The organism is Streptomyces sp. NPDC058289, assembly GCF_042880975.1.
In the GTDB taxonomy this organism is placed as follows: Bacteria; Actinomycetota; Actinomycetes; order Streptomycetales; family Streptomycetaceae; genus Streptomyces; species Streptomyces stoeckheimensis.
In genome coordinates, this window is record NZ_JBHVYI010000024.1 from 1 (window position 1) to 40374 (window position 40374).

Here is a 40374-nt window from a genome sequence, read left to right on the forward strand (position 1 = left end):
CTCCGCCCCAGACCCCGGTCCTCAAACGCCGGACGGCTGAAATCTCCGGGCCCTCGTCGCGAGCGCCGGACGGCTGGAGAGACCCTGTGCATCGCGCGCCGGGGGTGTCAGTGCCAGGTTCGGCGGTCTCTGGCTGTGGTGTAGAGGGCTTCCACCTCCGGGGGCTTGAGGGTGGTGGGGGTGTTGGTCAGGAAGGTTGACGTTGTCGCGGGGGTGAGGATGCGGACGTCGCGGAGGGTGGGGGTGACCTCCAGGCGGGTCGCGTCGACCACTGCCAGGACCGGGGTCACCGGGGTGGAGAGGGCGCGGGTCACGTAGGCCGCCGCGCGGCGGGCCTCGCGGGGGGCCGGGGTGGGGTCGGCGCGGCCCACCGTGAGGAGGAGGTCGCCGATCGCCGCGCGCTGGCGGCGGCCCGGGACCGTGCGGATGCAGAAGACGCCGGGCGGTCCGATGAGCAGGTGGTCCGCGATGCCGTGGATCGAGTGCAGGACCTGCCAGTCCTCCGTCTCCGCCAGGGCGTCCAGCACCTCGCCCATCCGCTGCCTCACCGTGAGCTCCTGGCGGAGCCGGTGCCGGGCGCGGGTGCCCGCGGTGCCGTACGTGAGGGCTCCGATCAGGGCCTCCCCCGGGCGGTTCGGGGCCAGGTCCTCATCGGGCGGGAGGGACAGGCGGAGCAGGTCCTCGGCCGTGGGGACGGGTGGCGGGCCGATGGCCACGGTTCCGGTGAGGTAGGGGCGCAACGCCGTCAGGATCTCCTCGCGGCGCTCGTCCGCCAGCACGCTGATCCGGTTGGCCCGCCGGTCGTACCAGGCCACGGCCCTGCCGTCGGGCAGGTTCACGTACAGCCGACCGCGGCCCGGCCGGCCGCTCGGCAGTACCTTCAGTCCCCTCGAAGCCATCGTCCTCACCCCCGCCGTCCATGGGAGCAGCCCGGGCGCCCCGCGGCAATCCCCCGGTGGGGTCGGGCCCGCAGTGCGTGCCGCGGGGCCGGTGGCGTGTGTAACGACTCCGCCGGGTCGCTGAGGCATGTCTGTTACAGAAGCAACGGGTTACCGCAACGGCCGGTGCATACGTTTATCCCACCTGGACAGCCCAGGGCCTGACCTGCACCGAAGGACCTCCCGTGAACACCGTGAGCCGCAGCCGCCGCACTCTCGTACGCGCCGCCGCCGTGGCTGTGGGTGCCGGCACCCTGCTGGCGTTCCCCGCGGCGGCCGCGCTCGCCGACGGGGTGCCGTCGGCTTCCTCCGCGCAGGGCGTGACCGCCCCGCGGACCCTGGTCAAGACCGTGTCGCTCGCCGACGGCGTCTCCACGGCGCACGTGTACCGCGTGGCCCAGGGCGCCTACCAGGCCGAGATCCTCAACCCCGACGGCTCCACCGCCGCCACCCTGACCAGCCGTGACGGCAGCACCGGCTTCGGCGACGCCGGGGAGATGCACCTCGCGCTGCGGTCAGACGGCCGGCTCAGTTCCTGGGCCGGCCCCGGCAGCGGGAGCGGTACGGAGGACTCCGGCGCCGGAAGCCCTGCCGGGCACAAGACCGCGAGCCGCGACGGCCGGGCCGTCCCCGTCTCCGCGTCTCCGCGCTCGGGTACGGGGACCGTCGAGGCGCTGGGCCTGAACACACTGGCCGACGGCCCGGGCGACGGCATGCTGCTGCTCGCCGCGGGCGGCGGCATTGCGGCGATCGGCGCCGCCGGGCTGGGCTTCGCCATGCTGCGCCGCGGGCGTACGGACGCGTAGGCGGCCGACGCTTCCTCGCCTCGCCGCCGCCTCGGTCCTCGGGCCCGAGCTCACGGGCAGAAACGATGCGGCTCTGCCTACTGTGGACGGGCACACGCTCATGGGAGAGGAGGCTCGACGGGTGATCGGATCCGGACCCGTTCCCTCCCCCGGTCCCGGACACCGGGGCCGGCGCCGGCGTGTCCGGGTCGGTCTGCTGGCCGCCCTGCTGCTGCCGCTGGCGAGCGCCTGCGGTGACACCGGCGGGCTGGCCGCTGCCGGGGCGACCCCGACCGCGAGCGGGCCCGTACATCTGTGGCCGGGGCGCGCGGGGGCCGTCGTACCGCCCGCCGATCCGGGGGGCGCGCCGCCCGAGTACGTACCGGGGATCGCGCCCGTCCAGGACCAGAACGTGCACGCGATCGACCCGGCGACCCTGGTGCAGGCCGAGCTGCGGGCCCACCCGAACGTGCAGACCGGCCCCGACGGGATGCCGCCCGAGACCGTCGCCGCGATCAAGGAGTGCGGGGCGGACGGGGCCGATCCGAGGAAGTGTCCGGTGCTGACGCCGTACTACCGGGACCTCACCGGCAATGGCAAGGACGAGCTGATCGTCGGCATCGAATACCCGGATCAGCAGATGTCCGTACGCGTGTACACGGCGGACGCGGAGGGCCGGCTCAACCGGATCATGGCCACCACCGACACGGTCATCAGCGTCGAGCTCGCCGGACGGGACGTGATCCTGCGCGTGCCCAGCGGCAACGCCGGCTACGAGGTGAACACCACCTGGTCCTGGGACGAGACGCAGCGCTCGATGCTGCCGACCTGGGAGCAGATCGTCCGGGTGCCCGGCAGCACCGGCCCGCGCAGGGCCCCGAGCCCGTCCCCGTCCCCGAGCCCCGGCTCCACGGGAGCGTCGCCGTGAGGCTCCGGCTGCCCTCGTGGACGGCGACGCTGACCTGGAAGTCGGCGTGCTTCATCGTGCTGATGTGCTGCTCGCTCGCGGCGGTGCTGGGTGTGCTCGTGCACGTGGAGGTGACCCGGCAGACCGTCGCGACGGCCCGCGAGAAGGCGCTGGGCAAGCTGACCGACGCCTCGCGCGCCTACGAGGCCGGCGAGGTGCTGCCGCCGGGGTCCGGGCTGGATCCGGCCGGGCTGCCGGACCGGCTGCGCGCGCTGGCCCTCTCCGGACAGCGCGGGACGCTCGTGGCGCAGGACGGGGGCCGTCAGCTGATGTGGGCGGCGGCCCCGGCGGACGGGAAGGCGCTGGCCACGGCCGTCGACTACGGGCAGAGCGCACGCACGATCACCGGGCTGGACAACGCGATCATCGGCTCGTCGGTACTGGCCATCGGCGGGACGCTGCTGTTCGGCGCCTTCGCCGTGACGCGGGTGACGCGGCGGCTGCACCAGACGGCGACGGCGGCCCGCAGGATCACCCAGGGCGACCTGGACGCACGGGTCGGGGACCCGCGCACGAAGGACCCCTCGCGGCACCAGGACGAGGTGGCGACGGTGGCGGCGGCCCTGGACACGATGGCGGGCAGCCTGCAGACGAAGCTCCAGCGGGAGCAGCGGTTCACGGCGGACGTCGCGCACGAGCTGCGGACCCCGCTGACCGGTCTGCAGGCGGCATCGGAGCTGCTGCCCGAGGGGAGGGCGACGGAGCTGGTGCAGGAGCGGGTGCGCACGATGCGGCAGCTGACGGAGGACCTGCTGGAGATCTCCCGGCTCGACTCGGGCAGCGAGGTGGTGGAGACGGACCTGCACCAGCTCGGGCGTCTCGCGCGGCGGGTGGTGCGGGCCTCGGGGACCGATACGGAGGTCGTGGTGGTCCGGGACGCGCACGTGGAGACCGACCGGCGGCGGCTGGAGCGGGTGCTGGGGAACCTGGTCGCCAATGCCCACAAGCACGGGCGGGCGCCGGTGGTGGTGACGGTGGACGGACCGGTGGTGACGGTACGGGACCACGGCGACGGCTATCCCGAGTACCTCGTGTCCCACGGGCCCCAGCGGTTCCGCACCGGGGGCGGGAGCAAGGGGCACGGGCTGGGGCTGACGATCGCGGTGGGACAGGCGGAGGTCATCGGGGCCGGGCTGGTGTTCCGGCAGGCGGAGCCCACCGAGGACGGGGCGGGCGGGGCGGAGGCCGTACTGACCCTGGTCGAGGCCCGGCTGCCGTGATCTGAGCCCCGGCTGCCGTGACGTGCCGCCCGGCTGCCGTGACCCGACGCCCGGCTGCCGCGGGGCGACGCCCCGCCGTCACTCCCCCGGTGCGGCCGGGCCGGGCGGGGTCGGCTTGGTCCAGGGCCAGCGGAGCTTCGGCTTCTGGCCGTCCGGGGCGTAGACGTACTTCCACCCCTTCTGCAGCCCGAGGCGCTTGGAGTACCCCGCCGGGACCCGCTCGTAGAGCAGCACCGTGGGGGCGCCGCCGTCCGGGGCCGGGACCGGGATCTCGTACCACTTGGACGGGTGGCCGGTCGGGCCGAGGAGGATCGGGAGGGACCGACCGTCCATCGGGCCGCCCTCGAAGGGGGTGGGTTGGCTTCTCACCCCTCCAGTCTCACAGCTTCTCGGCCATCACAGCTGTTCAGGGTCACAGCTGTTCAGGGGTCACAGCGGTTCAGGGGTCACAGCAGGTGGGCCGCTTCGGAGACCACGGGGATCACCCGGCGGGCCAGTACCCCCACCGGACCGTCCGCCGATTCGAGCGCGAGGGCGGCGCGGGCCGCCGCGGCCGTCTCCGGGTCGGTGGCGGACGTGGCCGCGAGGAGGGCGATGAACTGGTCCACCAGCCAGTCCCGGAGCGAGTCGATCTCCGGCTGCTTGCCCTCGTCGATCCAGATCAGCGAGGCGGCCTCGACCGCCGTGATCCAGGTGCGCACCATCATGCGCAGGCGCGGGCCGGGGGCCGGCACGCCGAGGTGGAAGAGGATCGCCTCGGCGGCCGCCCGGCGGATGCCGTCGACGGTGGCGGTGGTGCGGGAGGTTTCGACCACGCTGCCGCCCTGGAGGAGGGCGGAGAAACCGGCGTCGTGTTCGTCGACGAAGGCGAGGTACCGGTCCAGGGCCCGGGAGAGCCGCTGGGTCAGGGGGCCGGCCTGGGGTTCGGCGAAGCAGAGCCGCAGGACGTCGGCGGCCGAGCGCAGGGCGGCCTCGTAGAGCTGCTGCTTCCCGCCGGGGAAGTAGCGGTAGACGAGGGGGCGCGAGACACCGGCGGCCTCGGCCACGTCGTCCAGCGAGACCTCCTCCGGCGCCCGGTGTGCGAACAACGTCAGGGCCGCGTCGAGGAGCTGGGCCCGGCGCTCCTCGACGCTCATCCTGCGGTACGCCCGTACGGCTGTCATGTCCGCAGGGTAGCCGCACCCCGTGGCCCTGGGGTCCGTCGTCAAACTCCCGCCTGCCACACGACGGGAGTTTGACGACAGACCCCGGGGTGAGGGGTGTTCAGGCGAGGAGCCCCGAGCTCTTCCAGAGCTTGCGGCCGACCCCGCATATCACGCCTATGTCGTCCAGGAAGTCGGTGAGCCGCTTGGCTCCGGTCTGCATGACCTCCCGGCGGTGGCCGCTCGCCTTGACCTGGGCGAGCGCCTCGCGCCGGTCGAGGCCGATGTTGTCGTAGACCTGGGGGTTCACGAAGGCCTGCGAGAAGACGCGGGCGGCCTGGCCGCAGCTCACGCGGGTGAGTTCCTGCTCCCAGCGCGGGGCGGTGAGCATCTGGCGGCGCAGTTCCTCGCGGGCGTAGCGGACGTGGCGCGCCTCTTCGATGACGTGGATGCGGGTGACTCCGCGGACGAGGGGCTGGATGCGCTCGTCCGGGAAGGTCAGGCGCTGCATCCAGTCGAGGACCTCCTCGCCGAGGAGGGTGCAGGCGAAGGAGCCGGGGGTGGTGGAGACGGTCTTCAGGACGCGGGCCAGGTTGTGGTTGGCGCGGGAGACCGGGTACTCGGGGGCGCCACCCGTCTTGATCATGCGGGCGAACATCATCGAGTGGCGGCACTCGTCGGCGATCTCGGTGAGGGCGTACCTGACGTGGTTGCTGGTCAGGGACTTGTCGTAGATGTGCCGGACCAGCAGCTGCATGAGGATGATCTCGAACCAGATGCCGAGCGAGCCGAGCGCCGCCGCCTCGTGGCGGGAGAGTTCGATGCGCTGCTCCTCGCCCATCTTCTTCCAGAGCGGGGTGTCGAAGAGGGAGAGCAGCTCCGGCGGCCAGTAGTACTTGCCGTCGATGGGCGGGGCGTCCCAGTCGAGTTCCTTGTCCGGGTCGAAGGAGTGCTTGGCCGAGGATTCGAGCAGTCGCTCGGCGATCTGCTCGCGGTCCTTGAGCAGGCCGAGGGCGTCGCGCAGCTCGGCTCGTTCGGTCACGGTGGTCATGGCTTCGGACACCTCTGCGTCGAGTTACCGGCGGTCACTCCTTATGAGACTGCCTGTCAGCAAGGCCGTCAATCCCTCGCGCACGACTTGTTGACCGCGCGTCTACCAACGTGTGACGCTGCCAACTGTCCGGTCCCGTACGGAAGTACGCGGCTACGTGAGGCGAGGGGGCGTCAGTGTCGACGCACGAGCTCTACACCAACGATCCGGGCGAGACCGTGTGGCCGGTCCCCGCATCCGGCAATGCCCGTTTCAGCTGGGAGTACGACGGCGGCCGCGAACGGCTGCTGGCCCTGTACCAGAAGGGCAAGGACAAGCAGTGGGACGGTGCCAAGCGCATCGACTGGGACATCGAGGTGGATCCGTACGATCCCCTGGGCACCCCGGACGAGGCGCTTCCGCTGCACGGCACCCGGCATTGGGCCAAACTCACGGAACGGGACCGGGGCGAGCTGCGCCGGCACTACAGCGCATGGAACTTCAGCCAGTTCCTGCACGGTGAACAGGGCGCGATGGTGTGCGCGGCACGCATCGTCGAGTCGGTGCCGGACCTCGACGCGAAGTTCTACTCCGCCACGCAGACCATGGACGAGGCCCGGCACGCGGAGATCTTCGGACGGTTCCTGCACGAGAAGATCGGGATGCTCTACCCGATCAACGACAGCCTGCAGGGACTGCTCGGCGACACCCTGCGCGACTCCCGCTGGGACATGCCGTACCTGGGCATGCAGGTGCTCATCGAGGGGTTGGCGCTGGCCGCCTTCGGGATGATCCGCGACACCACGAACAAGCCGCTGCCCAAGCAGATCCTGGCCTACGTGATGCAGGACGAGGCGCGGCACGTGGCCTTCGGGCGGATGGCCCTGCGCGACTACTACAAGCAGTTGTCGGACGCCGAGCTGCGCGAGCGCGAGGAGTTCGTGATCGAGGGCTGCTACCTGATGCGGGACCGGCTGCGCGGGGTGGAGGTGCTGGAGAACTTCGGCATCTCGCGCGCCGAGGCGGAGGAGTTCAGCGAGCGGTCGGAGTTCCTGGCGCTCTTCCGCAAGCTGCTCTTCAGCCGGATCGTGCCGTGCGTGAAGGACATCGGGCTGTGGGGCGAGCGGCTGCAGAAGGCGTACCTGGACATGGGCGTCTTCGAGATGGGGAGCTCCAACCTGGACCTGCTGATGAGCCAGGACGAGGAGATCGCCGAGGCCCTCGACCGGGAGAGGTTCGCGGCCGAGGAGGAACAGCGGGTGGCGGAGGTGGCGGAGGCCATCACGGAGGGCGCGGGCGGGTAGGGCCGCGCGGGCAGAGCCGTGGGGCCGAGCCGTGGGGCAGACCCGTGGGGGCGGGCTCGTCGAACGGCCGGCTCCCCGCGGCCGGTTCAGTGGGCGGACAGTGCCGCCTCCATCACCGCCCGGGCGATCGGCGCGGCCGCGCCGTTGCCGCTGATGTCCCCGCGGACGGCCGACGCGTCCTCGACGACCACCGCGACCGCCACGGCCGGCGGCCGGCCGCCCTCCGGCTTGGCCCAGGAGATGAACCAGGCGTACGGGGTACCCGCGTTGCCGACGCCGTGTTGGGCCGTGCCGGTCTTGCCGCCGACCACGGCGCCGGGGATCGCCGCGTTGCGGCCGGTGCCGTTCTCCACCACCTTCACCATGAGCTCCTGCATCCGCATCGCGGTCGGCGGGGTCATGGCCCGGCCGAGACTGCGCTGGTCGGCGCGCCGGACCGGGTCCCCGTCGTCCTGTGTCGTGCGGTCCACCAGGTAGGGGGCCTTGAGCTCCCCGCCGTTGGCGACGGCCGCCGCGACCATCGCCATCTGCAGTGGGGTGGCCTTGGTGTTGAACTGGCCGATCGCGGACAGGGCCAGCTGGTCGGGGCTCATGTCGGTGTCGAAGTTCGACCGCGACACCCAGGCCGGCACCCGCAGCCCCGCGTCGTTGAAGCCGAACCGCCGCGCCGCCTCCGTCATCCCGCGCAGCCCGACCTGTACGCCGATCTTCGCCATCACCGTGTTGCACGACCACTGCACCGCGTCCGCCATCGAGGCGTCGGCGCAGCCCGTGCCGGCGTTCGGCAGCAGGGTGCTGGTGCCCGGCAGCGGGTACGGGTCCGGGGTCTCGGTCGGCGCGTCCACGTCGGTGACCACGCCCGCGTCGAGGGCCGCGGCCGCCGTCACGATCTTGAACGTGGAGCCGGGCGGGTACGTCTCGCGCAGCGCGCGGTTGAGCATCGGCTTGGCGGGGTCCGCGTTGAGCTTCTCCCAGGCCTCCTTGACCTTCGGCCCGGTGCCGGAGAGCACCGCCGGGTCGTAGGAAGGGCTGCTGACCAGCGCGAGGATCTTGCCCGTGGCCGGCTCCACGGCGGCGACCGCGCCCCGCTTGCCCGCGAGCCCGGTGTACGCGGCCAGCTGCATGTTCGCCCGGATCGTGGTGGCGGCGTCGCCGCCGCCGGGGCGGCCGCGCGAGAGCTCGTACCAGAGCGGGAAGGCCGAGAGCCCGGGGTCGGTGCCGGAGAGGACAGGGTCCTCGGCGCGTTCCAGGAAGCTGGTCCCGTAGGTCTGGGAGGCGAAGCCGGTGACGGGCGCGTAGAGCGGTCCGTTCTTGTACGTGCGCTCGTAGCGCAGCAGTTGGCGGCTGTCCCGGGAGCCGGTGACGGGACGGCCGTCGACGGTGATGTCCCCGCGCGGTTCCGCGTACCGCTCGATGGCGGGGCGTTTGTTCGCCGGGTTGGCGCCGTAGCCCGCGGCCTCCCAGACCTGTACGCGACCGACGTTGACCAGCAGGGCGACGAGCAGCAGGGCGCAGAAGTACGCGCACCAGCGGATGTATCGGATCACGCGTCGGCCTCCTCGGCCGGTCCGGGCCTGCGGGCGCTGTCGCTGAGCCGGATGAGGAGGGCGACGATGATCCAGTTGGTGACCACGGAGGAGCCGCCCTGGGCGAGGAAGGGCATCGCCATGCCGGTCAGCGGGATCAGCCCGGTGACTCCGCCGGCGATGACGAACACCTGGAGCGCGACGATCGAGGCGAGTCCGGTGGCGAGGAGCCGCCCGAAGGGGTCGCGCAGCGCCAGCCCGGCGCGGAAACCGCGGGCGACGAGGAGCCCGTAGAGGAGCAGGATCGCGGTGAGGCCGACGAGGCCGAGCTCCTCCCCGGCGGTGGCGAGGATGAAGTCGGACTTGGCGGCGAACCCGATGAGGAAGGACTGGCCGTGGCCGAGCCCGGCGCCGAGCAGTCCACCGGCCCCGAAGGCGAAGAGCGACTGGGCGAGCTGGCCGGGGCCGTCGCCGCGCTCGATGGAGGCGAAAGGATTCAGCCAGTCGTCCACGCGGCTGTTCACGTGCGGCTCGAACGTCCCGACCGCGTACGCGCCCACGGCCGCGAGCAGCAGCCCGATCGCGATCCAGCCGATCCGGCCGGTGGCCGTGAACAGCATGATCACGAAGAGGCCGAAGAAGAGCAGCGAGGTCCCGAGGTCGCGCTCCAGGACGAGCACGCCGACGGAGAGCAGCCAGATGGCCAGGATCGGGCCGAGGACCCGGCCGGGCAGCAGCCTCAGCTTCCAAAGGAGGGTGCGCCCGGTGAGGGCCAGGGCGGTGCGGTTCGCCGCGAGGTAGGAGGCGAAGAAGACGGCGAGCAGGATCTTGGCGAACTCCCCCGGCTGGAAGGAGAGCCCGGCGAACCGGATCCAGATGTGCGCGCCGTTCACGGCCGGGAAGAAGACGGGCACCAGCATCAGCGCGAGTGCGACGGCGACGGACAGGTACGCGTACTTCTGGAGCACCCGGTGGTCGCGCAGCAGCGCGACGACGAGCACGAAGAGCACCACCCCGAGGGCCGACCAGCGCAGTTGCTCATCGGCGGTGGCGCGACCGGGGGTGGTGACGTCGAGGCGCTGGATGAGGACGAGTCCGAGGCCGTTGAGCAGGACGGCGATCGGGAGCAGCAGCGGATCGGCGTACGGGGCGTACAGGCGGACGGCGATGTGGGCGACGAGCGCGGCGACGGCGAGGCCGGCGGCGTAGTGGGCGGCGGGTGCGGGGATGTGGCCGGTGGTGGCGAGCCCCACGTAGAGGTGGCCGAGGACGGCGATCAGGACGGCGCCGAAGAGCAGCGACAGCTCGACTCCGCGACGCTTGGGCGCACGGGCGTCGGGGGGCGGTGGCGGGGCGGGTTCCGTCACCTTCGCCGTCAGAGCGGTCATACGGGGAAACGTAGCAAGGAGCCGGGCCGTATGTCCGCTTATGTCATAGTGTGCCGAAGAGTCGTCAGAACCGGTCGGAAGCGAAGTAGCGGATCAGGAGTCTCCTTCCATGGGACCTGCGGAGTTCATCGTCCTGGCCTTTCCGGAAGAACAGCTGCGGGTCGCGGCGGTCGAGGCGGTGATGGGGCTGCGCAAGGCCGGGGTCGTGCGGCTCATCGACGGGCTGGTGGCCACCAAGACCGCGGGCGGCGAGGTGCTGTCGGCGGAGTTCGACGAGTTCGTCGAACTCAGGGGCCTGCTCGCCCACCGGGAGGCGGCCCCGCTGATCGGCCCCGAGGACGTCAGGGAATCGGCTGAACTGATGGACCGCGGCAGCTGCGCCCTCCTCCTGGTCGTCGAACACGTATGGGCCGAGGATGCCGCCATCGCCGTCCGCGCGGCGGGCGGCCGGATCGCAGGAGCCGTCCGCCTCCCGGCCGACCGGCTGGGGGTGGCCTGATGTTCGTCCGCCCCATCGGCTCCGTCGTGAACCCCTCCCAGCGCCCCTCGGGCCACCCCCTGCTGCGCGGAATCCTGGCGCGCGGGGCCTACGTCTGGGACGCGGCCCAGCACCCGGCGGCCACGGCCCCGCAGCCGCCGGAGGCCCCGGCCGCACCCCCCGGCGCGAACCCGCCCCCGCAGTCCGGCCAGGCCCCCTCGCCCCCGGCGGCCCCCTCCGCCCGCCGGGAGCCCGTGGCCGCCCGCACCGCTCCCCCGCCCGGCCCGCCGGGACCGGCCTCCCCCGGGGCCGACCTGACGGACCGCCTGACCCAGCTCGCCGCCCTGGCCCGCGAAGGCCTGCTCACCCCGGAGGAGTTCTCCGCGGCCAAGGCCCGCCTGCTTGCCGGCTGACCCCGGGCGGGGCTCCCCGTCGGCCCGCCCCGAGGACATTCGTCGCCTACTCCTGGGGCGGGTTCAGCGGCCCCTCGAGGTGGAAGTCCGGTATGCACGACGGCAGCTTGGAGGTCTCCATCGTGCCGAAGCCCATGCCACCGTTCATGCCGCCGGTCGGCTTGACCGGCCTGACGAGCACCAGCGTGTGCCCCGGCTTCACCGTCTCGGAGTTGATCCTCAGCAGTGGTTCGTCGGCCTTGGCGTCGAGGACGTCCTCGTACGGATCCCAGGCCTGACGCTCCTTGTTCCAGACGGGTCCGTCGAACCCGCCACCGGGCGCGTCGCATTCCGCCAGCGGCTTGCGCTGGATCACCACCACCGGGACACCCAGGCCCCGGAGCTCCCGCTCCAGGCCCGGGAGCCCCTCCGAGTTGAAGAGCTTGACGGTGATGGTCCCGTCATCGCTCCTGGTCAGTGCGTACGCGGCGGACGTACCCCCCTGGTCCCCCATGACCGGCAGGGCTATCAGGCCGACGGCCGCCGTGGCCGCCAGCCCGACGGCGAGCGGTATGCGCAGGCGCCGGGCAGGCGAGCGGGCGCCGAGGTCCACCCCTCCCTCGGATTCCACCCGGTCGGCGGCTATCGCCACGAGCTCCGCCTTCAGGCGCTCCTCGAACGCAGTGGGCCTGGTTCTCATCGTGCTACCTCCAACTGCTGCGCCGGGGCGGGGACGTGGGGATCCGCCGGGGTGCGCAGCGCGCGCCGGGCGCGGTGCAGGCGGACCCGGATGGTGGCCTGGGTGACGCCGAGGGCCTGGGCTGCCTCGGCCGGGGTGAGGCCGTCGACCACGACCAGGTCGAGCGCGGCCCGCAGCGGCTCCGACAGGGCGGCATGCCGCTCGGCCAGGTCGCGGAAGGCCCGCTGTGCGTCTATCCGCTCCTCCAGGGCCGCCACGTCCTGGTCGTCGAGCAGCCTGCGGCCGCTGAGCCGCTGCAGTGCCCCGCGCTCGCGGGCGCCCGCACGGGCGTGGCTCGCCAGGACGTTGCGCGCGATGCCGTAGAGCCAGGCGATCGGCACTCCCCTGTCGGGCCGATAGCCGGCCGCGTCCTTCAGCGCGGCGAGGAAGATGTCGGCCGTGAGGTCCGCCGCCAGGTGCGGGTCGGTGACCCGCCGGGTGACGAACCCGAGCACGGCGTCGATGTGCTCCTCGTAGAACGCGCCGAACCCCTCCGGCGTCCGGAGATCCGGTGGCCCGGCCCCGGCCCACCCGGAGTCCTTCCCCCTGCTCCCCGCCCGCGCGCCGCCCGCCCCCGCGCCGTCCTCGTGTGTGCTGTTCACCCCGGCCCCTCCCCTGGTCAGCGGGGCCCCGTCGGCCCCTCACCCCGTACTTGGCGAAAGCCGCATCAAGCGTTTCATCGGGTCCGGCCGGCGGGCGTACGCCGACCGGGTGAGCGGAGCGGCACGGCCGCCCCGGGTGGGCGATTTGTCATACTGCGCATGGCAGCATCGGCCGCCAGGAGGTGACCCCATGTCACGACGACGCAGACGTCGGCTGCTTCGCGCCGCGTGCCTCGCCGCAGCCCTCGTCACGGCCGGCCCGCTCCCCGTCACCCACGCCGAGCCCGCGGCCCCCGCGGCCCCCGCCGCCCCGGGGGCACCCGCAGCACCGGACACCCCAACGGCCCCCGCCGCCCCCACCGAACCCGTCGGTGTCCTCCTCACCCGACTCCAGGGCCTCTACCAGCGCGCCGAGCAGGCCACCGAGGCCTACAACGCCGCCGAGACCGCCCTCACCGCCCGGCAGCGCGAAGAGAGCCGGCTCAGCACCGAGCTCGGCAAGGCCCGTACCGCCGTCACCGACGCCCAGACCACCACGGGCCGGCTGGCGCGCGAGCAGTACAAGGGGGGCCGCGGGTTCTCCCCGTACGCCCGGATGCTGTTCGCCGGCGACCCCCAAGGGGCCCTGGACCAGCGCCGGGTCGCGGAGCGCGAGGGTGCCCGGCGGGCCGCCGCGCTGGAGCGGCTCACCCGGGGCGAGAAGCACGCCGACACCCTCGCCACCGCCGCCCGCAAGGCCCTGGATTCCGAGCAGAAGCTGACCGCGGAGACCAAGCAGCGCAAGGAGGAGGCCGCCACGCAGCTCAAGGAGGTCGAGCGGATGCTGGCCTCGCTCAGCCCCGACCAGCTCACCGAGCTCGACGCGCGGGAAGCCGAGGACACCGCCACCGCGCAGCGGGAGCTGATCGGTTCGGGGAAGCTGGGCAGCGGCGGCGCGCAGCTGCGCAACCCCACCGCGGCCGGCGGCACGGCCCTCACGTACGCGGCCGCCCAGATCGGGAAGCCGTACGTCTGGGGCGCCGAGGGTCCGGCCTCCTTCGACTGCTCCGGGCTGACCTCGCAGGCCTGGGCGCACGCGGGCCGCGAGATCCCCCGGACCAGTCAGGAGCAGTGGGCCCGGCTGCCCCGGGTGCCGCTCGACGAACTGCGCCCGGGCGACCTGGTGGTGTACTTCCCGACCGCCACCCACGTGGCCCTGTACGTCGGCGACGGCAAGGTCATCCAGGCGCCCCGCCCGGGCGCGAAGGTGAAGGTCTCGCCGATCGCCGCGAATCCGCTGCTCGGCGCGGTACGGCCGGACCCCGACGGGGCGCCGCTGCGCGCCTTCACCCCGCCGCCGCTGCCCGAGACAGGCGGGGCCGCGGCGGACGGGGACGATACGGGCTACTCCGGCGAGACCGAGCCCGCGACGTCCGCCAGGTAGCCGGCCGCGTCCTCGGGGTCGTAGAAGTACGCGTCGAAGTCGGCCGGGTTGTCGAAGCCGTTGGCGAATCGATCCGCCACCGGCTGGAGCTGCCCGGCCGCGCCGATCAGGTTCAGCACGTGCTCCGGCGGGACGCCGAGCATGGCGTTCGTCCACTGGGTCGCGGGCTTGCCACTGGTGAACCAGTACTTGTCGAAGGTCGCCTTCATCCACGCCTCGTCGAACGGGTTGTCCCCGTGCATGAGGATCGACGAGAGGTACGAGGCCGCGCACTTGGCGGCGGAGTTGGAACCCTGCCCGGTGATCGGGTCGTTGGCGACGACCACGTCCGCCACGCCCAGCACCAGCCCGCCGCCGGGCAGCCGGCCGATGGGGTTGCGGACCACGGGGGCGTACCGCCCGGCGAGCGTGGCGCCCGCGTCCGTCAGCTCCACCTTCGTCGCCCGCGCGTACTCCCAGGGCGTGAACTTCTCCATCAGCTCCAGCGTGAGCGCGAGGTGGTCCGCAGGGTCCTTCACCCCGCCGAAGGCGTCCACCGGTCCGCCCGGGATCCCCTCCCAGAACAGGATGTCCGCCCGCCCCGAGGTGGTCAGCGTCGGGATCACGAACAGCTCGCCGACGCCCGGGACCAGGTTGCAGCGCACGGCATCCGTCTCCGGGTGCTCGGGGCGCGGAGCCAGCCCGTGCACGTACGACACGGCGAGCGCGCGCTGCGGGGCGTCGTACGGAGAGCGGGCCGCGTCCCGGCCGAACAGCGAGACCAGCTCCCCCTTGCCGGCCGCGACCAGCACCAGGTCGTACGTACGGGAGAAGAAGTCCAGGTCGGAGACGGACGCGCCGTGGATGACCAGCTGCCCGCCGCGCTGCACGAAGGTGTCGAGCCAGCCGGCCATCTTCACGCGCTGGTCGACGGACTGGGCGAAGCCCTTCAGCTTGCCGAGCCAGTCGACGGCGCGGCTGCCGTCGGGGGCGGAGACCGAGACGCCCAGGCCCTCGATCTTCGGCGCCTGCTGCTCCCAGAAGTTCAGCCCGAGGTCCCGCTCGTACTGGAGCGCCGTGTCGAACATGCACTGGGTGGACATGACCCGCCCGGTGCGGATCTCGTCCGCCGTCCGGTTGGACATGAGGGTGACCTCGTACCCCTTCGCCTGGAGTCCGAGGGCGAGCTGGAGACCGGACTGGCCGGCGCCGACGACGAGTATCTTGCGCATGTGCACGTTCTCTATTCGGGTGTCGTGTCGAGGGCGTGGCCCACGAGGGTCATCAGGGATTCCAGTACCGTCACGCGGCGCCGCGCGTCCATGATCACGACGGGTACGTGCGCCGGTATGGTCAGCGCCTCCCGCACGTCCTCCGGTTCGTACGAAGGCGTGCCCTCGAAGTGGTTGACGGCCACGGCGTACGGCAGCCCGCAGCTCTCGAAGTAGTCGAGCGCGGGGAAGCAGTCGCGCAGCCGCCGCGTGTCCGCGAGGACGATCCCGCCGACGGCGCCGCGCACCAGGTCGTCCCACATGAACCAGAAGCGTTCCTGGCCGGGGGTCCCGTACACGTACAGGACGAGGTCGTCGTCGAGCGTGACGCGTCCGAAGTCCATGGCGACGGTGGTGGTGTGCTTGTCCGGGGTCCCGGACAGGTCGTCGGTCGGAGCGGCGGCCTCGGTCATCACCGCTTCGGTGCGCAGCGGCCGGATCTCGGAGACGGAACCGACGAACGTGGTCTTGCCCACCCCGAAACCGCCCGCCACCAGCACTTTCACGGCGACGGGCGCGCGCGAGCGGTCGTACTGCCAGGGCTGTACGGGCTCGTCCGGAGCGGCGTCCGGGTTCGCGGAGAAGAGGCCGGTTTCAGAGACGGCGGAGCCCACTGAGCACCCTTTCGAGCAGAGCGCGGTCGGGACGGCCGCTGCCGTGGCCGGTCCCGTAGACACGGATCCTGCCCTGGTCGGCGAGGTCGCTGACCAGGACGCGGACCACGCCGAGCGGCAGCTTCAGCAGTGCGGCGATCTCGGCGATCGTCCGCATGCGGCGGCAGACTTCGACGATCGCCGGCATCTCCGGCATCCGGTCGGGCTTGCGCGGCTCGGACACCTTGGTGTCGAGGGCCGCGACGAAGGTCTCGACGTGCAGGACCTGGGTGAAACGGGTGCGGCCGCCCGTCAGGGAGTACGGGCGTACACGGGCGGGACGGCGATCGGCGCCGCGTATCGGCAGCCGGTCGGAGGCCGGACTCCTCACGGGGTGTTCTCCATCGACTGGCGCAGCTCACTGCGGACTTCGGGGGTCAGGACGTGGCCGGCGCGGCCCACGAACAAGGCCATGTGGTACGCGACGACGCTCATGTCGCAGTCCGGCGTGGCGTGCACGCCGAGGAGCGATCCGTCGCTGATGGACATGACGAACACGGAGCCGTGCTCCATGGCCACCATCGTCTGCTTGACCGAGCCGCCGTCCATCAGGGCGGCGGCGCCCGTGGTGAGCGAGCCGAGGCCGGAGACGATGGTCGCGAGATCGGCGGACGCGCCGCGGGGGCCGCTGGGGCGGGCCGGTGCCGAGGATGCGGCCGGTGTGTCGGGGGCCGCCGGATCGGAGGACAGCAGGAGGAGCCCGTCCGAGGACACGACGGCCACCGAGTTGACCCCGGGCACCTCCTCGACGAGGTCGGTCAGCAGCCACTGAAGGTTGCGGGCCTGGGAGCTCAGTCCGTACGTACTGGACGCGTTCATGTGCGTGCCTCCTGTGCGGTGTCCCCCCGGTCGGTCTGCCCCTCGTCCTGCGGCGGGCCCTGCGGCGCGTCCTGACTGGGGGCGTGCGCGAGCTCGGCCTCCACGACGCGTCGCCCGTCCTGGGCTCCCCGGTAGAACCCGCCGAGACGGCGGCGCAGCTCGTCGGCGTCCACCCGGCCCGGCGCCGGGCGCGCCTCGTCCTCGCGTCCGGCGCTCACCACGCGGGGGCTCCGCTTGGGGAGCCCCTTGTCGGTGAGGACTTCCTCCGGCTCGGTCCCGTACGGGGCGGGCTCGGGCGCCTCGGCGGCGGCCTGGGCCGGGAACGGCTGCTCGGCGCGCGCCTCGGCCTGCGGCGGTACGCGGAACACCTGCTCGGCGGGCACCTCGACCGGTGCCGGGACCCGGAACACCTGCTCCGTGGGCGGCAGCTGCCCGGCCGGAGGCGCGAACCCCTCCGGAGCGGGCTCCGGAGCCACCCGCGCGGGCGGCTCCGCGGCGGAGGCCCGCGCGGTCTCGTGAGCGGGCTCCGGCTCGGGGAAGGACGCGGGGGCGGCCTCGGCCTCGGGGAAGAACTCCGGGGCGGCCTCGGCCTCGGGGAAGGACGCGGGGGCCGGGTCCACAGCCGGTGCCGGTGCCGCAGCCGCGACTTCGGGCGCAGCCAGGGTCTCGGGCGCAGCCGGTGCTTCGGGCGCAACCGGCGCCGCCGCGGCCTCGGGCGGGTGGGCGGCAAGGCCCCGTACGCGTGAGGGGAGGGTGTTCTCGTTGGCCTCCGCGATCACCCCGGGCAGGTGCAGCGCGGGTGCGCCCGGTGCGCCCAGGGTGTGGACCGGCGAGGCCGGCGGGGTGGCGGGCAGCAGCGCCGCCGGTACGACGACCAGCGCCTCCGTGCCGCCGTGCCGCTGCGTGCGCAGCTCCGCGCTCACCCCGTGCCGGGCCGCGAGCCGTCCGGCCACGTACAGGCCGAGGCCCAGGCCGTGTTCCGACTCGGGCTCCTCGTCGTACGCGTCGGGCGTGGCCAGCCGCTCGTTCAGGGTCGCCAGCCGGTCCCCGGTGATCCCGATGCCCTCGTCGACGACGGAGAGCACCACGTCGCCGGAGTCCAGCAGCCAGCCGGACACCTTGACCTTGGCGTCGGGCGGCGAGAAGGTCGTCGCGTTCTCCAGCAGCTCCGCCAGTACGTGCGAGATGTCGTCGGCGGCGTGCCCGGCGACCTGCGCGTACGAGGGCAGCACCCCGAGGTCGACGCGCTCGTAGCGCTCGATCTCGCTGACCGCCGCCCGCATGACGTCGACCAGCGGCACCGCCGCGCCCTGCCCGTGGCCGTGTTCCTGGCCGGCGAGGACGAGCAGGTTCTCGTTGTGGCGGCGCATCACGGTCGCCAGGTGGTCGAGCTTGAAGAGGGTGGAGAGGCGGTCCGGATCCGGCTCCTCGGACTCCAGCTCCTCGATGACGGCGAGTTGGCGCTCGACGAGGCCCAGGGTCCGCAGGGACAGCGACACGGACGTGGTCGACATGATGCGGCGGTGCTCTTCCAGCCCCGCCCGCAGCTGCGCGAGCTCTTCCTCCAGCGCCTCCCGGCCGGCCGAGAGCGCCTCGTTGCGACCGATGAGGCGGCGCCGGTCGGCGTCGAGTCCGGCGATCCGGGTGTGCAGGGAGACCGTCTGGTCGCGTACCGCGTTGAGGTGGCGCACCACCTCGGCGAACTCGTCGTTGCGGCCCGTGAACCGGACCGGTTCCACCGAGCCCTCCGGCGTGGCCAGCCGCGCCGCACCGCGCCTCAGGACCGACAGCGGCCGGGTGAGGGAGCGCGCGATGGCGGTGGAGATGCCGAGGGTGACGAGGAACAGGACGCCGAGGAAGGCGACCATGACCTCCAGCGCGGTCACGTCGTCGTCGCGCAGCGCGGCGAGCGCGGTGGCGCGCTGGCCGGCGAGGGTGGCCTCGACCGAGCGCATCCGGTCGACGCGGGCGGTGAGGGCCGGTCCGACGGTGCCGGGATCGAGCTTGCGGTCGGCGGGCGAAAGCGCCGGCCGGTCGGTGAGTCGCTTGAGGTAGTCGTCGGCCGTCTTGACCTCGGGTCCGGTGACGGTGGCGGTGAGGCTCTGGCGCACGTCGGGACGCGCGGCCCGCGCGAAGTCGTCGAGCGCGCCCTGTTCCCGTACGCGTGCCCGCTGGGCGGCGGCGGTGAGTTCGTCCACGAAGGCGGTGCCCGGCTGCCGGTCGCCGCCCGGCACGGACAGCGCGGCGAGGAGCAGCCCGCGGGTGGCGGAGGCCTGCTCCACGGCCTGGCCGAGGGCGGCCAGCGGGCGCGCGGTGACGAGGGCGTCGGCGGCGCGCGGCGGGGTCAGCTCGGCGAGCCGGCCGCTCGGTGCGAGGAGTTCGGCGATGACGCCGGAGTAGGCCTGGTGGGCGGCGAGGGCGCTGTCCTTGCCCTCGATGGCCTCGGTGCGGACGGCGCCTACCCGGCCGAGGGCCTGCGCGAGTTCCTCGTCCGCGTCGGCCTGGACCTCGGCGAGCTGGCGGTCGGTGCCCGCGGTGCGTTCCTGGACCGCGGCGGCCTGCGTGCCCCGGGCGCCGCCGGGGCGGCCCTTGGCCACGTACGCGGTGACGGCGTCGCGCTCGTCACCGAGCAGGTGGGCGAGGGTGAGGGTCTGCCGGCTCTGGTCGGCGAGGGTGACCAGCTGCTGGGAGTCCTTCAGGTCCGCGGAGGCGGACAGGACGGCGGGCGCTCCCGCCACGAGCACGGCGAGCCCGGCCACGGCGACCCCGATGACCAGCCTGCGGCGCACGCGGACGCGGCGCCCTGCGGGAGCGGTCGCGGCGACCGGGCCGTCGGGGGCTCGTCGGTCGGGTGCGGTGCCGTCGGGTGCGGTGCCGTTCGCGACGGTGCCGTTCTTCCGAGGCCGCTTCTTCTGCACCGGTGCTCGCAATCCTGTTTACGTGTGCTGCTCGTGCTCGTTGTCTGTTGCCGGGTATGTGCTGCTCGGTACGTGCCGCTTGCGCGCGCCTACCGCCGTACCGCCTCAGACCTTCGCAGCGAGTTGGGAAGAGGGCCGCACATCGCCCGCCCGGCCACACGAAGGAGTGAACAGCACGGAGGAGTTGGCGACCAACTCGGCGATCGGCTGTCAGAGCCCCGCCGTGGACGGGTGGTTGAAAGATCGATGCGGCTTTTGGCAGGATGCCCGCCCACATCACCGCGGGTCACCCCGTGGACCCCGGGAGTCCCTTCCCTCCCCACCCGCCCCACTTTGGTCCGGACCTTCCTCGACTCTCCCCGCCCTTACGGAGCCCCGCGCGGGCAGAATGTCCCCATGCGCATCGATCTCTCCTCCGCCCCCGGCAACCCGGAACGCCCCAATGAGGACTGGCTGTCGGCCGCGATCCCCGCCTCGGGCGGGGGAGTTCTGGTGGCCCTCGACGGGGTCACCCCGCCTCCGGGCGAGGTCGGATGCGTGCACGGAGTGCCGTGGTTCGCGGCCAGGCTGGGCGGCCGATTGACCGAACTGTCCGGATCGCGCCGGGACATGCCCCTCGACCACGTCCTGGCGGAAGCCATCCGCGTCACCGCGGACGCCCACCGCGACACCTGTGACCTTTCTCACGTCCGGACGCCGCAGGCGACGGTGGTCATGGTCCGCTGGGACGCGTCCTGCGTCGAACACCTGGTGCTCTCGGATTCCGTACTCCTCCTCCAGGCGCCGGGAGGGGAGGTGCGCGCGGTCCTCGACGACCGGCTGGACCGGATCCCGCGCGAGCTGCTGCGCACGGAGGCCTCCGCCGACACGCTGCGCAACGCGGAGGGCGGTTTCTTCACCGCCGCCGCGGACCCGGAGGTGGCGTCCCGGGCGGTGACCGGGCGGACGCCGCGCGCGGAGGTACGGGCGGTGGCGGCGCTCACGGACGGGGCCAGCCGGTGGACGGACACGTTCGGGGAGGGCGACTGGGCCGCGTGCCTGGCGGTGCTGCGCAAGGAGGGCGCGCAGTCGCTGATCGACCGGGTGCGCACGCTGGAATCGGACCCGGGCCGGGCGCACCGCCGCGACAAGCGCCACGACGACGCGTCGGCGGCTTACGTGGAGCTGTAGGGCGCGGAGGCTCGGCAGCGCGGAGGCACGGAGGCGCGGAGGCTTAGAGGCGTGGGCAGCACGGGCAGCAGCGGCGACCACGGCGCCGCGCCCGGTACCCGGTGCTGCTACTCCCCGCCCGCGTTCAACTGGTTCAGGAGCCGCGCCAGTTCCGCCACTTCTCCGCGGTCCCAGTCCGCGAGCTTGCGCATGTACTGCTCGCGCCGGGCGCCCCGGACCCGCAGGAAGCGCTCCCGGCCCTCCTCCGTGAGCCCGACCAGGAAGGCCCGCCCGTCCGCCGGGTCCGGCTCGCGGGCCAGCAGGCCCAGCACCTCCAGGGCCCGCAGCTGCCGGCTCATGGTGGCCTTGCCGACCCCGAAGTACGCGGCGAGCTCGGTCGCCCGCTGCCGCCCGGCGGCTTCCAGTCGTACGAGGAGCCCGTACGCGGCCGGTTCCAGCTCGGGGTGCAGCTCGCGCGCCATCTCCCCGGAGGAGGCGCGGGCCCGCCGGAGGAAGACGGACAGCTCCCGCTCCAGGGCAAGGAACTCCTGGTCTTCGGTCCCGTGCACGGCCCGCTCCTTCGCTGGTGTGGTGGGCCACCAGTATTTCGCAGCAGGTACGCCGAGGGCCCGGGGCCCCGCCGGAACGGAGATCCCCGGGCCCCCGGCCCGCCCGGATGGCCAGCAGCCGGGTGGCCGGTGGCTGGATGGCCGGTGGCCTGCTGCCGGTCACCGGCTGCCCGGAGATCGGCTGCCCGGATCACGCCACCGCGGCCACCGCGACCTCGTCCGCGGCCAGGGCCAGCTCCAGGACCTGCCGTACGTCCGTCACCGGGTGCACCGACAGACCTGCCAGCACCTCGGCGGGCACGTCGTCCAGGTCGGCCTCGTTCCGCTTCGGGATGATGACGGTGGTCAGCCCGGCCCGGTGCGCGGCCAGCAGCTTCTGCTTGACCCCGCCGATCGGCAGCACCCGGCCGGTCAGCGAGACCTCGCCGGTCATGGCCACGTCCGTGCGGACCTGCCGGCCCGACAGCAGCGAGGCCAGCGCCGTCGTCATCGTGATGCCCGCGCTCGGACCGTCCTTGGGCACCGCGCCCGCCGGGAAGTGGATGTGCACGCCCCTGTCCTTCAGGTCGGCGACCGGGAGTTCCAGCTCGGCGCCGTGGGAGCGCAGGAAGCTGAGCGCGATCTGCGCCGACTCCTTCATCACGTCTCCGAGCTGGCCCGTCAGCGTGAGCCCGGCCGCGCCCGTCTCGGGATCGGCCAGCGAGGCCTCGACGAACAGGACGTCGCCGCCCGCCCCGGTCACGGCGAGGCCGGTGGCCACGCCCGGTACCGCGGTGCGCCGCTCGGCCGGGTCCTGCGCCGACTCCGGTACGTGGTGCGGCCGCCCGATGAATGCCCGCAGGTCGTCGGCGCCGATCCGCAGCGGCAGCTCCCGCTCCCCCAGCTCGTGCTGGGAGGCCACCTTGCGCAGCAGCCGGGCGAGGGAACGCTCCAGGGTGCGCACGCCCGCCTCGCGGGTGTACTCCCCCGCCAGCCTGCGCAGGGCGTCCTCCTCCAGGACCACTTCCTCCGCGGCCAGGCCGGCGCGCTCCAGCTGCCGGGGCAGCAGGTGGTCGCGAGCGATGACGACCTTCTCGTCCTCGGTGTAGCCGTCGAGGCGTACCAGTTCCATGCGGTCGGCGAGGGCCTCGGGGATGGACTCCAGTACGTTCGCGGTGGCGAGGAACACCACGTCGCTCAGGTCCAGTTCCACCTCCAGGTAGTGGTCCCGGAAGGTGTGGTTCTGGGCGGGGTCGAGGACTTCGAGCAGAGCCGCCGCCGGGTCTCCCCGGAAGTCGGAGCCGACCTTGTCGATCTCGTCGAGCAGGACGACCGGGTTCATGGACCCGGCTTCCTTGATCGCCCGTACGATCCGGCCGGGCAGCGCGCCCACGTACGTACGCCGGTGCCCGCGGATCTCGGCCTCGTCGCGGACGCCGCCGAGGGCCACGCGGACGAACTTGCGCCCCATGGCGTGGGCCACGGACTCCCCTAGGGAGGTCTTCCCGACGCCGGGAGGGCCTACGAGCGCCAGTACGGCCCCGCCCCTGCGCCCGCCGACCACGCCCATCCCGCGCTCGGAGCGGCGCTTGCGCACCGCCAGGTACTCGGTGATGCGGTCCTTCACGTCGCTCAGTCCGGCGTGCTCGGCGTCCAGGACGGCGCGGGCTCCCCGGATGTCGTACTCGTCCTCGGTCCGCTCGTTCCAGGGCAGTTCGAGCACGGTGTCCAGCCAGGTGCGGATCCAGGACCCCTCCGGGGACTGGTCACTGGAGCGCTCCAGCTTGTCGACTTCCTTGAGGGCGGCCTCCCGCACCTTCTCGGGCAGGTCGGCGGCCTCGACGCGGGCCCGGTAGTCGTCGGACTCCTCCCCTTCCTTCTCCCCGCTGAGCTCGCGCAGTTCCTTGCGCACGGCGTCGAGCTGGCGCTTGAGCAGGAACTCGCGCTGGACCTTGTCGACGCCGTCCTGGACGTCCTTGGCGATGGACTCGGCGACGTCCTGCTCGGCGAGGTGGTCGCTGAGGGCCTTGACCGCGAGCCGCAGCCGGGCGACCGGGTCGGCCGTCTCCAGCAGCTCCACCTTCTGCTCGACGCTCAGGAACGGGGAGTACCCGGAGTTGTCCGCGAGGGCCCCGACCCCCTCGATCTGCTGCACCCGGTCCACGACCTGCCAGGCCCCGCGCTTCTTGAGCCAGCTCGTGGCGAGTGCCTTGTACTCCTTGACGAGCTCGGCGACGGCCCCGGGCAGCGGATCGGGGACGGTCTCGTCCACCGTCTCGCCCTCGACCCAGAGCGCAGCCCCGGGCCCGGTCGTCCCGGCCCCGATGCGGACCCGGCCGCGCCCCCGGATCAGCGCCCCGGGATCCCCGTCGGACAGTCGCCCCACCTGCTCCACGGTGCCGAGCACCCCGGTGCCCGTGTACGTCCCGTCGACCCGCGGCACGAGCAGCACCTTGGGCTTGCCACCCGCGGCAGCCGCCTGAGCGGCCTCGACGGCACCCCGCACCTCGGCGTCGGACAGGTCCAGCGGAACGACCATCCCGGGCAGCACGACCTCGTCGTCGAGCGGCAGCACGGGCAGGGTGAGCGTTACGGACGTCGAAGCCATGATGTTCCCTCCGGCAGTGAAGTTGAGCTATGCCGACTCAATGCACGTGCGCGCCCCAATGTTCCCCAACGCCCGTTCGCCCGGGGCGAACATCGAGGACCGGCAGGTCGTGGAAGCCCCGTGCGCCGGATCGGTGCTCAGGCCGCCGAGATGTGGATGTCTCCCGAGGAGGTCGTCACCGCGAGGCGGGCGGCGGCGGAAGGGGTCGCGGGGAGGGTGACGTCGCGTTCGCCGGAGTCGGTGGAGACGTCGAGCGTGTACGGGGCCGCGGGGACCTTCACCTTCGCCTCGCCCGAGCTGGTCCGCACGGCGACCGAGGCCGGGGCCGTCGTGAAGGCGAGGCGGACGTCGCCCGAGTCGGAACGGGCGTCCGCGCCCGTCCCGGACAGTTCCCCGGCGGTGACCGAACCCGTGGACGTACGGACCTTCAGCGGGCCGGCGATCCGGTCCGCCCGGACCGGGCCGGAGGCGGTACCGACCTCCAGCGCGCCGGCGATCCGGTCCACCCGCACCCCGCCCGAGGACGTCACGACGTCGGCGGCGGCCACCCCCGACACCGTGACGCGGCCGCTGCTGCTCTTGGCCCGGACCGTGGCGGAAGCCGGTACCTCCAGCCGGTAGTCGACGGAGCAGCGGCCGGAGCAGTCGCCCGCGGTGAGGGTCAGCACGCCGCCGGCGAGCCGTTGGGCGGGCTCGGGCACGGTGTCGCCGTGGTAGCGGATGGTGCGGCGGACGAGGACGCCCGGGCCGGATCCGGCGACCACCTCGATGGATCCGCTTCCGGAGTCCGACACCTCGACCGCGGTGACGGCCTCGGCCACCGTGGCGTCCGCGTTCGCCGTCTTCTCCGGTCCGCCGCGGGAGACGAGCGAGCCGAAGGAGCAACCCGTGAGCAGCAGCCCGGCGGCGAGCGCCGTGGCGGTGACGGTGACAGTGGCCTTGGCGCCGCGCGGGCGCGTCTTCGTGGTCATGGTGTCGATCGTGCCCGCGCGGTGGCCGCGGGGGCATGGTGCACGTGCCCGGATCCGGGGTGGGGTTATCCCCCGGCCTCCGGGAACGATGGCGGGGCCCGCCGCGTCCGACGTCGGGTTTCCTTGGACCGGCGGCGGGCGGGATCCGGAAGGGACGGCCTAACTCCCCTGCACGACCGGCCGGTCCGGGGACGGCACGCCCCACTCGCTCCAAGAGCCGTCGTACACCGCGAGGTCCTCGTACCCGGCGAGGTCGGCGCCGAGGGCGAGCACGCAGGCGGTGACCCCCGATCCACAGCTGAAGTACAGCCGCTCCCGCTCCCCCGCTGCCGCGCCGAAGGCCGCGCGGAGCTCCGCGGCGGGGCGCATCAGGCCGTCGGGGCGCTGCAGTTCGCCGAAGGGGAGGCTGACCGCGCCCGGCATGTGGCCCCCGCGCAGGCCCGGGCGAGGTTCGGGGGCGGTCCCGGCGAAGCGTTCGCGGGTGCGGGCGTCGAGCACGGCGGCGGCCGGATCGGCCAGGGCCGCCGAGACGGTGGCGGCGTCCACCAGCAGCCCGGCGCGGGGCCGGGCCGTGAAGGAGCCGCGCGGGCCCTCGTAACCCGGCCGGCGCTCCTCCACCGGCCGCCCGGCGGCGACCCACGCGGGCAGCCCGCCGTCGAGGACGGCGACCCGGTCGAAGCCCATGCTGCGCAGCATCCACCAGGCGCGGGCGCTGGAGTAGATGCCTGCGCCGTCGTACACGACGGCCGTGCTGCCGTCGTCCACACCCAGGGCACGCATCGCCTCGGCGAAGGCGGCGGGGCCGGGCATGGTGTGCGGGGCGGCGGCGGTGTGGTCGGACAGCACGCCGTCGAGGTCGAAGGGACGGGCTCCCGCAATCCGCCGATCCGCGTCCCGGTGCGCCCCGACGGAGGCGTCGAAGACGACGAGTCCGGGCGCACCGAGCCGCTCCGCGAGCCAGTCCCCACCGACGAGCGGACCGGGCGGCACGAGGGAGTGGGGGCGAGCTGCGTCTGCGTCCATAAGGCACCTCCGACAGAATCCAACGGCCCCCGGCAAGATCGGCGGCCCACAGCCCATCCTCCCTCCTGCGCTCCGACTGGCTGCGAACGCACCCACCTCCGGGGCACGTTGCCACCGGCGGGGCCGGCCGAATCCAGCCTCGGCGGCGTTTGAGGCGCGGGGTCTGGGGCGGAGGGCGGGGGCCGGCCGAATCCAGCCTCGCCGGCGCTTGAGGCGCGGGGTCTGGCGCGGAGGGCGGGGGCCGGCCGAATCCAGCCTCGCCGGCGTTTGAGGCGCGGGGTCTGGGGCGGGCCCCAGGTCTTTCGGGTCCGGGCCGGCCCGGGGAACGGTGGAAGGGCGGGTAGGGGACCCCGCGCAGCGGCTCCGGGGCGGGCCCGCGGACCCGTCCCGCCCCCGCACAGCGGTACCGGGACTCGCGCCGGGCGGCCCGCCCGCCGGACCGGAGGTGTGCGCGACCGCTCGGCACAGGTCCCCCGGGGACCGAACGGTGGGCCGGGAGCGACCCGCGGACCCGCGGACCCGCGGACCCGCCGGAAGCTACGGGCAGTTGCCCGGACGGGCGAAGAGGGCCACGCGGGCGCCGCGCACGTCCGTCACGGAGCACAGGTCGAAGTGGGAGACCAACGTCTGGCGTTTCACCGCCTCGGCCGGGTAGCCGTCCACCGGCTGCCCCGCCGGGTCCAGCAGGGCGACCACCCGGTCGACGGCAGGGTCCAGCAGGGCCGCCTGGATCTCCTCCGGAGTCCGCTCCACGCCCTGGAGGCTCCGCGAAGCCGCCGGGGTGCGGGACAGGGCGAGGTCGCGCAGGGATCCGTAGGTCTCCGGCGAGGACAGCAGCCATTCGCGCCGCCGCGAAGGGAGGAACAGCACCGCGTCGCCCGGGCGCGCGAGTTCACGGACGGCCGCCGCCACGGCCCGTGCGTCGTCCTTGCGGCTCTCGGGAGTGCGCAGCCACGCGGACCAGAGCCCGACGGGGACGAGCAGGACCCCGACCAGCGGCCACACCCACCACCCGCGCGCCGTGGCGAGCCGCGCCCCCGCGAGGAGGGCGAGGCCGGCGAGCGCGTAGAGGACGTACCGGTCCACGTACCAGGGGTGCACCAGCGAGACCGCGAGCAGTAGTCCGGGCGGCAGCAACGCCAGCGGCAGGGCGACCCGTACGAGTTCCCGCGCGGCCCCGCGGGCCAGGAGCAGCGAGGCGGCCGCGAGGACCCCGTACGCCGCCCAGTCCTGCCAGCTCGGCCGTCCGAGCCAGCCCAGTTGCTGCTGCGCCTGCCGCGCGCTGACCAGCGCGAGCGGCAGCAGCGCGGCCACCACGGCCCCGGCGGCGAGCCGCCAGCCGCGCGAGCGCCAGGCGACGAACGCGTGCGCGGGCAGCGCCAGTAGGGCGAACTCGTGCAGCCAGCACCCGAGCACCAGCACCACGGCGTAGGCGACCCAGCGCTCGCGCAACATCAGGTACGTGGCCCAGACGACGGCCGCGGCGACGAGCGCGTACGAGCGCCCCTCCTGGGCGTACATCTGCACGGGCGGCAACAGCGCGTACCCAACCCCGGCCACCAACGCGACCCGCCCGGCAAGGCCGGCACGCCCACCCTGGCCGGCGCGGTCAGCGCGACCAGCGGCCCCGGACTGGTCGGCGCCTCGGGCCCAGCCGCCCTGATCGGCCCGGCCTGCGGACCGGTCACACCCGTCGGACCCCTCGGGGTCCCTGGCCCAACCCGACCGGTCGGACCGGTCGGACCGGTCGGACCGGTCGGGCCCACCGGGGCCGCCGGGGCCGCCGGGGCCGCCGGGGCCGCCGGGGCCGCCGGACCCACCGGACCGGCCCGCCCCACCAGGCCGGTCGGAGTCGCCAGGTCCGTCGGAACTGCCCGGCCCGGCGGGGTCGCCGGGCCTGTCGGGGTCGCCGGACGCCCCGGGCGCGCCGGCCCCGTAGAGCGCGCCGCGGCCAGACCCCCCGCCGCGCAGCGGACCCGCCAAGTGGTGGGCCACCGCGGCCACGCCGGAGGCGGCGAGGGCGGTGGCGGCCACCGAGGGGAGGCGCAGGGCCCAGAGGCCGGGGTCGGAGGCGGTGGTGCCCGTCGCCGCGAAGACCGCGTGCATGAGCAGGTAGTAGAGGCCGTGGACGGCGTCGACCTGACCGAGCAGTTCCCAGAGCTCCCCGAGCGGCCGGTGGGCGACCTGCCACGTGACGGACTCGTCGCGCCACATGGAGCCGCCCCGCGAGAGGCCCCAGAGGCCGAGTGCGAAGGCGGTGAGCGGCGGCAGCCAGCGCCAAAGGGCGAAGCGGCGGATGTCGGCCTCCGAGTGCTATCCGTGCGGGTGGTGCTGACTCCATACTCGGGGTTCGAGCCGGATACCTGCGGGGGTGGGGCGTGCGAGCACGTGGTGGGCGAGTGGGCTTGGCGACGGCAACTGCGGCGGTGACGCTGGCCGTGGCGGCGGCCTTGGGCGGGTGCTCCTCCGGCGGGTCGAAGGACGGGGCCTCACCGAAGCCGGGCACCAGCACCGGCACGAGCACCGGCACCGCCACGAGCACCCCCTCAGGGACGGCGACGGACGCCCCGGGGACTCCGTCCCCCGGTCAGAGCGCCGGCCAGAGCCCGGACCCGGGCACCGGTACGACCGGTCCCGCCCCGCAGCCCGCTCCGAGCACCTCCGCCCCCGCACCCAGCGCTTCGCCGCCCCGCGCCGACGAAACGCTCGTCGCGGTCACCCGCAGCGGGGGCATCACCGGAAAGACCAGCACCTTGATCATCAAGGGTGACGGATCGTTCCTGCGGCTCAACGCCAAGGCCGAGACGGTCGACCGCGACAAGCTCCCGGCGGCCGGCCTCGCGAAGCTGCGGACCGCGCTCCAGGAGGCGGACTTCCCCCGCCTGCCGCGGATCTCGATGCCCGCCCAACCGGTCTTCGACGCGTTCACGTACGCCTTCCGGCACGGCGGCTACGAGGTCGCCGCCGACCAGACCACGCTGCCGCGCCCCCTGGAGGGGGTCCTGAGCGCCCTGCCGCCCTTCGAGCCGCGCTGAAGAAGGCTCGGCACCACCCCCCAACGCCCCGTCACAGTCCTGTTCCCGCCACCGTGGTCTCCCGCAGTCGCCGGTCCAGGTACGCGCGGAGCAGGACCGCCATGTCCACGCCCTCCGGGTCCAGCACCCACTGGATCTGGAACCCGTCCATCACCGCGATGATCTCGCGGCCGACGGCCTCGCAGTCCGTGTCCGGCCGCACCTCGCCGCGCGCGACGCCCGCCAGGAGCAGGTCGACGCTGTAGCCGAGGACCCGGTCGTAGCGCTGCCGGAAGTAGGCGTGCGCGGGGTGGCCCGGGTTCCCGGACTCGCCGACCAGCGTGTTGTACATCCGTACGAGCCCGGGCCGGCGGGCGTTCTCCTCCGCGAGGGCGACCACGGCGGCGAAGTGCGCGGCGACCGAGGGGACCTCCTCCGCGGGCCCGCTGAAGAGCCGTTCGACGTCGTGCTGCTCACTCTGCGCCAAGACGGACAGCAGCAGGTCCTCCTTGCCGCGGAAGTGGTGGAGCAGGCCGCCCTGGGTGATCCCGCAGTCGTTGGCGATCCGGGCGAGCGAGGAAGCGTGGAAGCCCCACTGCGCGAAGTGCTCGACGGCGGTGTCGAGGATCTTCTGGCGACGGGCGTCGCCCACCGCGTAGCCGCCCCGGGCGGCCCCCGCCTTGGGGGCCGTTCGGCCCATGTCCTGTGCCATGCGGACCACCCTAAACCCGACGGTTTCCGGCCATCCCGAGGGAGTGATCCAGCTCACTTCACGAAAACCTAGTGGGTGCATGGTTTTCGCGCCTACGGTGAAACCGCCCGGCCGGCGACGAGGCCGACGCGGAGACGTTGGAGCCCCCATGCCGCTCACGCAGGACCCCGGAAGCGCACTCGACGCCACCGACCGACCCGATCCGGCCACCCCGGCCCGCGGCTCGGCCGCCCCGGCCCACGCACCGGCCCACGCCTCGGTCGACGCCCCGGCCCACGCCTCGGCGGCAGCACCCGCCGACGCCCCCGCCAAGCTGATCTTCGGCCTGGTCACCGCCCAGCTCGGCGTCTGCATCGCCGTCTTCACCCCGATCGTGGTGACCCTGGCCCTGCGCGTGGCCCAGATCGTCCCGGAGGCCGAGCGCGGCGCCGCCCTCGGCCAGGTGCTCTCCGTCGGAGCGCTCCTCGCCCTCGTCGGCAACCCGCTCTTCGGCGCCCCCTCCGACCGCACGACCAGCCGGTTCGGCCGCCGCCGCCCCTGGCTCGTGGGCGGCATGGCGGTGGCCGCCGTCGGGCTGACCGTCGTCGGCCTCGGCTCCAGCGTCACCACGCTGCTCATCTCGCGCCGTTCGTCCTCGCCATCGGCGGCGGGGGCAACTACGGCGCCCTCTTCCTCGTCGGCGGCATCGCGGCGGCCGTCGGCGCCGCCCTCGTCCAGCTGATCCGCTCGGTCAAGTGACGGCCCGCCCGACCGGGCCCGCCGACGCCCACGCACCCGGCCCCGGCCGGCCGCCCGCCCCCGTGCCCGGCCGCACGCACGAGCCCACGCCCGCCCCCACGCCCGCCCCCGCGACCACCCCCACGCACGCTCCCGCATCCGCCCCCGCGACCTCCCGCGCGACCGACCTCCTCAGGAGCCCTGCCATGAACGCCACCCCGAAGCCCCCGACCACCCCCGCCGACCCCGCCGCGCCCCTCCCCTACCGGGACGCCTCCCTCCCCGTGGACCGGCGCGTCGAGGACCTGCTCTCCCGCATGACCCTGGAGGAGAAGGCCGGCCAGCTCTTCCACTCGATGCTGATGATGAACGCGGACGGCACCCCGGTCACCGAGACCGACGGCTCGATCCTCCCCTTCACCACCCCCGAGCTGATCGAGGGCCGCCACCTCACCCACTTCAACCTCCTCGGCAGCTACGGCGCCCGCGAGATGGCGACCTGGCAGAACGCCGTCCAGGAGATGGCCGCCGGCACCCGCCTCGGCATCCCGGTGACCCTGTCGACCGACCCCCGGCACTCCTTCACCGACAACGTCGGCGCCTCCTTCAACGCCGGCGCCTTCTCCGCCTGGCCCGAGGCCATCGGCCTGGCCGCGATCGGCGACCCGGAGCTGGTCTTCGAGTTCGCCGACATCATGCGGCGCGAGTACCTCTCCGTCGGCTTCCGCGTCGCCCTGCACCCGCAGATCGACCTGGCCACGGAGCCGCGCTGGGCCCGCCAGTCGGGCACCTTCGGCTCGGACGCGAAGCTGACGGGCGAGCTCGTCCAGGCGTACGTACGGGGCCTGCAGGGCGAGACGCTCGGCGCCGCCTCGGTCTCCGCGATGGTCAAGCACTTCCCCGGCGGCGGCCCGCAGAAGGACGGCGAGGACCCGCACTTCGCGCACGGCAAGGAGCAGATCTACCCGGGCGGGATGCGCGAGCACCACCTGGAGCCGTTCAAGGCGGCCATCGCGGCCGGCTGCTCGCAGATGATGCCGTACTACGGCCAGCCCATCGGCACCGACTGGGAAGAGGTCGGCTTCGGCTTCAACAAGGGCGTCGTGACGGGGCTGCTCCGCGAGCAGCTCGGCTTCCAGGGCATCGTGTGCACCGACTGGGGCCTGCTCACCGAATCGACGATCTTCGGCGAGCCGCACCCGGCCCGCGCCTGGGGCCTGGAGCACAGAAGCGTCTCCGAGCGGGCGGCCCGTGCGCTGGAGGCGGGCTCGGACCAGTTCGGCGGCGAGCAGTGCCCCGCGGTCATCGTGGAGATGGTCCGCTCGGGCCGGGTCCCCGAGGCCCGGATCGACGCGTCCGTACGCCGGCTGCTGCGCGAGAAGTTCGTCCTCGGCCTCTTCGAGAACCCGTACGTGGACCCGGACGCGGCGGCCGAGACCGTCGGCCGCGCCGACTTCACGGCGGCCGGCGCCGCGGCCCAGCGGCGCTCCCTGACGGTGCTCACCAACACCGGGAAGACCCTGCCGGTCTCCGGCCGGCCGAAGCTGTACGTCAAGGACGTGGACGCGGACGTCGCGGCGGCGTACGGGGAACTCGTGTCCGACCCGGCCGAGGCGGACCTGGCGGTGCTGCGGCTGCGCACCCCGCACGAGCCCCGCACGAACATCTTCGAGTCGTTCTTCCACTCGGGTTCGCTGGCCTTCCCCGAGCCGGAGCTCACCGAGATCCTGTCCCTCCTGGACGCCGTCCCGACCCTGGTCTGCATCAACCTGGAGCGGGCCGCGGTGATCCCCGAGATCGCGGAGCGGGCGGCCGCGCTGATCGCGGACTACGGGGCTTCGGACGCCGCCCTCCTGGACGTGGCCTTCGGCCGGGCCGCCGCCGAGGGGCGCCTTCCCTTCGAGCTCCCGCGCTCGATGGCGGCCGTGGCCGCCTCCCGCCCGGACGTCCCGAACGACACCGCCGACCCGGTCTTCCCGCACGGCCACGGCCTGGCCCTGTAGCCCCTGCGGGGCGGGAGTCCCCTGCCCGCCCCTCGCCCGTTGCCCGGGCGCTGCCCGGACCTTCAGACCCCGAGCTGCGCCCGGACCGCTGGGGCTCCGCCCCGGACCCCGCACCTCGAACGCCGGCGGGGCTGGATCTTCCAGCCCCGCCGGCGTTTGAATCGCAGGTCCGGGGGCAGAGGCCCCGGCAACGAACCCGCGCAGCGAACCCGTCATAGCCGGAGCTCAGCCGCTCCTCTACGCTGCACCCCTACCACGCGGGATCTTCAGGGGCGGGACATGGAACAGACGCACACCACCACCCACAACGGCGCCGCGGCCACCCCCGGCGCGCAGCGCCGGGTACTCGTCGTCGAGGACGACCACACCATCGCGGAGGCCATCGCGGCGCGGCTCCGCGCCGAGGGCTTCCAGGTGCAGACGGCCGCGGACGGGCCGGCGGCCGTCGCCGCGGCCGAGAGCTGGCTGCCGGAGCTGCTGGTCCTGGACGTCATGCTGCCGGGCTTCGACGGCCTGGAGGTCTGCCGCCGGGTCCAGGCGCAGCGGCCCGTCCCGGTGCTGATGCTCACCGCCCGGGACGACGAGACCGACATGCTCGTCGGCCTGGGGGTCGGCGCCGACGACTACATGACGAAGCCCTTCTCGATGCGCGAGCTGGCCGCGCGGGTCCACGTACTGCTGCGGCGGGTGGAGCGGGCCACGCTGGCCGCGCACGCCCCGCGCGGGGCCACCCTGCGCCTCGGCGATCTGGAGATCGACCACGCGCAGCGCCGGGTCCGCGTGCACACCGAGGACGTGCACCTGACGCCGACGGAGTTCGACTTGCTGGTGTGCCTGGCCGGGACCCCGCGGGCGGTGCTCTCGCGCGAGCAGCTGCTCGCCGAGGTGTGGGACTGGGCCGACGCGTCCGGGACCCGTACGGTCGACAGCCACATCAAGGCGCTGCGCCGGAAGATCGGCGCCGAGCGGATCCGTACGGTCCACGGCGTCGGGTACGCCCTGGAGACCCCGGCGCAGCCGTGAGCGGCTACCGGCCGCCGGGGCAGCGGCCGCCCGGGGGGCTGCGTCCCTTCTCCCCGTTCTCGATCAAGACCAAGCTGGGCACGCTCGTGGTGGTGTCGGTCTTCATCACCACGGGCCTGCTGATGGTGGCCCTGCGCACGGCCACCGAGGTGCGCTTCATCACGGTGTTCTCGGTGATCGCCTCGATGCTGATCACGCAGTTCGTGGCGCACAGCCTGACGGCGCCGCTGGACGACATGACCACCGTGGCCCGGGCGATATCCCACGGGGACTACACGCGCCGGGTGCGCGGGGCGGGCCGCCGTGACGAGCTGGGCGACCTGGCCTCCACCATCAATCTGATGGCGGACGACCTGGAGGCGGTCGACCGGCACCGCAAGGAGCTCGTCGCCAACGTCTCGCACGAGCTGCGCACCCCGATCGCGGCCCTGCGGGCGGTACTGGAGAACGTGGTGGACGGGGTCTCCGCCGCCGATCCGGAGACCATGCGCACGGCCCTGAAGCAGACCGAGCGGCTCGGCCGGCTGGTGGAGACCCTGCTGGACCTCTCCCGCGTGGACAACGGGGTGGTGCCGCTGCGGGCCCGCCGCTTCGAGGTGTGGCCCTACCTGTCGGGGGTGCTGAAGGAGTCGGGCCTGGCGGCCGCGGGCCGGCCGGGGCTGTCCTCCGGCTCGGGCGGGCACACCCGCAACGACGTCCACCTCCACCTGGACGTGTCCCCGCCGGACCTGACGGCGTACGCGGACGCCGAGCGGCTGCACCAGGTGGTGGCGAACCTGATCGACAACGCGGTCAAGCACAGCCCGCCGCACGGCCGGGTCACGGTCCACGCCCGGGCGGGCGACGCGCCCGGGGGGCTGGTGCTCGAAGTCAGGGACGAAGGTCCCGGAATTCCGGAGGCGGAGCGCCACCGGGTCTTCGAGCGGTTCAACCGGGGCAGCGCGAGGGGCGGCGACGGCGGCACGGGCCTGGGTCTGGCCATCGCCCGCTGGGCCGTCGGCCTGCACGGGGGCCACATCGGAGTGGCCGAATCGGCACGGGGCTGCCGGATCCTTGTCACACTTCCGGGCAGCTCGCAGGCATCGAGTTGACGTAGGGTTCGAGTGGGAAGGACATGATCTCGGCCACACGCGCCGGGGTCCGTCAGGGGTGCGAAGCCAGGGGGCCGCAACCGCGGTGCCTCCTGCCCGAACCACGCTTGTTTCCCGCCATTCCTGGTGGTGAAACCCGCCGTTCGATGTGACCTACGCGACGTAAGTCCCGCCCGGTCTGCATCTCACGGCCCGGGAGGCGTAGCCTTTATTCCCGCTGTCCATACCTTGTGAAGCGGAAGAGGGCGGTTGCCGCCGTGTCGCCACAGTCCCCCAGTAACTCGAGCACCACGACCGAAGCAGGAGAAGGCGGAAAGAACCCCGCCCCAGGCTTCGGCGCGAATGAGTGGCTCGTCGACGAGATCTATCAGCAGTACCTCCAGGACCCGAACTCGGTCGACCGGGCCTGGTGGGACTTCTTCGCCGACTACAAGCCGGGGGGCGCTGTCGCTCCGGTGAAGGCGGATAAGCCCACGGACCGGCCCGCTCCCCCCGCCGCGACGACGACGGACGGCGCCTCCGCACAGGCCGCCCCCGTCACCGTCGCGACTCCGCAGGCTTCCGACGCCGCCGCCACAGGGACGGCGAGCCTCGCGCCCGCCACCCCGGTCGCCGCGCCCACGACGCCCGTGTCAGCACCTGCCCCTGTACCTGCCACCCCCTCTGGTGCCCCTGCTGTGACTGTCACCTCCCAGGCCCCGGCCGCCGCCGCACCGGCTGCCGCTGCCCCTCAGGCTGCGGCTCCCGCCGCCGCCCCCGCCCCCGTAGCCCCCCAGAAGGCCGCGCCCGCCACCGAGGCCCCTGCCGGCCCCGAACTGGTGACGCTCCGCGGCCCGGCGGCTGCCGTGGTCAAGAACATGAACGCCTCCCTGGAAGTGCCGACGGCCACGTCCGTCCGCGCCGTCCCGGTGAAGCTGCTGTTCGACAACCGCATCGTCATCAACAACCACCTGAAGCGTGCCCGGGGCGGGAAGATCTCCTTCACCCACCTCATCGGCTACGCGATGGTGCAGGCCATCAAGGCCATGCCGTCGATGAACTACTCCTTCGCGGAGAAGGACGGCAAGCCGACCCTGGTCAAGCCGGAGCACATCAACTTCGGCCTCGCGATCGACCTGGTGAAGCCCAACGGCGACCGCCAGCTCGTCGTCGCCGGCATCAAGAAGGCCGAGACCCTCAACTTCTTCGAGTTCTGGCAGGCCTACGAGGACATCGTCCGCCGGGCCCGCATCGGCAAGCTGACGATGGACGACTTCACCGGGGTGACGGTCTCCCTCACCAACCCCGGCGGCCTGGGCACCGTCCACTCCGTGCCCCGCCTGATGCCCGGACAGTCGGTCATCATGGGCGTCGGCTCCATGGACTACCCCGCCGAGTTCCAGGGCACCTCGCAGGACACCCTGAACAAGCTGGGCATCTCCAAGGTCATGACCCTGACCTCGACCTACGACCACCGGGTCATCCAGGGCGCGGCCTCCGGCGAGTTCCTGCGCATCGTCGCGAACATGCTGCTCGGCGAGAGCGGCTTCTACGACGACGTCTTCGAGGCGCTGCGCATCCCGTACGAGCCGGTCCGCTGGCTCCGGGACATCGACGCCTCGCACGACGACGACGTCACGAAGGCCGCCCGCGTCTTCGAGCTGATCCACTCCTACCGGGTCCGCGGCCACGTCATGGCCGACACCGACCCGCTGGAGTACAAGCAGCGCAAGCACCCCGACCTCGACATCACCGAGCACGGCCTCACCCTGTGGGACCTGGAGCGCGAGTTCGCGGTCGGCGGCTTCTCCGGCAAGTCGATGATGAAGCTCCGCGACATCCTCGGCGTGCTGCGCGACTCGTACTGCCGCACCACCGGCGTCGAGTTCATGCACATCCAGGACCCGAAGCAGCGCCGCTGGATCCAGGACCGCATCGAGCGCCCGCACACCAAGCCGGAGCGCGAGGAGCAGCTGCGGATCCTGCGCCGGCTGAACGCGGCGGAGGCCTTCGAGACCTTCCTGCAGACGAAGTACGTCGGCCAGAAGCGCTTCTCCCTGGAGGGCGGCGAGTCCGTCATCCCGCTGCTCGACGCCGTCATCGACTCGGCCGCCGAGGCCCGCCTCGAAGAGGTCGCGATCGGCATGGCCCACCGCGGCCGCCTGAACGTCCTCGCGAACATCGTCGGCAAGTCGTACGCGCAGATCTTCCGCGAGTTCGAGGGCAACCTCGACCCGAAGTCCATGCACGGCTCCGGCGACGTCAAGTACCACCTGGGCGCCAACGGCACCTTCACGGGCCTGGACGGGGAGCAGATCAAGGTCTCGCTCGTCGCGAACCCCTCGCACCTGGAGGCGGTGGACCCGGTCCTGGAGGGCGTGGTCCGCGCCAAGCAGGACATCATCAACAAGGGCGGCACGGACTTCACGGTCCTGCCCGTCGCCCTGCACGGCGACGCGGCCTTCGCGGGCCAGGGCGTCGTCGCCGAGACGCTGAACATGTCGCAGCTGCGCGGCTACCGCACCGGCGGCACCGTGCACGTGGTCATCAACAACCAGGTCGGCTTCACCGCCGCCCCGGAGTCCTCGCGTTCCTCGATGTACGCGACCGACGTGGCCCGCATGATCGAGGCGCCGATCTTCCACGTGAACGGCGACGACCCGGAGGCCGTGGTCCGCATCGCGCGGCTCGCCTTCGAGTTCCGTCAGGCGTTCAACAAGGACGTGGTCATCGACCTCATCTGCTACCGCCGCCGCGGTCACAACGAGTCGGACAACCCGGCGTTCACGCAGCCGCTGATGTACGACCTGATCGACAAGAAGCGCTCGGTGCGCAAGCTGTACACCGAGTCCCTCATCGGTCGCGGCGACATCACCCTGGAAGAGGCGGAGCAGGCGCTCCAGGACTTCCAGGGCCAGCTGGAGAAGGTCTTCGCGGAGGTCCGCGAGGCCGCCACGCAGCCCGCGCTCGCCCCGGTGGCGCCCGCCCAGGTCGCGCAGGAGTTCCCGGTCTTCGTGAACACCGCGATCTCCCAGGAGGTCGTCAAGCGGATCGCCGAGGCCCAGGTCAACATCCCGGACACGGTCACCGTCCACCCGCGTCTGCTGCCCCAGCTGCAGCGCCGCGCGGCGATGATCGACGACGGCACCATCGACTGGGGCATGGGCGAGACCCTGGCCTTCGGCTCGCTGCTGATGGAGGGCACCCCGGTCCGGCTGTCCGGCCAGGACTCCCGCCGCGGCACCTTCGGCCAGCGCCACGCGGTCCTGATCGACCGGGAGACGGGCGAGGACTACACCCCGCTGCTCTACCTGTCGGACGAGCAGGCCCGCTACAACGTCTACGACTCGCTGCTCTCCGAGTACGCGGCCATGGGCTTCGAGTACGGCTACTCGCTGGCCCGCCCGGACGCGCTGGTCCTCTGGGAGGCGCAGTTCGGCGACTTCGTCAACGGCGCGCAGACCGTCGTCGACGAGTTCATCTCCTCCGCCGAGCAGAAGTGGGGCCAGACGTCCGGCGTCACGCTCCTCCTGCCGCACGGCTACGAGGGCCAGGGCCCGGACCACTCCTCCGCCCGCCCGGAGCGCTTCCTGCAGATGTGCGCGCAGGACAACATGACGGTGGCCATGCCCACGCTCCCGTCGAACTACTTCCACCTGCTGCGCTGGCAGGTCCACAACCCGCACCACAAGCCGCTCATCGTCTTCACCCCGAAGTCGATGCTGCGTCTGAAGGCGGCGGCGTCGAAGGCGGAGGAGTTCACGACCGGTTCGTTCCGTCCGGTCATCGGCGACACGCGCGTCTCTTCGGGAGCAGGTGACCCGAACGAGATCCGCAAGGTCGTCTTCTGCGCGGGCAAGGTCTACTACGACCTGGAGGCCGAGCGCGAGAAGCGCGGCATCACCGACACGGCGATCATCCGCATCGAGCGCCTCTACCCCCTCCCGGGTGCCGAACTCCAGGCGGAGATCGCCAAGTTCCCGAACGCGGCGAAGTACATCTGGGCCCAGGAGGAGCCGGCGAACCAGGGCGCGTGGCCCTTCATCGCCCTCAACCTGATCGACCACCTCGACCTGGCGGTCGGCGCGGACATCCCGGCCGGCGAGCGCCTGCGCCGCATCTCCCGCCCGCACGGCTCGTCCCCGGCGGTCGGCTCGGCCAAGCGCCACCAGGCGGAGCAGCAGCTCCTCCTGAACGAGGTCTTCGAGGCCTGAGCACTGCGCTTGCTCGAACAGTGGAAGGCCCGGCCCCCGAGGGGGCCGGGCCTTCCGGCCATCCGCCCCGCGCAGCGGCCCGACCCGTCAGGCGGCCGCGTACGGAGCCAGGTTCGGGTGCGCCTCGCACCACGCCACCCGGTCCCGATCCACCACCGCGCGGGCCACCGCATACCGAGACCCCGGCGCCGGCACCCCGTCCATCCCCCGCTCGGCGACGGCCATCGCACCGACGAACACCCGCCCGCCGGCGGTGAGTTCCGGGCAGGCGTCCAGGACGGGCAGTACCGCCGCCACCTGCGCCCGCACCCGCGCGTGCTGCGCCCACGCCCCCCTGGCCCCGTAGAGCGCCGCGCGCTGCCAGTAGCCCGCCAGTCCGAGATGCGCGTACGCGCCCCGCAGGAGCCCCTCCAGCGGCCGTGGATCGGCCCGCCAGGGCGCCCAGTACCGTGCGGCGCGGTCGGCGGTGTGCAGCGGGAGCGCCTCCGCGAGGGCCGCCAGCTTCCCGTGCTGCACCTCGAACACGAGGGTCGCGGCCAGCGCGGGCGGCGGCTGCGCCCGCGCCAGGACGGAGCCCGCCGCGGCGGGCAGGGTCGCGCCGTAGGACCGGGAGCTGCCGGACAGCGGGACCAGGCAGCGCAACAGCCTCCCGGCCTCCTCCGCGCGGGCGGTGTCGTAGCGCCGCAGCAGGCTGAGGGCCCCGGACCACTGGGTGTCCCAGCGCTTGTGCCCCTTGGGGGTGAGCCGGCGGGCGGCGGGCACCGTACCCGGGGCGCGGTACGGGTCCAGGTCGTCGAGGGCGGTGTGCCCGTCGGGCAGCGCGTGCAGGGCCAGCGCCTCCGGGTTGCCGGGGTCCCAGGAGCCCTCGGTCAGGGCGAGCGGGCCCGGCCGGTCCGGGCGCAGCAGTCCGAGGGTGGGCAGGGCGAGGCGTCCGTGCGAGGGCCGAAGCGTGATCTTGAAGCCGATCCCGGCGCGCAGCGCCGCGGCGGCGGCGAGTGCCCCGAGGTGTCCGAGGTCGGCGGGCGGCCCGTGCCGCGTGCGCAGCCGGCGCAGCGTCTCCTCGGCCCACACCCCGGTGGCCGGATAGTGCACCACGTCGCCCACCGCACGGGGGTCGCGCCGCCCGGCCTCCTCCAGCAGGGCCCAGCGCTCGGCGGCCTCCCCGGTGCGGGCGCCGGGCAGTCCCGCGAGCTCCCGCAGCAGCCGCAGCCGCCGGGCCCGCCGTACGCCGCACACCAGCGCGGTCCCCTCGGCGGACGGCTCGGTGGAGCCGAGGGCCCGCAGCACGCCGTCGCTCGGCTCGGGGTGATCCATGCATACCTCCCGCCGCGGACCCTTCATCCCTGCCCTGGGGAGGGGCTCCGCGAACGGCGGAAAGCGGTCAGGTCCGGGCCCGGCGGGGCGGCGGATTATCCTGACGGGACACACCCGAACACCCGACCACTGCACGGAGCCCGACTTGTACTTCACCGATCGCGGCATCGAGGAGCTGGAGAAGCGGCGCGGCGAGGAGGAGGTCACCTTCGAGTGGCTCGCCGAGCAGCTGCGCACCTTCGTCGACCTGAACCCGGACTTCGAGGTCCCGGTGGAACGCCTCGCCACGTGGCTGGCCCGCCTGGACGACGAGGACGAAGACGACGAGTAGCCGCGGCACGACGAACGGCATGACGAAGGGGCCCGCCCCCGTAGGCGGCGGGCCCCCACGTCAACGTCCCCCGGGTCCAAGCCCAAAAGACAAGAGAGTACCA

Annotated in this window: 35 protein-coding genes; 15 read left to right on the forward strand and 20 right to left on the reverse strand. The window is 73.3% G+C overall.

What is annotated here, in order from left to right; genetic code table 11:
• Positions 1–107 precede the first annotated feature (107 nt).
• On the reverse strand, positions 108–899 hold the full coding sequence (locus ACFVX6_RS14700; protein WP_389691354.1) for a nuclease-related domain-containing protein: 792 nt from the start codon (positions 897–899) through the stop codon (positions 108–110).
• Positions 900–1123: 224 nt separating this feature from the next.
• Between ACFVX6_RS14700 and ACFVX6_RS14705 the strand changes: the two genes are divergently transcribed.
• From ACFVX6_RS14705 to ACFVX6_RS14715, 3 genes are all read left to right on the forward strand, one after another.
• The gene (locus ACFVX6_RS14705; RefSeq protein ID WP_389691356.1) at positions 1124–1744 is read left to right on the forward strand and encodes a hypothetical protein; all 621 of its coding nucleotides are present in this window, start codon (positions 1124–1126) and stop codon (positions 1742–1744) included.
• 121 nt (positions 1745–1865) lie between these two features.
• A complete protein-coding gene (locus tag ACFVX6_RS14710) occupies positions 1866–2651 on the forward strand; it encodes a hypothetical protein (RefSeq protein WP_389691358.1) in 786 nt (261 codons plus the stop codon).
• Positions 2648–3910: a histidine kinase dimerization/phospho-acceptor domain-containing protein gene (locus tag ACFVX6_RS14715; RefSeq protein WP_389691360.1), complete on the forward strand. Its 1263-nt coding sequence runs from the start codon at positions 2648–2650 to the stop codon at positions 3908–3910. The genes ACFVX6_RS14710 and ACFVX6_RS14715 overlap by 4 nt, the downstream gene beginning before the upstream one ends.
• 78 nt (positions 3911–3988) lie before the next feature.
• On the opposite strand, the gene ACFVX6_RS14720 is transcribed toward ACFVX6_RS14715, so the two are convergent.
• The 3 genes from ACFVX6_RS14720 to ACFVX6_RS14730 all read right to left on the reverse strand — a co-directional run bounded on the left by ACFVX6_RS14720 (position 3989) and on the right by ACFVX6_RS14730 (position 6103).
• A complete protein-coding gene (locus ACFVX6_RS14720) occupies positions 3989–4279 on the reverse strand; it encodes a hypothetical protein (protein ID WP_389691362.1) in 291 nt (96 codons plus the stop codon).
• A 77-nt stretch (positions 4280–4356) separates the two neighbouring features.
• Entirely contained in the window at positions 4357–5073 is a 717-nt protein-coding gene (locus tag ACFVX6_RS14725) for a TetR/AcrR family transcriptional regulator (protein WP_389691364.1), read from the reverse strand.
• Positions 5074–5173: 100 nt separating this feature from the next.
• Positions 5174–6103: a diiron oxygenase gene (locus ACFVX6_RS14730; RefSeq protein WP_389691366.1), complete on the reverse strand. Its 930-nt coding sequence runs from the start codon at positions 6101–6103 to the stop codon at positions 5174–5176.
• 176 nt (positions 6104–6279) lie between these two features.
• Here ACFVX6_RS14730 and ACFVX6_RS14735 point away from each other — a divergent pair, with 176 nt between their 5' ends.
• Positions 6280–7386, forward strand: coding sequence for a ferritin-like domain-containing protein (locus ACFVX6_RS14735; RefSeq protein ID WP_389691368.1), 1107 nt, complete (start codon positions 6280–6282; stop codon positions 7384–7386).
• A gap of 86 nt (positions 7387–7472) precedes the next feature.
• On the opposite strand, the gene ACFVX6_RS14740 is transcribed toward ACFVX6_RS14735, so the two are convergent.
• Positions 7473–8933, reverse strand: a complete 1461-nt coding sequence (locus ACFVX6_RS14740) for a penicillin-binding transpeptidase domain-containing protein (protein ID WP_389691370.1) — start codon at positions 8931–8933, stop codon at positions 7473–7475.
• Positions 8930–10300 (reverse strand): FtsW/RodA/SpoVE family cell cycle protein, encoded by a 1371-nt coding sequence (locus tag ACFVX6_RS14745; RefSeq protein ID WP_389691372.1) that lies wholly within the window; start codon positions 10298–10300, stop codon positions 8930–8932. The genes ACFVX6_RS14740 and ACFVX6_RS14745 overlap by 4 nt, the downstream gene beginning before the upstream one ends.
• 109 nt (positions 10301–10409) lie before the next feature.
• On the opposite strand from ACFVX6_RS14745, the gene ACFVX6_RS14750 reads away from it, so the two are divergent.
• Both ACFVX6_RS14750 and ACFVX6_RS14755 read left to right on the forward strand, forming a co-directional pair.
• Positions 10410–10799: a DUF6325 family protein gene (locus ACFVX6_RS14750; RefSeq protein ID WP_266881121.1), complete on the forward strand. Its 390-nt coding sequence runs from the start codon at positions 10410–10412 to the stop codon at positions 10797–10799.
• On the forward strand, positions 10799–11191 hold the full coding sequence (locus ACFVX6_RS14755) for an SHOCT domain-containing protein (RefSeq protein ID WP_389691374.1): 393 nt from the start codon (positions 10799–10801) through the stop codon (positions 11189–11191). Before ACFVX6_RS14750 ends, ACFVX6_RS14755 begins: the two co-directional genes overlap by 1 nt.
• Before the next feature lie 46 nt (positions 11192–11237).
• Here the strand turns inward: ACFVX6_RS14755 and ACFVX6_RS14760 are convergent, their stop codons facing one another.
• The gene (locus ACFVX6_RS14760; RefSeq protein ID WP_389691376.1) at positions 11238–11870 is read right to left on the reverse strand and encodes a hypothetical protein; all 633 of its coding nucleotides are present in this window, start codon (positions 11868–11870) and stop codon (positions 11238–11240) included.
• Positions 11867–12511 carry an RNA polymerase sigma factor gene (locus tag ACFVX6_RS14765; RefSeq protein ID WP_389691378.1) on the reverse strand — a complete coding sequence of 215 codons (645 nt, stop codon included), beginning with the start codon at positions 12509–12511 and terminating at the stop codon, positions 11867–11869. The genes ACFVX6_RS14760 and ACFVX6_RS14765 overlap by 4 nt, the downstream gene beginning before the upstream one ends.
• 190 nt (positions 12512–12701) lie before the next feature.
• On the opposite strand from ACFVX6_RS14765, the gene ACFVX6_RS14770 reads away from it, so the two are divergent.
• Entirely contained in the window at positions 12702–13934 is a 1233-nt protein-coding gene (locus ACFVX6_RS14770) for an NlpC/P60 family protein (protein WP_389691380.1), read from the forward strand.
• Here the strand turns inward: ACFVX6_RS14770 and ACFVX6_RS14775 are convergent.
• Genes ACFVX6_RS14775 through ACFVX6_RS14795 form a run of 5 tightly spaced genes read right to left on the reverse strand, consistent with a single transcriptional unit; the run spans position 13895 to position 19574 of the window.
• Entirely contained in the window at positions 13895–15145 is a 1251-nt protein-coding gene (locus tag ACFVX6_RS14775) for a styrene monooxygenase/indole monooxygenase family protein (protein WP_389691382.1), read from the reverse strand. The genes ACFVX6_RS14770 and ACFVX6_RS14775 overlap by 40 nt on opposite strands.
• A gap of 11 nt (positions 15146–15156) precedes the next feature.
• Entirely contained in the window at positions 15157–15798 is a 642-nt protein-coding gene (locus tag ACFVX6_RS14780; RefSeq protein WP_389691384.1) for an ATP/GTP-binding protein, read from the reverse strand.
• Complete coding sequence (locus tag ACFVX6_RS14785) at positions 15779–16168, reverse strand: DUF742 domain-containing protein (RefSeq protein ID WP_382970494.1); 390 nt, start codon at positions 16166–16168, stop codon at positions 15779–15781. Before ACFVX6_RS14785 ends, ACFVX6_RS14780 begins: the two co-directional genes overlap by 20 nt.
• A complete protein-coding gene (locus ACFVX6_RS14790) occupies positions 16165–16656 on the reverse strand; it encodes a roadblock/LC7 domain-containing protein (protein ID WP_389691387.1) in 492 nt (163 codons plus the stop codon). The genes ACFVX6_RS14785 and ACFVX6_RS14790 overlap by 4 nt, the downstream gene beginning before the upstream one ends.
• Positions 16653–19574, reverse strand: a complete 2922-nt coding sequence (locus tag ACFVX6_RS14795) for a nitrate- and nitrite sensing domain-containing protein (RefSeq protein ID WP_389691389.1) — start codon at positions 19572–19574, stop codon at positions 16653–16655. The genes ACFVX6_RS14790 and ACFVX6_RS14795 overlap by 4 nt, the downstream gene beginning before the upstream one ends.
• A gap of 396 nt (positions 19575–19970) precedes the next feature.
• Here ACFVX6_RS14795 and ACFVX6_RS14800 point away from each other — a divergent pair, with 396 nt between their 5' ends.
• Positions 19971–20744 carry a hypothetical protein gene (locus ACFVX6_RS14800; protein ID WP_389691391.1) on the forward strand — a complete coding sequence of 258 codons (774 nt, stop codon included), beginning with the start codon at positions 19971–19973 and terminating at the stop codon, positions 20742–20744.
• A gap of 107 nt (positions 20745–20851) precedes the next feature.
• On the opposite strand, the gene ACFVX6_RS14805 is transcribed toward ACFVX6_RS14800, so the two are convergent.
• From ACFVX6_RS14805 to ACFVX6_RS14825, 5 genes are all read right to left on the reverse strand, one after another.
• On the reverse strand, positions 20852–21292 hold the full coding sequence (locus ACFVX6_RS14805) for a MarR family winged helix-turn-helix transcriptional regulator (protein ID WP_243336175.1): 441 nt from the start codon (positions 21290–21292) through the stop codon (positions 20852–20854).
• Positions 21293–21482: 190 nt separating this feature from the next.
• Positions 21483–23879: an endopeptidase La gene (lon, locus tag ACFVX6_RS14810; protein WP_389691394.1), complete on the reverse strand. Its 2397-nt coding sequence runs from the start codon at positions 23877–23879 to the stop codon at positions 21483–21485.
• 137 nt (positions 23880–24016) lie between these two features.
• On the reverse strand, positions 24017–24850 hold the full coding sequence (locus ACFVX6_RS14815) for a DUF4097 domain-containing protein (protein WP_389691396.1): 834 nt from the start codon (positions 24848–24850) through the stop codon (positions 24017–24019).
• 159 nt (positions 24851–25009) lie between these two features.
• Entirely contained in the window at positions 25010–25873 is an 864-nt protein-coding gene (locus ACFVX6_RS14820; RefSeq protein WP_389691398.1) for a sulfurtransferase, read from the reverse strand.
• A 537-nt stretch (positions 25874–26410) separates the two neighbouring features.
• A complete protein-coding gene (locus ACFVX6_RS14825; RefSeq protein WP_389691400.1) occupies positions 26411–28087 on the reverse strand; it encodes a hypothetical protein in 1677 nt (558 codons plus the stop codon).
• 191 nt (positions 28088–28278) lie between these two features.
• Here ACFVX6_RS14825 and ACFVX6_RS14830 point away from each other — a divergent pair, with 191 nt between their 5' ends.
• Positions 28279–28908, forward strand: a complete 630-nt coding sequence (locus ACFVX6_RS14830; protein WP_389691402.1) for a hypothetical protein — start codon at positions 28279–28281, stop codon at positions 28906–28908.
• Between the two features lie 31 nt (positions 28909–28939).
• On the opposite strand, the gene ACFVX6_RS14835 is transcribed toward ACFVX6_RS14830, so the two are convergent.
• Entirely contained in the window at positions 28940–29599 is a 660-nt protein-coding gene (locus ACFVX6_RS14835) for a TetR/AcrR family transcriptional regulator (protein ID WP_389691404.1), read from the reverse strand.
• A 148-nt stretch (positions 29600–29747) separates the two neighbouring features.
• Between ACFVX6_RS14835 and ACFVX6_RS14840 the strand changes: the two genes are divergently transcribed.
• From ACFVX6_RS14840 to ACFVX6_RS14860, 5 genes are all read left to right on the forward strand, one after another.
• Positions 29748–30320 carry an MFS transporter gene (locus ACFVX6_RS14840; RefSeq protein ID WP_389691406.1) on the forward strand — a complete coding sequence of 191 codons (573 nt, stop codon included), beginning with the start codon at positions 29748–29750 and terminating at the stop codon, positions 30318–30320.
• A 202-nt stretch (positions 30321–30522) separates the two neighbouring features.
• On the forward strand, positions 30523–32319 hold the full coding sequence (locus ACFVX6_RS14845; RefSeq protein ID WP_389691408.1) for a glycoside hydrolase family 3 protein: 1797 nt from the start codon (positions 30523–30525) through the stop codon (positions 32317–32319).
• Between the two features lie 279 nt (positions 32320–32598).
• Positions 32599–33342 (forward strand): response regulator transcription factor, encoded by a 744-nt coding sequence (locus ACFVX6_RS14850; RefSeq protein WP_330298546.1) that lies wholly within the window; start codon positions 32599–32601, stop codon positions 33340–33342.
• Positions 33339–34433: an ATP-binding protein gene (locus ACFVX6_RS14855; RefSeq protein ID WP_389691410.1), complete on the forward strand. Its 1095-nt coding sequence runs from the start codon at positions 33339–33341 to the stop codon at positions 34431–34433. The genes ACFVX6_RS14850 and ACFVX6_RS14855 overlap by 4 nt, the downstream gene beginning before the upstream one ends.
• A 257-nt stretch (positions 34434–34690) precedes the next feature.
• Entirely contained in the window at positions 34691–38626 is a 3936-nt protein-coding gene (locus ACFVX6_RS14860) for a multifunctional oxoglutarate decarboxylase/oxoglutarate dehydrogenase thiamine pyrophosphate-binding subunit/dihydrolipoyllysine-residue succinyltransferase subunit (RefSeq protein WP_389691412.1), read from the forward strand.
• 87 nt (positions 38627–38713) lie between these two features.
• Here ACFVX6_RS14860 and ACFVX6_RS14865 read toward each other — a convergent pair whose 3' ends face one another.
• Positions 38714–39940: an aKG-HExxH-type peptide beta-hydroxylase gene (locus tag ACFVX6_RS14865; protein WP_389691414.1), complete on the reverse strand. Its 1227-nt coding sequence runs from the start codon at positions 39938–39940 to the stop codon at positions 38714–38716.
• A 145-nt stretch (positions 39941–40085) separates the two neighbouring features.
• On the opposite strand from ACFVX6_RS14865, the gene ACFVX6_RS14870 reads away from it, so the two are divergent.
• Positions 40086–40271, forward strand: coding sequence for a DUF6104 family protein (locus tag ACFVX6_RS14870; RefSeq protein WP_007266501.1), 186 nt, complete (start codon positions 40086–40088; stop codon positions 40269–40271).
• Positions 40272–40374 lie beyond the last annotated feature (103 nt).

Bases quoted from the DNA above. Each gene is read 5' to 3' on its own strand.
- ACFVX6_RS14700 (WP_389691354.1), bottom strand. From the start codon at position 899: ATGGCTTCGAGGGGACTGAAGGTACTGCCGAGCGGCCGGCCGGGCCGC.
- ACFVX6_RS14725 (WP_389691364.1), bottom strand. From the start codon at position 5,073: ATGACAGCCGTACGGGCGTACCGCAGGATGAGCGTCGAGGAGCGCCGG.
- ACFVX6_RS14730 (WP_389691366.1), bottom strand. From the start codon at position 6,103: ATGACCACCGTGACCGAACGAGCCGAGCTGCGCGACGCCCTCGGCCTG.
- ACFVX6_RS14745 (WP_389691372.1), bottom strand. From the start codon at position 10,300: ATGACCGCTCTGACGGCGAAGGTGACGGAACCCGCCCCGCCACCGCCC.
- ACFVX6_RS14750 (WP_266881121.1), top strand. From the start codon at position 10,410: ATGGGACCTGCGGAGTTCATCGTCCTGGCCTTTCCGGAAGAACAGCTG.
- ACFVX6_RS14755 (WP_389691374.1), top strand. From the start codon at position 10,799: ATGTTCGTCCGCCCCATCGGCTCCGTCGTGAACCCCTCCCAGCGCCCC.
- ACFVX6_RS14760 (WP_389691376.1), bottom strand. From the start codon at position 11,870: ATGAGAACCAGGCCCACTGCGTTCGAGGAGCGCCTGAAGGCGGAGCTC.
- ACFVX6_RS14770 (WP_389691380.1), top strand. From the start codon at position 12,702: ATGTCACGACGACGCAGACGTCGGCTGCTTCGCGCCGCGTGCCTCGCC.
- ACFVX6_RS14775 (WP_389691382.1), bottom strand. From the start codon at position 15,145: ATGCGCAAGATACTCGTCGTCGGCGCCGGCCAGTCCGGTCTCCAGCTC.
- ACFVX6_RS14790 (WP_389691387.1), bottom strand. From the start codon at position 16,656: ATGAACGCGTCCAGTACGTACGGACTGAGCTCCCAGGCCCGCAACCTT.
- ACFVX6_RS14800 (WP_389691391.1), top strand. From the start codon at position 19,971: ATGCGCATCGATCTCTCCTCCGCCCCCGGCAACCCGGAACGCCCCAAT.
- lon (WP_389691394.1), bottom strand. From the start codon at position 23,879: ATGGCTTCGACGTCCGTAACGCTCACCCTGCCCGTGCTGCCGCTCGAC.
- ACFVX6_RS14815 (WP_389691396.1), bottom strand. From the start codon at position 24,850: ATGACCACGAAGACGCGCCCGCGCGGCGCCAAGGCCACTGTCACCGTC.
- ACFVX6_RS14820 (WP_389691398.1), bottom strand. From the start codon at position 25,873: ATGGACGCAGACGCAGCTCGCCCCCACTCCCTCGTGCCGCCCGGTCCG.
- ACFVX6_RS14825 (WP_389691400.1), bottom strand. From the start codon at position 28,087: ATGTGGCGCGACGAGTCCGTCACGTGGCAGGTCGCCCACCGGCCGCTC.
- ACFVX6_RS14835 (WP_389691404.1), bottom strand. From the start codon at position 29,599: ATGGCACAGGACATGGGCCGAACGGCCCCCAAGGCGGGGGCCGCCCGG.
- ACFVX6_RS14840 (WP_389691406.1), top strand. From the start codon at position 29,748: ATGCCGCTCACGCAGGACCCCGGAAGCGCACTCGACGCCACCGACCGA.
- ACFVX6_RS14845 (WP_389691408.1), top strand. From the start codon at position 30,523: ATGAACGCCACCCCGAAGCCCCCGACCACCCCCGCCGACCCCGCCGCG.
- ACFVX6_RS14850 (WP_330298546.1), top strand. From the start codon at position 32,599: ATGGAACAGACGCACACCACCACCCACAACGGCGCCGCGGCCACCCCC.
- ACFVX6_RS14865 (WP_389691414.1), bottom strand. From the start codon at position 39,940: ATGGATCACCCCGAGCCGAGCGACGGCGTGCTGCGGGCCCTCGGCTCC.